This is a genomic window from Gilliamella sp. Lep-s35 (genome assembly GCF_009795845.1).
Lineage (GTDB): Bacteria > Pseudomonadota > Gammaproteobacteria > Enterobacterales > Orbaceae > Gilliamella.
In genome coordinates this window covers 1-57,671 of sequence record NZ_WTEX01000015.1, presented here as the reverse complement: position 1 = coordinate 57,671, position 57,671 = coordinate 1, and the positions used below count along the sequence as shown (strand labels likewise).

Below are 57,671 nucleotides of genomic sequence, written 5' to 3'. Positions count from 1 at the left end.
TAAGTTAAGAAGGTATTCTATGTCAGAGTTTCTATTTACTTCTGAATCTGTTTCAGAAGGTCATCCAGATAAAATTGCCGATCAAATATCAGATGCCGTGCTTGATGCAATTTTAAAACAAGATCCCAAAGCGCGTGTTGCTTGCGAAACATATGTAAAAACAGGTATGGCCTTAGTTGGCGGTGAAATCACTACTTCAGCTTGGGTAGACATCGAAGAATTAACTCGAAAAACCATTAATGATATTGGTTATACCAGTTCGGAAATGGGATTTGATGCAAATTCATGTGCGGTGCTTAATGCTATCGGCAAACAATCTCCAGATATCAATCAAGGAGTTGATCGAAATGATCCCCTAGAGCAAGGCGCTGGTGACCAAGGTATTATGTTTGGTTATGCTACAAATGAAATGCCCAATTTGATGCCAGCTGCTATAAGCTATGCTCATGACTTAATGCGCCGCCAAGCAGAAGTTAGAAAAAATGGTACACTGCCTTGGTTAAGACCTGATGCAAAAAGCCAAGTCACGTTAATTTACCAAGACGGTCAGATAAAAGGTGTTGATACAATCGTTTTATCTACTCAGCATTCAGAATGTATTGAACAAAAAATATTACATGAAGCTGTCATGGAAGAAATCATTAAGCCAACATTGCCAGCCGAATGGTTAACACCTAGAACAAAATACTTTATTAATCCAACTGGGCGATTTGTTATTGGTGGGCCAATGGGTGACTGTGGACTAACTGGACGAAAAATCATTGTCGATACGTACGGTGGAGCAGCTCATCATGGTGGTGGGGCCTTTTCTGGAAAAGATCCTTCAAAAGTTGACCGCTCAGCAGCTTATGCAGCACGCTATGTTGCAAAGAATATTGTTGCTGCAGGACTTGCTGACAGATGTGAATTACAAATATCTTATGCAATTGGTATTGCCAATCCTACATCAATCTATGTCAATACTTTCGGCACAGAAAAAATCCATCACAATAAAATTGTATCGCTTATTAAAGAATTCTTTGATTTAAGACCTTATGGATTGATCCAAATGCTTGATCTAATTCAACCGATCTATCAACAAACTGCAAGTTACGGTCATTTTGGTCGAGATATATTCCCTTGGGAAAAAACTGATAAAGCGGCACTACTACGTGATGCAGCAGGATTATAAACGCATACCAATTTATTTACATAATCAAACTATGGCTTGTCTAAGAACTCACTTAATGCAAGCCAATCAACGTCTACATTCCCAATATAAAGAACCTAAGATCATTTATAAACCCAAAGGCAGTATTGCTGGTAGTGCCTTTTTAACACGTTGGGAAATTCAACTTAATTCGATTATGTTGCTAGATAATGGTACTCAATTTATTGAGGAAGTGGTGCCTCACGAATTAGCTCATCTTATTGTGTTTAAAAAGTTTGGCAAAGTAAAACCACATGGTAAAGAATGGCAATATATTATGTCAGAAATATTAGGAAAAATCCCTGCAACAACTCACCATTTTACCGTTCAACGCAATACTTATTTATACTACTGCAGTTGTCAACAACATCACTTAACTTCGATAAGACACAACAAAATTCAAAATAATAAAACTAGTTATTTATGTCGTAAATGCGGTACTATACTCAAACTTAAAAGTGCTATTTAATACTGAGATATTATATGTGTAAGTTAGATTTTCATTTTTACAAAAGTTCGTTATTAATTACTGCTCTTGGCATTATCTTTTATATTACGGGAAATTGGTTTATACCTTTGTATAATGGGCTAACGGTTACCATTATCGAACATATTCAATCACTGTTTTTATTATTTATGTGTTGTTATACCTATTATTATGCAAAACAAGTATCTGAACATTCTGAACTTTATAGGTTTTGGATTTGGACAATTTTCTGGTGGTTTATGCTTTTTGGTCGAGGAATTAGTTGGGGACGAGACTTTTTCCCTGAGGTACCTCGTTTCTATTATAAAATCATTGCTAGTATATTAATAGCGATCCCAATACTAACTATATTTTTACCCACAATTCGCCGAGAAATTGCTCGCCGCTACAAATTCGAAAAAATACCATTTTGGCATATATTCTTTGCTTTTCTATTCTTAGGTATAGCTGATATTGCAGAACACCGCCGTATTGGGCATGAATTTTTAGTTATGACAAAAGAGCGAAAAGATCTCATTGAAGAATTAATGGAAATCCCTTGTCTTCTTTGCTTAGCCTTAATAACCTTTTATATGCAAAAAAATGAACAAAAGAGAGTAAATTCCCAATGTTAAGCTACCGCCATAGTTACCATGCAGGTAATCATGCAGATGTCTTAAAACATATAGTATTAACACTATGCATTGAATCATTAAAAGAAAAGGAAAAGCCTTTTTTATATTTAGATACACACTCAGGCGCAGGGCGATATTTATTGAAAAGTGAACATTCTGAAAAAACAGGCGAATATCTATCTGGAATTAATTTGTTATGGCAACAATCTAATGTTCCAGAATTAATCAATACTTATATTTCGGTACTTAAACGTTATAATCCTTTTGAGGAAATAAAATATTATCCTGGTTCACCATTAATTGCCAAGCAATTATTACGTGAACAAGACAAGCTCAACCTTACCGAGTTACACCCAACAGATTACCCTTTATTAAAACAAGAATTTAGTAAAGATAAACGGACTAAAGTTTTACGTGAAGATGGTTTTGCTCAATTAAAATCAAAGCTACCTCCGCAATCTCGTCGGGGAATAGTATTGATTGATCCTTCTTATGAAATTAAAGACGATTATCAAAAAATCCCTATAGCATTATTGGAAGCATATAAACGTTTTGCAACAGGTGTTTACTTAATTTGGTATCCTGTGGTATCTCGTACACAAACTCAAAAAATGATTGATAATATTGTTAACTTAGGCATAAAGCGAATTTCACAATTTGAGCTAGCAATAAAACCTGATAATAATCAAAAAGGCATGACAGCTTCAGGCATGATAGTAATTAACTCACCATGGAAATTACACGAACAAATGCGTACAATCTTGCCATGGCTAAAAAAAACATTAAACGTTGAAAAAACAGGAAATTTCATCATTAGAGAGTTAGTTCCTGAATAGTTTTTAGGTCATTAAACTATTGTCAAAAACTTTCAGAAAAAGCTACGTTTAAATATAAAATTATGATGAAAAGTGACAAGAAAATAGATAAATCCACAAGATAACAGTTAATAATAACGACAAAAATACAGCAGCCGAGCCATAATCCTTTGCTCGGCCTGATAAATCGTGTCTTTCAGAACCAATGCGATCAACTACACACTCAATTGCACTATTTATTAGCTCAGTAATCATCACAACTCCAATTGAACCAAGTAATAAAATACGTTCATAAATAGAAAAATCGACTAGCATTACAATAACATAAGCCACAACTAATAGAATTAACTCTTGGCGAAATGCAGTTTCATATTTTATCGCTGATTTTAAACCTTTTAAAGAATATTTTGCTGCTTTAAGGATACGTAGTAAGCCTGTCGATTTTTTCATTATAATATTCCAAATTTAAAATTACCTTACGTAACCATAGTTCATCAAACGTTGAAATCTTCTTTCTAGTAGTACAGATAAATCCATACTTTCAAGTTCATCAAGATCACTAAGTAGTTGCGTTTTGAGTGAAGTTGATACGGTTGCATAATCACGGTGGGCTCCACCAAGTGGCTCAGGCACGATTGAATCAATAAGATTTAGTTTTAATAATTTATCTGCAGTCATATTCATTGCTTCGGCTGCAACTGATGCTTTATCCGCACTTTTCCATAAAATTGAAGCACAACCTTCAGGCGAAATGACAGAATAAGTACTATATTGAAGCATATTAACTTTATCTGCGACACCAATAGCTAGTGCTCCCCCAGATCCACCTTCACCAATTACTGTGCAAATAGTTGGTACATTAAGGCGTGACATCTCTCTTAAATTACGGGCAATCGCTTCTGCTTGACCTCGCTCTTCCGCACCAATACCAGGATAAGCGCCTGGAGTATCAATAAAAGTAATAATTGGTAATTTAAAACGCTCCGCTAATTGCATTAGTCGTAAAGCTTTACGATACCCTTCTGGAGCAGGCATACCAAAATTACGATAAATTTTCTGTTTTGTTTCTCGACCTTTTTGATGACCAATAACCACCACAGTCCGTCCATCAATCCGCGCTATCCCACCAACAATTGCTTTATCATCAGCATAAGCTCTATCACCGGCTAATTCATCAAAATCAGTAAAAATTTCCTTTATATAATCCAATGTATAAGGTCGATTTGGATGTCTAGCTAGTTGTGCAATTTCCCAAGGCGTTAAATTGGCAAATATTTTTTTTGTTAATTCACGGCTTTTTTTATGTAATTGCTTGATCTCTTTATCTAAATTAATATCTAATTCAACTTGTTGCGAATCAATATTCTTTAAGGAATTAATTTTTGCTTCTAATTCCGCTATCGGCTTTTCAAATTCCAAAAAATTGTTCATAACGCTTGTAATTGCCTCTTAATTTATTCGGTATTTTTAAAAATACACTATCTAACATAGTATACGGATTAATTCTTAAGATAAAATTAAGCCAATTCTACTATGTAATACTCATTAAAGTCACCTATATTTATATCAATAGACTGCACTTTTCCAAAATCTAGTCATCTACATTACTAAAATGAAGCTTTATTTATTCAAACTCAAATTCGACGCGGTCAATACCAAGTAGAGTTTTTAATTCAACAATCAAAGAATCTTCTGGGATAACTCGCCACCTTGTGCCAAATTGTATTCTAACAACCGAATCATCCCGGTGATAATATAAATTAACTGACACACTTCCATTCATGTAAGGTTCAAATAACTGTTGTAATCGCTGTAATATTGTTTGATTTGTTTCATTCTCAGTTAAAGTAATGGATAATCCTTTTACATATTTAGCACGAGCATCTTTCAAATCAACAAGATCTCGCACAGACATTTTAAATCCGCCATTAAAATCATCATTGCTAACTTGACCTGAAGCAATAAGGATTCTATCTTTTACTAATAAATGCCCAAATTTATCTAAGGAATCGGAAAACAACATGCCATCAATACGACCAGAGCGATCATCTAAAGTAAATAAACCAATTTTATTACCTTTTTTAGTAACTCTTATTCTTGCATCGACAACAATACCTGCAAAGGTTGCTAATTTACCCCACCCGGTAGGAGATGCTTCACTTATTCGTAGCCCACCTGTATAACGATTTAATTCTTTTAAATATTGGGTTACAGGATGCCCTGTCAAATAAAGCCCTAAAGCTTCACGTTCACCATCAAGTAAAACCTGCTCAGGTAACTCAGGAACCGCGGCATAAGCGTGTTCAACTTGTTCGGGCTCTTCAGCCAAGACACCAAACATATCTTCTTGACCAATATTTTGTGCTCTAGCATATTGATCAGCAGCTTGCATGGCATCATTAATGCTATGTAAAATAGCTGCTCTATGAGGACCTAATTTATCAAATGCCCCTGCCATAGTAAGTTTTTCAAGTACACGGCGGTTGATCTTTTTCATATCTGTTCGAGCACAAAGTTCGAAAATATTCTTAAAATAACCACCACTATTACGAGCTTCGACAATCGCCTCAATAGGCCCTTCTCCGACACCTTTTATAGCACCAATGCCGTAAACAATTTCACCTTTATCATTTACATGAAAGTGATAAAGGCCACTATTAATATCAGGAGGATTAACTTTTAACCCCATCCTTAAACATTCATCAACTAAACCAACAATTTTATCAGTATTATCCATATCGGCGGTCATAACAGCTGCCATAAATTCAGCTGGAAAGTGAGTCTTTAACCATAACGTTTGATAGGAAACAAGCGCATAAGCTGCTGAATGGGATTTATTAAAACCATAACCGGCAAATTTTTCAACTAAATCAAATATTCGCATTGAAAGCTCGCCATCAATGCCCTGCTTTTCTGCCCCCTCTTTAAAAACAGAACGCTGTTTTGCCATCTCTTCGGGTTTTTTCTTTCCCATAGCTCGACGTAATAAATCAGCTCCGCCTAGTGTATAACCCGATAGGGTTTGTGCAATTTGCATAACCTGTTCTTGGTATAAAATAATACCGTAAGTGGGTTCTAAAATAGGTTTTAATGATTCATGCTGATATTTAATATCAGGGTAAGAAACTTCTTCGCGGCCATGTTTTCTGTCAATAAAGTTATCAACCATACCTGATTGTAACGGTCCTGGGCGAAATAACGCCACTAAAGCAATCATATCCTCAAAACAGTCAGGTTTTAAACGCCTTATTAAATCTTTCATCCCCCGAGATTCAAGTTGGAATACTGCTGTAGTTTCAGCTTTTAATAATAATTCGAAGGAGCTTTCATCATCTAAGGGGATTCGAGTTATATCAACTTTTTCCTTACCTTCTTGTAGTCGGCGTTCATTAATCATTTTGATTGCCCAATCAATAATGGTTAATGTTCTTAACCCTAAAAAGTCAAACTTCACAAGTCCTGCATATTCAACATCATTTTTATCAAATTGAGTAACAGGATGATGACCTTCTGGATCACAATAAATTGGCGAAAAGTCTGTAATCTTAGTTGGAGAAATTACAACCCCTCCAGCATGCTTACCAGCATTTCGAGTTACGCCTTCTAATTGCCGAGCAATATCAATTAATGATTTAACTTCTTCATTATTATCATATAAATTTTGAAGTTGAGGTTCAACTTCAAAAGCTTTAGCTAAAGTCATTCCAGGATCTAATGGTATTAATTTCGCAATACGATCAACAAACCCATAAGGATGCCCAAGGACTCTACCAACATCGCGAATTACCGCTTTGGCAGCCATAGTTCCGAAAGTAATAATTTGAGATACAGCATCTCTTCCATACATATCGGCAACATGTTCGATAACCAGATCGCGTTTCTCCATACAAAAATCGACGTCAAAATCGGGCATTGAAACACGTTCAGGATTTAAAAAACGTTCAAAAAGTAGATCAAATGCTAATGGATCTAAATCGGTAATTTTTAATGCATATGCAACGAGAGAACCAGCCCCTGAACCACGCCCTGGTCCGACAGGAATATCATTATCTTTTGACCATTGAATAAACTCCATTACAATTAGAAAGTAACCTGGAAAGCCCATTTGATTAATAACAGTTAATTCCGTTTCTAAACGCTCATCATATTCTGGCCTTTTTCGTTTTCTAATTTCAGGATCTGGAAATAAAAACTCTAACCTTTCTTCTAACCCTTGACGCGACTTATAAACTAAAAAGTCTTCAGTAGTCATATCGCCTGTCGGAAATTTAGGTAAAAAATATTCACCTAGCCGAATAGACACATTACATCGTTTTGCTATTTCAACACTATTTTCAAGCGCCTCAGGAATATCAGAAAATAGCTCACACATTTCCTGTTCAGAACGTAAATATTGATCTGCCGAGTAATTTTTGGGTCGTGAAGGGTCATCAAGAGTATTCCCATCATGAATCGCAACTCGAATCTCGTGAGCTTCAAAATCAGAAGACTTTAAAAACCGAACGTCATTAGTTGCAACAACAGGTAATAAATATTGTTCAGCAAGCTTTATAGCACCATGAATGAACAACTCTTCATTAGCACGTTTAGTGCGTACTAATTCAAAATAAAAATGCCCATTAAAATTTTCAAGGTAAAAATTAATAGCATGATCAATAATAGTTTGGTTATTGCGAACAATACCTATACCAATATCGCTTTCTCGCCCAGCTAATACAATTAATCCTTCTTGATGCTCAATTAACCACTCATTATCAACTATAGGCAAATCTCCAATGTATCCTCGCTGATAGGCTTTCGAAATCAATAAAGTAAGATTTTGATATCCCTGATTATTAGCAGCTAACAGAGTTAGACGATAAATATCATCAGGCAATTGAGAACTTCTAATAGCGAGATCGGCTCCAATGATAGGCTTGATACCTTTTGACATTGCTGAACTGTAAAACTTAACTAGCCCACAAAGATTAGTAAAATCGGTGATTGCAAAAGCTGGCATCTGTAACTTGCTCACTTCATTTACTAATGTGCCAACTTTAGCAATTCCATCAACCATTGAGAAATCACTATGCAAATGAAGATGAATAAATTTAGGTTCCGCCATAATTACCAGAAATGATTATGCTTAAAAATTTATACGGGATTATAACATAGACAGTAGAAATATCTTTATCTCTTTAATGGTAAAATTTAATTGAATAAAAAAAACAAAAGGTAGGATCTATTGCTATTTTGATAAATGAACATGCCTATATCAAAGATATTCCGCCGATAAGATATTATCGACGGATAACGAAAAATTAGATTTTCTTAAATAACACCGAACCATTAGTTCCACCGAAACCAAATGAGTTACACAGTGCATATTCTAAACCCTTAACTTGGCGGGCAGTATGCGGTACATAATCAAGATCACAGCCCTCATCAGGATTATCAAGATTAATTGTCGGCGGAACAGCTTGATCACGTAATGCAAGAACAGTGAATATTGACTCAACTGCACCAGCAGCCCCAAGTAAGTGACCAATCATAGATTTAGTTGAACTCACCATTACTTTATTAGCATTTTCTTTGAAAATACTCTTCACAGCTTGAGTTTCAGCTTTATCACCAGCCGGTGTTGATGTGCCATGAGCATTAATATAACCTACTTGTTCAGGCGTAATTCCTGCATCACGAATTGCACATTTCATCGCTAATGCAGCACCACTACCATTTTCAGGTGGAGAAGTCATATGATAAGCATCACCACTCATACCAAAACCGACAATTTCAGCATAAATTTTTGCACCACGTTTTTTGGCATGCTCATACTCTTCTAAAAACATGATTCCTGCACCATCACCAAGAACAAAACCATCACGATCTTTATCCCATGGTCGACTTGCTGCTTTAGGATTATCATTGTTAGTAGATAAAGCACGCGCTGCACCAAAACCGCCAATACCTAGTGGAGTACTTGCTTTTTCACCACCACCGGCTAGCATTGCATCGGCATCACCATAAGCAATCATACGTGCTGCGTGACCAATATTATGCACACCAGAAGAACATGCTGTTGCAATAGTAATACTTGGTCCTTTTAATCCATAAATAATAGATAAGTGACCAGCAATCATATTAACAATAGTTGATGGCACAAAAAACGGACTAATTTTACGCGGTCCACCATTAACTAATGCACTATGGTTTTCTTCTATTAACCCAAGTCCACCGATACCAGAACCTATAGCACAACCAATTCGTTCTGCATTTTCTTCGGTAATCTCAATACCAGCATCTTGCATTGCTTGCATACCCGCAGCAATACCATATTGGATAAAGTAATCCATTTTCCGCGCATCTTTGCGTGAAATATTATAATCTTCGCTATTAAAGTTTTTAACCATTGCTGCGAAGCGCGTTGCGAAAGGGGCTGTATCAAAGTGTTCTATGAGTTCAACACCACTTTGCCCAGCAAGTAAAGCCTGCCAAGTGGATTCAACTGTATTACCTACAGGAGATATCATGCCCATTCCAGTAACAACAACTCTGCGTTTAGACACATTGTCCTCCAGGAAAGGATTGGAATGAAATTTGAATCAATGAAATGCTAATTTCGAGTTTTATCATAATTCGTGCTTAAACTAATTTTTATTTAAAAACTAAAAACACAAATATAAACTAGGCGATCATCTGACCGCCTATCATAAAAAAACCCTGCTAACCTTATTGATTTGCAGTAACATAATCTATTGCTGATTGAACAGTTGTAATTTTTTCAGCTTCTTCATCAGGAATTTCAGTATCAAATTCTTCTTCTAAAGCCATAACTAATTCAACTGTATCAAGAGAGTCAGCGCCAAGATCTTCAATGAAAGAAGATTCATTTTTAACTTCTTCTTCTTTTACGCCAAGTCGCTCAACAATAATTTTCTTAACTCGCTCTTCAATAGTGCTCATACTCTTTTTTTTCCTATAAAAATCGCCGAAAGTGGCGGTGAATGTAAGTTTATAAAATGTTGAAAAAGATGCCAATCACTTTTCAACCCAACTGCTTATTTTTTACTCAAAACATCAAAATATTGGCTCATTTTACACTATTCTAGCCAATTACACCATATACATACCACCATTGACATGTAAAGTTTCGCCTGTAATGTAAGATGCCTCATCTGAAACCAAAAATGCTACAGCATTAGCAATTTCTGCAGGTTCACCTAAACGACCAACAGGAACTTGGGATAGAGTCAGGGCTTTTTGCTCATCAGTTAGTGCATCAGTCATATCGGTTGCAATAAAACCTGGCGCAACAACATTAACCGTAATGCCTCTTGATGCAACTTCACGTGCTAATGATTTACTAAATCCAATTAATCCAGCTTTAGCCGCTGCATAATTAGCTTGACCAGCATTTCCCATTGTACCAACTACTGAACCAATAGTCACAATTCTGCCATAACGTTTTTTCATCATTGTGCGTATTAATGCTTTAGATAAACGGAACACAGACGTTAAATTGGTATCTAAAATATCTTGCCATTCATCTTCTTTCATTCTCATTAATAAATTATCGCGGGTAATACCTGCATTATTGACAAGAATATCAATATCACCAAATTTTGTTTTTATTGCATTAATCACAGATTCGATTGATGTTTCATCTGTCACATTTAAGGCTAAACCTTTACCATTTGAGCCTAAATATTGGCTAATAGCCTCAGCGCCTTTTTCTGTGGTTGCTGTACCGATAACAGTTGCACCACAAGCAACGAGCTTTTCTGCAATAGCTTTACCAATACCACGACTTGCACCAGTAACTAAAGCAATTTTTCCTGATAGATTCATAACTACCTCTTTATTTTTACTTTGTATTTTCTAATGCCGCTTCTAATGATACTTTATCATTAACCGCAATACCAGAAAGTGTATCAACAATACGTTTAGTTAAGCCAGTTAATACTTTACCTGGGCCCATTTCAACTAAAAGTGTTATATCTTGTTTTTCCATATATTCTACAGTTTCAGTCCAACGCACAGGACTATAAAGTTGAGCAATTAATGCTGCTTTAATTTTTTCTGCAGATGTTTCAACGTTTACATCAACATTATTGATAACCGCAAACTTTGGTTCACTAAATTCAATATTATTTAGTGTATTGGCTAATTTATCTGCAGCAGGTTTCATTAATGCACAATGAGAAGGTACACTAACCGCAAGAGGTAATGCTCGCTTTGCGCCAACCTCTTTACATAATACACCAGCACGTTCAACTGCTTCTTTATCGCCCGCAATCACAACTTGCCCTGGTGAATTAAAATTTACAGGCGCAACAACTTGACCTTGAGCGGCTTGCTCACAGGCATTGCGAATAGAATCGTTATCAAGGCCAATGATAGCATACATAGCTCCAGTACCGCTTGGTACTGCTTCTTGCATTAATTTACCTCGTAACTCAACCAATTTAATGGCATCTTTAAAATCAATCACACCGGCACAAACCAATGCAGAATACTCACCTAAACTATGCCCCGCCATAAAATCGGGTTGAGCACCATTAACACTTTGCCATACTTTAAATATTGCAACAGATGAAGCAAGTAGCGCTGGCTGTGTTTGCCACGTTTTATTTAGTTCTTCTACTGGACCTTGTTGTACTAAATCCCACAAATTGTAACCAAGCACTTCAGAGGCTTCATCAAATGTTGATTTCACAATAGGAAAATCATCGGCAAGCTCTTTTAACATACCGACAGCTTGTGAGCCTTGTCCTGGAAATACCATTGCAAATTTGGTCATTATTAAATCCTTGATCATAAAAATTAAAGCATAAATTAAAATCTAACTAGCGCAGATCCCCAAACAAACCCACCACCAAAAGCCTCTAATAAAATTAGATGACCTCGTTGAATTCGCCCATCTCGCACACCTGCATCTAAGGCACACGGAACAGAAGCTGCTGAAGTGTTACCCTGTTTATCTAATGTAACAATTACTTTGCTCATATCCATATCTAGACGCCTTGCCGTTGCAGAAATAATTCTTAAATTAGCTTGGTGCGGTACTAGCCAATCTAAATCCGCTTTGTTGAACGCATTTTCAGTTAAAAGTTCATCAACCAAATTTGAAAGTTCTTTAACTGCAATCTTAAATACTTCATTACCATGCATGGTCATATAAACAGGATCATGCATATCACGACGATCAACATATGGATATTTTAATAACTCACCATAACGACCATCAGCATGAAGATGTGAAGCGATAATACCCGGCTCTTCTGATGCACCAACGACAACAGCTCCAGCGCCATCACCAAAAATAATGATGGTTCCCCTGTCATTTGGATCGACACCACGAGTTAACATATCAGAACCAACAACCAAAGCATATTTAATCGCACCGCTTTTAACATATTTATCAGCAATATCTAGTGCGTAAACAAATCCCGAACAAGCGGCGGCCACATCAAAAGCAACAACATCACCAATACCCAATTTGGCTTGTAATTCTGTTGCGCTGCTTGGAAATGCATTGACTGAAGTGGCTGTTGCAACAATAATCATACCAATATCATTCTTATCGACATTTGCCATCTCAATGGCATTAATTGCTGCTTGATAAGCCATGCTAGTTACAGTCTCATCAGGAGATGCAATGCGTCTTTCTTTAATGCCTGTACGCGTTGTGATCCATTCATCGCTGGTATCAACCATTTTTTCAAGATCGGCATTAGTTCTTATCTGTTTTGGAAGATAACTCCCTGTTCCTAATATCTTTGTATACATCTAATTATTCGCTCTTGGGTAGTGCGGAAGAAAGGCGCTTTGCAATCTTCTCAGGTATATTCGTTTGTATCGCTAAAATAGCTTGTTCAATTGCTGCAAAAAATGATTTTTGATTGGCACTACCGTGACTTTTAATCACAATACTTTTGAGTCCAAGCAAACAAGCTCCATTATATCTTCCGGGGTCTAAATAACCAAAATTTTTTGACACTTTTCTTTGTAACCATTTGCTCAATAGTTTCATTAATAATGAATTGTGACCAAAGGATGACTTAAATGAAGACATAAAAATTTTAACTAATCCTTCTACTGTTTTTAACGTCACATTACCAACAAAACCATCACAGACTAATACATCCGTTTTACCAGTTAGAAGCTCATTACCTTCTAAATAGCCAATATAATTAATTTGATCATTCGATTTTAAAATAGACGCAGCCGCACGTATTTTATCCAACCCTTTAATATCTTCTTCACCAATATTAAGTAATGCAACCCGAGGATGTTCAATTTTAAGCACGGTCTTAGCTAAAATTTGCCCCATTATGGCAAATTGCACAAGCATATCACTATCACATTGGGCATTCGCTCCTAAATCCAACACAACTGTATTTTGATTATTTAAGGCTGGAATAGTGGCAACTAAAGCAGGACGATCAATGCCTGTTAAAGAGTGTAAAAGTAATTTAGAAAGTCCCATCAGTGCACCGGTATTACCAGCACTCACACAAGCTTGAACACTGTTATCTTTAACTAGTTCAAGTGCTATTCTCATTGATGATCCTTGACTATGACGAATTGCGTAAGAAGGCTTCATATCATTAGTAATAACGGTCGTTGATTCGATCAAAATTAAACGCCCATTTTCTTTATACTGAGAAATAAGCTTTGTATTTTCTTTTGACAAAAAAAGACCAATTTCTGTTGGATCACCCACCAGAAAAATAGAAAGATTTGGATAACAATTTAGTGCTTGTATTGCAGCAGGAACAACAACGCGAGGACCTAAGTCCCCGCTCATAGCATCTAACGCAATGGTTAGACTATCCAAAATGTCACCTAATAATTTCTAATTTTAGAGTAATTATTTAGAAATTACTTTACGACCACGATAATAACCATCAGCGGTTACGTGATGACGTAAATGTGTTTTACCTGATTCATCAACTGAAATATTAGCAACGGTCAATGCATCATGAGAACGACGCATACCACGTTTTGCACGAGTTTTACGATTCTGTTGAACAGCCATGGATTACCCCTTATTCTTTAAACTAACTAAAATTGCAAATGGATTTGGTTTTTCATTTTCAAGTGGAATATCACCAAATACCATATCAGCCTCTGACACTTCGCAGTGTTTACTATCATGTACCGGCGCAATTGGTAATGAGAGAATAATTTCGTCCTCAAGTAACGCTAATATATCTACTTCACCAAACTCGTTCATAAGAACAGGTTCATAATGTTCCGGTAGTGTCTCTGCTTGAGCATCGCTCTTAACAGGACTAAATTTATTCATCACATGAACTTCTGTGATAAAAGGTTTAAAACAACGTTGGCATATCTGCTCTAACGTGATTTTTGCATCAATTGCAATAACACAAAGCCTTTGCTCATCATAATAAAAAGATAAGCTACACTCAATATCACTTTTTGGACGTTCAACCCTTGTCGCACTTTGCATTGGATAATATCCAACATAATCAAGCTTTTTTTGTGCTGCTTTAATTGGGTCAATTGTTAATGGCAATTTATTTTGCATTGAATATGCATTCTACCTTAAAGTTATTCTTATGTCTCTTGAAAAGAACACAATATATAAGGCGCGCATATTACCTTTAAATAAGATTTTCGTCAATGCTAGATCATAATATAATTTGATTTAAATGTTGGGCATTACTTTAATACTTTTTAAATTTATGTAATTTTTTTATTGTAAAACAGTTCCATCTAAACCGTACATTTTTATGATCTATAGGCACATTATGATAGTCGCCCAAAGCTATCTTTAACAATGGCCCTAAAGTTATCAAAATTTTTACTATTTAACAAACGTTTAGTTGCTCTTTCTTTAACGAAATTAACAAATAAATTATAGATTTTCATTGCATCTTCATATTCATCTTTGCTAATTGCTAACAAAAAAATAACATGTGCAATTTCATTTTTATTCCATGAAATACCTTGCGGTACCAAAATCGTTGTTACCACTGTTTTTTTTGCTAATAGACCTACAGTATGGGGAATAGCGATATTTTCACCTAATAATGTTGAAACAATTGCTTCGCGCTCAATCACCGAAGGATAAAAATTTTCATCGACATAACCTGATTGCTCAAGTCGTTGGCAAACTTTTTTTAAAAGCTCCTTTTGTGTAACAGGTTTATCGATAATCAGAAAAAACTTTTCATCAAAAAAACGCTCAATAATATATGGCATAGTCCGATCGACCATTGCAAGCCTTCCTAACTGTTCAAGTTGATAAAGTGTAGGAAATGGTGCAATTTTAACTATTTGTTTATTTTTTTCTGTTAAGCGAACGGTTGATACAACAAAATCTTCTTCAATATCTAAAAGTTGCTCATATTCTCTATAAGAAAGAACACGGTTAATCTGAATATGAGGAAAGTCTCGCTTAATTTTTGACTCAATCATTCTTAGCGTAGAATTACCCAGTTCACTAACTAATAAAATTTGAGCATACCTTTCATGACCTGCGTTATAATTGCGCTCTAATGCCACGCCAATGTGAATTGCTAAATAGCTAATTTCATCTTCTGTCATTTTAAAATCAGTATACTTTTCTGTATTATTAAGTGCAGACAACGTAATATCGTACGCAAATGGATAATATTGTTTAATTTGATGCAATAAAGGATTCGTTGTTCTAATTTGATATTTAATCCTTGATAACATTGAAGAAATATGGATTAGCATATCCTGGTATAATTTTTTATCATCCCATAAATTATAGTGATAAGAATCATTTATATAAGACAAAATATGATTAACCAGTGCCAAACTTTTTGCTTGATTAGGCGAATCGATAATTGTTCGGGAAGCAATTTGCACGCATAAATAGTTAAATTCGGCATCAGAAAGTACACTGCCTAAAAAATAAGAAAACCCTTCAGAAATTTCACGAGCAGCACTAATAACAGTCGTATTTATTTTATCGACTTGATATTCAACGAGTTCATATCCTTGAGTAATTCTAGTTATACAAACCGCACAACTATAAAGTAAATACCCTTGCCCTTCGGCATTTAGCTTTAATTCAAAACGTTCAAATTGGTTTTGTAAAATATTTTCAAGATAATTTAGATCGATATCATTCAAAATGGTTTGTCTAAGCCTATCTACCGTTATAGTATCTTCGATCATATGGCCTCGCCACAAAATATCAGTTAAACATGCTCGAATAGATGATTCTTCACCCACCAATCGCATCCCATAATAAGGTCGATTTTCAATAGATAAATTATATTTATCTAAATATTGCTTAACCTCAATAACATCATTTTGTAAAGTACTACGACTTAAAAACCATTCTCCAGCAATATCATCTAATTTAACAGAGTTTGATTGAGTTAAAAAAGCAATCAATAAAGCAGAAACTCGCTCTTTACTTGTTCTTGGAACCTGCTCTATTGGTTGCGTAATTGGTAATGTCGCATAACAATTAGGATCAGATACCACAAGCTGATAACCGATATTTTTGGTATATTCAACTTGAGCACCATAAGTGCGTAAAATATCATTAAGTGCTGAAATATCAGTTCGAATTGTTCGTGTAGACACAGAAAAACGATTTGCTAACTCTTGCTGAGGTAGTGTCTCATTTTTTATCGTATCAAATAGATAAACTAATCGCTGATAAGAGAAAAGCACTTTAGATAACATTTCTTATCCTACTAATTTTTTTGTAATTGATAGCAACTGTTTTACATCACTGATTCGAGTTTCGCCAGTCACTTTATCAATGATAGAACTATAGATATGAGGAATGATCTTTTTCACTCCCGAGTCTAAAGCAATTTTTAAGATCGACTCATAGTTATCTAAATCGATACCACCAGTAGGCTCTAGATAAAAATCATTTTCTGCACAACACTTAGCCACATATTCAAATTCATCTTGATGCTTTAAGCCCCCCATAGGAAAATATTTTATTGAGCTTCCGCCCATGTCTTTCAATAAAGCAATTGCCGTTTCAACCGGTACACTCGTGGCTAGAGATTTAGAGCTTAGCGGTCCTGTTGCAATATTAACTAAACCAACTTTACCTGTTGGTGAAACTAATCCGTTAACGACTGTTTCGTTTTGCCCTAACAAGGCTCTACTTGTTGCCACACCAGTAAACACTTGATTAACATGTTGTGGTTGAAGTACAGCAGAAATTTCAGAAACCATTATCGACTGATTCGGATCACCTGCACCAAGCCCAACTGAAATTGCATTATCGATCGCTAAAGCATATTTTTTCATATCGGCAATAGCTGAGGCATTATCTAGATAATTTTTAGACAAAACACCGACAACAACATGTGTTTTTGCCGCTTCATAAATAGCTTTAGCATTATCAATAGAATTAGCCAATACATTTAAACAAACACGATCATTATAATAATTGGGAGTCAGTTGCATTATTTTGCTCCTTGAATAATATTTTTAATTTTGCAGTAAACAATATCGAGTTGTGCTGATGTAACACTACGAACATCGGCATCAACTTTACCTTCATTGGCTTTATATTCTCTGAAGTACACTGCTATTTCGCCTTGTTTCATCAGCTCAATCATTTCAATTGCCGTTTTACCTATCACGGTAGCATCAAATGCTATTTCTGTTCGTGCAATATCACGACCAGCACCATCCCAAACGACTTTGGCTGATATTCCATCAAGTACATTTAAATTTTCAATAAATGGTGTCATTTTAGTTACCATTTGTTGTCCTGTTTCATGCATTGGTTTGGTAACATAAAGTTCAATGGCTTTAGTTAACCCTAAAATACCTTCTTTACCAACTTTCATTGGTCGACCAATACCTTGAGACTGGAGTTTTACCCATTCGACTGCTTGTTGACGACCAATAACTAAACCGCTTGTTGGTCCTTCAATCGCTTTTGCCCCGCTATAAATAACCAAATCGGCGCCTTGTTGATAATATGTTTGCAAATCTTCTTCAGCTGCAGCATCGACAATTAATGGAATTTTGTGTTTTTGGGCAATACAAACAGCTTGCGCAATTGATAACATACTTTTTTGCACACAATGATGAGACTTAACATATAAAATAGCCGCTGTGTCTGGATTAATTAAAGATTCGATATGTTCTGGTTTACATTCATTAGCATAACCAGCTTCAACCACAATACCACCGCCTAATGAAACCATCGTACTAATCGGAGCACCAAAATTAACGTTATGACCTTTAGGGATAATAATTTCTCGAGGAACATATTTATCTGACGAATGTAAATTAAATAGCAGATCATAGTCATCCTTAACAATTATTCCTGCAATGGCTTGAGCAATGCCCGCTGAAGCACATGATACAACAACCGCATTTTCCACATTGAGTAATTTAGCGATATATTGTCCCGTTTTATCGACTAAGTCTTTAATTTCAAAATACTCATTTAAACCATGAACTACAGTCTGTGCCACTTCCGGTCTTGGTGTTGATACACCTAAAATAGTCATACGACCTGAAGCATTAATCACTTTTTTTAAGTGATATTTACTATATATATCTTTTTCAGTTTGAGATTCTAAGCCCATTTTTACTACCTTCTTCCGTTATTTCAATACGCACAGTATGTTCTGTACTTGCAGTTACAACACATGCCAAAGGAACAAACTGTTCATGACTTTGACGAACTTCACCTTCTGAATCTGATAACGAAACTATTTCTTGTTTGATATCAAAAATAGTGAGATCAGCATCATAACCTATGGATAATTCTCCTTTATTTTTAAGACGCAAAATTTGTGCCGCATTTTTTGTAACACTATCAATAATTCTTTTCCTGCTATAGCCTAAACAAATAAACTTAGTCATAACATTAGCTAAACTAAATACTGGTCCTTGAATACGATTCTTAAAATAGATATCAGAACTAATTGTATTTGGGTAAATATCAAGGCATTTAGCCCTATCAGCGACAGCAAAACTAAAACTTTCACCACCATGACCAATATCTAAAATTACACCGCGCCTAATAGCTCGTTTAATTGAATCGCGAAGATTATTTTGTTTATCAAAAATTTGATTCGGCTTACCATTAAAACAGTGAGTAATAATATCTCCTTTTGTTAATAAATCCGCAATATCATCAAGTTCTGGAGGATTATTTCCAATATGAATCATTAATGGCAACCCACTTTTCTTTTGCATATCTTTAGCTTTAATCAATGGTAATATGCCATTTTCACCAACAACACTACGACTCATTCTGACTTTAATTCCAATAATAAAATTAGAATATTTGTCCAGCATTGAATCAAACAAAGACACATCAATATCACTCATATCGGCAAGTTCACTTTGTCGTATTAGCCCTATTTTCGAAATATTTAAAAAAGAATAAACGTGAGTATGAGCTTGTTGCGCTAATTGATAAAATTCATCAACATCAAGCGCTCCCACACTACCGGCATCAACAACTGAAGTAACACCAGACTTAACGCCGATAAAATCAGGTTCATCGTAATAAATAGGTGAATGAGCAAAACAATGGGTATGAGAATCAATCCACCCAGCACTAACGTAATATTTAGCCTGCAGATCTAAAACATGTTGTGATTGTTCTGTAATGTTGTTACTAATCTCAACAATCTTGCCTAAATGAACGGCAATATCAACGATCGATTCGTCAATTAATTTGGCTTTTTTTATCACTAAATCATACATAATTAAATCCAAACCCACTTAATCTAGGCAATAACAAAGGAGTATTAAAATTACACAATTGGGAAGATTCCACCAAAAATCATAGCGCCTAAAATAGCACCACCAGTGATCGGTTTTTTCCATACATAAAAGATGAGCGCACCAAGTAATGAACCAATACCAATTGGAATAGAAGCAACCATCGCCGATAAAATAATCATTGGACCTAAAAATCTTCCTGATGCATTACCGGCTCCCATCATAACATCAGCACCAAATGTTGATCCGCCGCCACTATTTAGCGTAAATTTACGAATAAGAATAATAATAAGCCCAATCAATCCCCCTAAAACAAGACCTGTTGCCAATGCAGCAACAAAGTTTTCGACAGGTAACGTGTAACCTCCCGCTAAAAGCAGTGCAGGAACACCTAAACCAATACCAGTTTGTAAGGCGCCACCAATATCTAATATCCCAACTAACGACCCTTCAATGACACGTGCAAACAAAAAGCTAGCACCAAAAGCGGCCACTGCACCATAATCACCAGTTGTCATTCCTGATTTAAGCATGGCGACAAAAGCGATTTCATTAAATGCACCAATACCATAAACATAAAAAGTATGCGTTCCTGCAAAAATCCCAGCAGACAATAATCCACAAATAATAGGGAATGACCAATCGGCATACCAAAAACTTTTATTAATCGTTGTTCCTGTATTCATAACTTTTTCCCTATACTATTTAAACCAATAAGATAGACCATCTCTAAAAGAGTTAATCATCTTCATATCAAAGCCACGGAAATAACCACTCATAACAAATAGGATAATGATGGCAACTAACATAATCTTCATCACACGATTCCAACCACTATCATCCACACCTTTGCCTATCAAAATACCTAATACAAGTCCAGGTACAGCATTGCCCATAATTAACTGTGCAAGCCCACCAAATAGTGTTCCCCAAAAACCACTTCTTCGCCCTGCGTCTAACGCTGCTAACCAAAAAATTACAGGCATGACAGTTGCTACAAGCAAATTAGCAGCTGGTACGAGTACTTTAGTTGCTGTAATTTTCAACGAATCAGGGATTGCCGAAGTTGTGGTGTTCAAAAATAGCACAACAATCGCGCCAATAATTGTGCACACAAATGCCATTTTTTTCGGGTCATGTAATGTTTCGATAATATTACGGTTTTTTACCATCAACAAAGCTGCTCCCCAGTTTGGAATAATGCGATGATCAACATCTTGAGTAAAAGATCCAGCCGCAACCGATGACGCCCAAGCATTAAAGAAAAATCCAAGGCCAAAAGAAAAATGCGCAGCAGGATCCCCTTCACAAGAATTAAGTTCACCTAAAGTGCGAAATGCCCCCATCCCTTGATAAGTTGGTGCATGAAACATGCGAGCAGCACCAACACCGACTCCAAAACCACAAAGCCCACCAATAACAATAGACTTCAATGCAATAATTAAAATTTCCATAACTTTCCTTTTCCGTTATGTTATTTAGCGCTAAATTCAATTTCATTTAGATCAATAAAACTGATATCAACAGATACGTCGAGCGTAACTTCATAAAGTGTTTTTTTCCTTGGTAAGAAAACAAACAAAAACCGTTCAGTGGTTATCTTTGCTATCGCTGATACAACCTGAATATCAATCGGTTCAATACGTAACATAATATTATGTGTATTTTTAAGCACCTCTTTTTGAACCTGGCTTAACGCTGTAGCAAATGCTCTTTGCTTAGAATCACCATGACCTTTTACTTTTACGACCATCTGTTGATTTTTTTTCATTCTGATCTTCCATCTTATCAACGTGGATATTTTCTCAAAAACGCTTTGGCAACACGTTCCCCAAGCTCTTGTGTATCCATAAAACCAAAACCTAGCACTTTACATCCCTCATTAATTGCCGTTTCACCTTCTTCGATAGAACGCATACCATGACGTTGTGGATAACCATATTTATTTTGTGCTGTAATCGCACCAGCGCCTCCACTACCACAAAAAGAAAGCCCTAAATCGGCATTTTCTTTATTCATCACATCGCCCAATTTCATATCCGCTGCCATACCAGGAATAACAATTGCCCGGCATCCTTCCACAGAATTAATGCCATCTGCGATTTTCTGCCCTTTTCCCATTCTATCGCCAATGACAATAACTACTTCAGTCATAATATTTCTCCTATTTAATTTTCATTTTAGAATATCTCGTATTTGTTTTAATTTGCTTTAGCCACTTCATAATGTACCGCTAATAAATAAGCTTCTTCCATTGGTAAACTATTAAATAAGCTTACTGTTTTCCGTGCTAGATCTAAGGACTCTTCTGACAGCTCCTCAAATAAAGTTGGATCAACTTCTGGTAATTTTTCTAAGGTTTTAGCACGTGTTACCATCGCTTTTACATGTGATAGTAACATTGCTTTTTGCATATCATTTTGGGTAATTTGGTGCTGAACTAACCAACCATTAATAATGTCAATGGTTTGTTCGGTAACACGTTCAGGATCAAGGCTATCTTCGATCATACAAAATTGTATTTCGGTCATAACTAATACAGATCTCTTATTTTGCTAAGGGGGATTAGATGATTTAAGCCTAATGCAAATAAAACTTAATGTGGATAGAGACTTTTTCCTGCAGTAACAGGAAATTTGTTATAAGATGAGCTAAATACAGTAATAGTCAGATGTTATTATTCTTAAATTGATAATTTACAAATTGAATTTATGTTCAATTTTGTGAGTTAGATCATAAAATAAGTTAAATTTATTTTTCCATTAAAAACGTTCAATCTAAGATAGACAAGAAAAATCCATTTACACTTCTATTAAAACGCCTAAAAATCAATCAAAAAAAATTCAATAAAACCAATGCTCTTTCTGACTGATTTTTAACCATTGATATTTAATGTTTTTGGTGGGATTAATTATATTACCAGCTACCTGAGGCACCACCGCCACCACTGCGGCCTCCACCGCCGCCGCTAAAGCCGCCGCCACTGCTAGAACCACCAAAACCGCCACTTCCTCCGCGACTATTTCCTCCTCTTCCGCCAGCTCCGGGAGTTAAAAAGCCGCTAACCATGGTACTCAAAGTAAATACGACAAACATTATAACATACATCAAAAATGCTATCTCAAATATATATTGCACATGCCAAAGGGTGAATCCAGTAACAGATAATGCGTTAAATAAACCTGTACGTAAACATTGTTTGCTTTTATCTTTACGATACAATAATTTGGCAAGTACAAAACAAATAAGAAATGACACCAGCGCATACTTACTCAACATAGAAGTAAAATCTTCTGAAAATAACAGGTTAAGGTTAAGGCCTTGTTCATTATCTTCACATTTCAGGGCAGGATTATCGATTTTTTGTTTCAGCACAGATAAGGCATTATCAATACCTTGATAATAGTTATTTTGCTGAAACTGTGGTGCCAATTGTTCACGAATAATTTTACTGGCAACTAGGTCGGTAATAGTTCCTTCAAGCCCATAGCCCACTTCAATGCGCATGCGTTTGTCATCTTTAACAATAAGTAATAAAATACCATTGTCTTGTCCTTTTCGACCGATTTTCCATTGAATAAAGACTCTATCTGCGTATTGCTCTACGGTTTCATTATCAAGTTTAGAGAGCATTAAAACAGCTATTTGTGCTCCATCTGATCTTGGTTTTTCAAAGTCAATTAAGCTTGCTTCTAATGCGTTTTTTTGTGATTCAGTTAAGGTTTTGGTCGTGTCAATGACTCGATGGGAAAATTGGGGGATGTCAGTCAGCCCATAACTGAACCAACTGAACATTAACAATAAGCTAACTAGAAAACATCTTTTCATTAGATTTCATACCTATGATTAACAATTGTGAATAAAATTTTGCCTTTTCAATTAACAATAAATAACTATTTATTGTCTGTATTGCATTTAATTTTTGTTAATTAATTTACCAACTGCCGGAAGCGCCACCGCCGCCACTGCGGCCCCCACCACCACCACGAAAACGGTCTGAATTATTATTGGATGAACGATCTCGGTCATTATAATCGTCATTCCATCGGCTAGATTTATTCGTTTTAAAACGTCTATCTTTAGTAAGTAAATAATAAATAAGTACGCTAAAAACACTATTTAACGAATCAGAACCCAAAACCCGTTTAGCAAAACGTTTAGCGGTAAACCATGAAATAGCGATGCTAATAAGCGGTGATAGTATGATCAATAGAAAAAAATATGGAAAAAAATCTTGATTAGTTGGTATTTGCCCAAGATCGGCTTGTTGCTTATTATAGATTTGCGTTTGGGATAACGATTGCAATGATTCGGTTGTTTGGTGAGATGTCGTCAATGCGACAGCTAAAGCAGCTATTGCGTTACTAATCCCATTGTTAAAGTTTCCTTGCTTAAATTGTGGGGCTAATTGTTCGCGAATAATACGACTCGCCACTAAATCGGTAACAATGCCTTCAAGCCCATACCCCACCTCAATGCGCATCCGCTTATCGTCTTTTACAATCAATAATAAGATGCCATTATCCTGCCCTTTTTTTCCAATTCCCCATTGGTTAAACACTCTATTTGCGTAGTGTTCCACGGTTTCGTTGTCAAGTTTTGCTATCATTAAAACAGCTATTTGTGCTCCATCTGATCTTGGTTTTTCAAAGTCAATTAAGCTTGCTTCTAATGCGTTTTTTTGTGATTCAGTTAAGGTTTTGGTCGTGTCAATGACACGATGAGAAAATTGGGGGATGTCAGTCATCCCATAACTGAACCAACTGAACATTAACAATAAGCTAACTAGAAAATATCTTTTCATTAGATTTCATACCTATGATTAACAATTGTGAATAAAATTTTGCCTTTTCAATTAACAATAAATAACTATTTATTGTCTGTATTGCATTTAATTTTTGTTAATTAATTTACCAACTGCCGGAAGCGCCACCGCCGCCACTGCGGCCCCCACCTCCGCCTAGGGAACTTCTGCTAGAATGGCTATATGAGGATCGACTGCTACTGCCACTCCTGCTACTAATTCTTGTTATGCCTTTTTTACTACTGATAGCTATGAATAACAAGTTAGCAAACACATAGTTTATACCCAAAATAAAAACTACATCGGTCATATATAAATAACTAAAACCGTGAACACACCAAATTACAATAAGGATAAACAAACTATTTGATAGTGATGTGATGATAGTGCGTTTAAATACATTTTTTTCGAATTTAACCGTGAAGACTAAACAAACAAAAAAAGAAAATACTTTCCAGCTTTGTTGAATAATCCAGTTAAACATCATATCTAACATGTCACTTAAGCCAATTCTATGATTATTCTGGGTTTGCCGCTCTAGATTAACATCATTACCTATTATGACACCTTTTAATACCGAAATTGCATCAATAATACCCTGATAATAGTCATTTTGCTTAAATTGTGGGGCTAATTGTTCGCGAATAATACGACTCGCCACCAAATCGGTAACAATGCCTTCAAGCCCATACCCCACCTCAATGCGCATCTGTTTATCGTCTTTTACAATCAATAATAAGATGCCATTATCCTGCCCTTTTTTTCCAATTCCCCATTGGTTAAACACTCTATTTGCGTAGTGTTCCACAGTTTCGTTGTCAAGTTTTGTTATCATTAAAACAGCTATTTGTGCTCCATCTGATCTTGTTTTTTCAAAGTCAATTAAGCTTGCTTCTAATGCGTTTTTTTGTGAGTCAGTTAAGGTTTTGGTCGTGTCAATGACTCGATGGGAAAATTGGGGGATGTCAGTCAGCCCATAACTGAACCAACTGATCATAAATAATACACTATATAGAAAATATCTTTTCACGATAATAATTAACCAAAATCTACTGCGGGTGGATTAGACATTTGCTTTTCATCGTCAACCGTAAATTGTTGTTTTGGTTGTTTTCCTAAGCTATCAGCAACCCATTTAGTCGGTAACTTACGGATATAGATATTAAATGTTTGCACTGCTTCGATATATCGCCCGCGCGCAACAGTGATACGATTTTCAGTACCTTCAAGCTGACTCATTAAATCTTGATACAGGGTGTTAGCTTTTAGGTCTGGATAGCTTTCACTGACTGCAATTAAGCGACTTAATGCTGAACTCAATTCTGATTGTGCTTGTTGGAATTTTGAGAATAAAGCTGTGTCGGTTAGCTGATCAGCATTAATCTGAATCGATCCGACTTTTGCTCTAGCTTCAGTTACTTGGGTTAAAACGTTTTTTTCGTGTATGGCATAACCTTTTACGGTATTAACTAAATTAGGAACTAAATCAGTCCGACGTTTATATTGATTGAGTACTTCAGACCACGCTGCAGCCACGTTTTCGTCCTTCGTTTGGATGCCATTATAACTTGTAAAATAGATAAATGCCCCAATAACAACTAACACTACAATGATTAATAACGATTTGATTTTCATCAGTACGCCTCATATTATTGTTTATTTTATGAATATTTCAAAAAAATGATGTCCCAGCCAAGGGATATAAAAACCTTTACACACTTATGCTTTGCTATATTTCATTAAAAAGCCACTAATTTTATTTAAATGCTTTATTTTATACTTGTTTTAAATAAAATCAATCATTTATATATAAAATTCCATTCTTACTATTAGGTTTTAAACGCTTTTCTTATCACCATATCTGTTTTATTATTGCTCACAAAACGTGGTTGGGCTAACTGAATTATAAAATAGCTACATTGAAGAAAAATGCGAGTTGTTTACGTCTCATCATTAAAATAATCTTCAAAAAACCTTAAAAAATCTGTCCAAATTATTTAACTTTTTGTTTTATATATTTTAAATATGCAAATTATGCTACAGAACAATTAAAATTGACTCTCTCTTGTGACTTTTTTAATTTTTAGACGGTATAGAATCCTGAATATTTTTTACAAAAAATATCACCTAAAAAGTGAACAGTTGTGTAATTACTTTATAGGAAAAACAAAACTCACGTAAAATCACACTGTCAGTTTCCGTGTTTTATATTCAATAAAATTGTTATTATATAATGAGTTATGATGATTTGAGTATTATAAATGAATGTTCCAGATAAATGTTTGGTGTCGATAGATAATATTTATTAAGATAGTTTTTTAAGTTAATTAAATAGCTATAAACAAAGTAAATAATCCCTATAGTTTATTAAACATCATATAAAAAAATAGCACGCCATGCGTGCTATTTGTTAATTAAACCTAACAGGCTATTGATTCTCTTCAGCAGAGTTGAGTAACTCAGCTAAGTTAGCTGTTGCTTCTTCTGCTGAAATTGTTGTTTGAATCTCATCAGTTGCTGGCATTGCACGTTTACGTAAACGCTCTTTATGGTAAGCATAACCCGTACCCGCCGGAATTAATCGACCAACAATCACGTTTTCTTTTAGGCCACGTAATTCATCATTTTTACCAGCTACCGCTGCTTCAGTTAAGACGCGAGTTGTTTCTTGGAACGAAGCCGCTGAAATAAACGATTCAGTCGTTAACGAGGCTTTAGTAATACCAAGCAAGTCGTGTAAGTAAACAATTGGCTCTTTACCTTGTGCTTCAAGTTCACGGTTGATAATCTTCAAGCGAGAAACTTCAAGCTGTTCACCTTCAAGTAGACGAGAACCACCAGGATGAATAACTGTTGCTTTGCGTAACATTTGACGAACGATAACTTCAATGTGTTTATCATTGATTTTTACACCTTGTAGACGATAAACTTCTTGAACTTCGTTAACAATATAACGTGTTACCGCATTTACGCCACGTAGACGTAAAATGTCATGTGCCGATTCAGGTCCGTCAGAAATTACATCACCACGACCAACTTGTTCACCTTCAAATACGTTAAGTTGACGCCATTTTGGAATCATCTCTTCATATGGTTCACTGCCATCTAATGGAGTAATAATTAAGCGACGTTTACCTTTGGTCTCTTTACCAAATGAAATAATACCGTCAATTTCAGCCAAGATAGCCGATTCTTTCGGTTTGCGTGCTTCAAATAAGTCAGCAACACGTGGTAAACCACCGGTAATATCTTTGGTACCAACAGATGCTTGTGGAATACGAGCAAGTGTATCACCGATATTGATTTCAGCACCATCTTCTAACTGTACTAATGCTTTACCAGGTAAGAAGTATTGTGCAAGCATTTCTGTACCAGTAAGGAAAATATCGTTCCCTTTAGCATCAATAAGTTTGATTGCAGGACGTAAATCTTTACCTACACCAGTACGTTCAGCCACATCTAAAATCACGATAGATGATAAGCCAGTTAATTCGTCAGTTTGACGCGTGATAGTTTGACCATCAATCATATCAACAAAACGGACAAAACCTTTTGCTTCTGAGATAACTGGCATAGTATGCGGATCCCAGTTAGCAATTGTTTCACCAGCGTCAACAGCTGCGCCATCACCTTTACTTAAAATCGAACCATAAGGAACTTTATAGGTTTCTTTCATTCGACCAAGTTCATCAATAATCGTTAACTCAGCATTACGAGAGGTGATAACCAATTTTTTATCTGGGTTAGTCACAAATTTAGCATTAGTTAATTTAATGCTACCTTTGTTTTTAACTTGAACGCTAGACTCGGCTGCTGCTCGCGATGCCGCACCACCGATATGGAACGTACGCATGGTTAACTGTGTACCTGGCTCACCGATTGATTGAGCCGCAATAACACCAATTGCTTCACCTTTATTAACCAAGTGACCACGAGCAAGATCACGACCATAACATTTCGCACAAACCCCAAAATCAGTATCACACGACACAACCGAACGAACTTTAACACTATCGACTGATTCCGCTTCAAGTAAGTCACATTTACTCTCGTCAAGTAGCGTGTTTCGTGGGATTAAGATATCCGCACTGCCTGGTTTTAATACGTCTTCAGCAGTTACTCGACCTAATACACGCTCACGAAGTGGTTCTTTAACATCACCACCTTCAATAACTGGTGTCATAACAACACCTTCTAAAGTGCCACAGTCATCTTCAATAACCACTAGATCTTGCGCAACATCAACTAGACGTCGGGTTAAGTAACCTGAGTTTGCTGTTTTTAAAGCTGTATCAGCAAGACCTTTACGCGCACCATGAGTAGAAATAAAGTACTGTAGTACGTTTAGTCCTTCACGGAAGTTTGCCGTAATTGGTGTTTCGATAATCGAACCATCGGGTTTTGCCATCAAACCACGCATACCAGCTAACTGACGAATCTGAGCAGCCGAACCTCGAGCACCTGAATCGGCCATCATGTAAATGCTGTTGAAAGAAGATTGTACTTCTTCTTCACCGTCACGGTTGGTAACTTTTTCTGTTGATAAGTTATCCATCATCGCTTTAGCAACACGTTCATTGGCTGCCGCCCAGATATCGATAACTTTGTTATAACGTTCACCAGCTGTCACTAAACCTGATTGGAACTGCTCTTGTATTTCAGCAACTTCAATTTCAGCTTCATTGATGATTTGTATTTTCTTCGCCGGAATTTCCATATCATCAATACCAACCGATACACCTGAACGTGCAGCATATGCAAATCCAGTATACATAATTTGGTCTGCTAGAATTACCGTTTCTTTCATACCTAATTGGCGATAGCAGATATTTAAAATCTTAGAGATCGCTTTTTTACCCAGTGGTTGATTGATAACTGAGAAGTTCATACCTTTAGGCATGATTAACCATAAAATTGCACGACCAACTGTTGTATCAATAAGTGAAGTGGTTTCTTCCCATTCACCAACGCTATTACATTGACTTTCGGTAATACGAACTTTAACTTTAGCATGCAATTCAACTAGACCTAAACGATACAGTTTTTCTGCTTCTTTAGGACCTGTTAATACCATGCCTTCACCTTTCGCATTGACTTTATCACGAGTCATATAGTAAAGACCTAACACCACGTCCTGTGAAGGGACGATGATAGGCTCACCACTCGCAGGTGAAAGAATATTATTAGTCGACATCATCAACGCACGCGCTTCTAATTGAGCTTCTAGCGTTAATGGAACGTGAACCGCCATTTGGTCACCATCGAAGTCGGCGTTAAAGGCCGCACAAACTAATGGGTGCAATTGAATTGCTTTACCTTCAATTAGAATCGGTTCAAATGCTTGAATACCTAATCTATGTAATGTTGGAGCACGGTTTAGTAATACTGGGTGTTCACGAATAACTTCATCTAAGATATCCCAAACAACTGCGTCCTCACGCTCAACCATTTTTTTCGCTGCTTTAATTGTAGTAGCGAAGCCTCGGCGCTCTAATTTGCCATAAATAAATGGTTTGAATAATTCTAATGCCATTTTCTTAGGTAAACCACACTGATGCAAATGCAAGTATGGACCTACGGTAATAACAGAACGACCAGAATAATCAACACGTTTACCTAACAAGTTTTGACGGAAACGACCTTGCTTACCTTTAATCATATCGGCAAGTGATTTTAATGGACGTTTGTTTGAACCAGTAATAGCTCGTCCTCGACGACCATTATCAAGTAATGCATCGACAGATTCTTGTAACATACGTTTTTCATTACGTACAATAATATCTGGTGCTGCTAAGTCTAATAAACGTTTTAGACGGTTATTACGGTTAATCACTCGACGATAAAGATCGTTAAGATCTGACGTTGCAAAACGCCCTCCATCAAGTGGAACTAATGGACGTAAATCTGGTGGCAGAACCGGTAATACATTTAAAATCATCCATTCTGGTTTATTTTCAGACTGAATAAATGCTTCAATAATTTTAATACGTTTAGTTATTTTTTTGCGTTTAGTTTCTGAATTAGTCGTTGCTAATTCATCACGTAAAGCTTCACATTCCGCTTGAACATCAATATTTCTTAGTAGTTCTTGAATAGCTTCTGCGCCCATGCGAGCATCAAATTCATCACCAAATTCTTCTAACGCATCTAAATATTGTTCTTCAGTTAAGATCTGACCACGTTCAAGATTTGTCATTCCCCCATCAAGAACCATAAATGATTCAAAATAAAGAACACGCTCAATATCACGAAGTGGCATATCAAGTAATAAACCAATACGAGATGGTAATGATTTTAAAAACCAAATATGTGCTGTTGGTGATGCAAGTTCAATGTGCCCCATACGTTCACGGCGTACTTTAGCTTGAGTAACTTCAACACCACATTTTTCACAGATCACACCACGGTGTTTTAAACGTTTATATTTCCCACATAAACATTCATAATCTTTTACTGGTCCAAAAATACGTGCACAAAACAATCCATCACGTTCTGGTTTGAAAGTACGGTAGTTGATTGTTTCAGGCTTTTTAACTTCACCAAAAGACCATGAACGAATCATATCAGGAGAGGCAAGACCAATCTTGATAGCATCAAAATCTTCTGTTTTTGTTTGTGCTTTTAGAAACTTTAGTAAGTCTTTCACAATTGACTCCTATGGAGTTAAACCAATTAGATAACTTATTATTGCTAATAAGTTATCCCTATAAATAGAAATCATTTAAGTTAGTAAAAATTTACTCTTCATCTAACTCAATATTGATACCTAACGAACGAATTTCTTTTAATAATACATTAAATGATTCTGGTATCGCAGGTTCCATACGATGATCACCATCTACAATATTTTTATACATTTTAGTACGGCCATTCACATCATCTGATTTAACCGTTAACATTTCTTGTAAGGTATAAGCAGCACCATATGCTTCAAGTGCCCACACTTCCATCTCACCGAAACGTTGACCACCAAATTGAGCTTTACCACCCAATGGCTGTTGAGTAACCAAACTATATGAACCAGTAGAACGAGCATGCATTTTATCATCAACTAAGTGATTCAATTTAAGCATGTACATATAACCTACAGTAACTGGGCGTTCAAATTGTTCACCTGTACGACCGTCATATAGGGTAATTTGTCCAGATGTCGGTAAATCACCAAGTTCTAGTAGTGATTTAATTTCTTGCTCTTTAGCACCATCAAATACTGGCGTAGCAAGTGGCATACCATTACGTAAGTTTTGAGCTAAAGTCATGACCTCTTGATCTGTAAACTCAGCCACATTCACTTTTTGAGCAGCGCCTAAACCGAGATCATACGCTTTTTGAATGAAATCACGTAATTTAGCTAACTCTTGCTGTTCTTTTAGCATTGCATCGATCTTCTGACCAATACCTTTTGCCGCCATACCTAAGTGAGTTTCTAAAATCTGACCGATATTCATACGAGACGGAACACCAAGTGGATTCAATACGATATCAACTGGACGTCCTTTATCATCATATGGCATATCTTCAATTGGGTTGATTTTAGAGATAACCCCTTTGTTACCATGACGACCCGCCATCTTATCACCTGGCTGAATTTGACGTTTAACAGCTAAATAAACTTTCACAATTTTGAGCACACCAGGTTGTAAGTCATCACCTTGAGTGATCTTCATACGTTTAGCTTCTAGTTTTTTGTTAAACTCATCTTTGATTTCGTCGTATTGCTCAGCAAGCTGTTCTAGTTGAGCTTGTTTAGCTTCATTCGCAATACCTACTGTTAACCATTTTTCGCGAGGTAATGCATCTAATTTATCTGCTTTAATTCCGCCTGAAATTAATACATCACGGATACGAGCAAATAAAGCAGCTTCTAATATTTTTAGTTCTTCTGTTAAGTCTTTTCGCGCTTGTTTAAGCTGCATCTCTTCGATTTCTAGTGCACGTTTATCTTTTTGTACACCATCGCGAGTAAAGACTTGAACATCAATAACCGTACCTGAAACACCATTTGGAACACGCAGTGAAGTATCTTTAACATCAGAAGCTTTTTCACCAAAAATAGCACGTAGTAACTTTTCTTCTGGTGTTAGTTGAGTTTCACCTTTTGGTGTCACTTTACCAACCAAAATATCGCCACCTTTTACTTCAGCACCGATGTATACAATCCCTGACTCATCAAGTTTAGATAATGCTGCTTCGCCCACATTTGGAATATCTGCCGTAATTTCTTCTGCACCTAATTTTGTATCACGAGAAATACAAGATAACTCTTGAATATGAATCGAGGTAAAACGGTCGTCTTGTACCACTTTTTCAGAAACTAAAATAGAATCCTCAAAGTTATAGCCATTCCATGGCATAAATGCCACGCGCATGTTTTGACCTAATGCAAGTTCACCTAAATCAGTTGATGGACCATCTGCAAGTACATCACCACGTTCAACTTTTTCGCCTAATTCCACACATGGAATTTGATTGATACAGGTATTTTGGTTAGAACGGGTATATTTAGTTAAGTTATAAATATCAATCCCTGTTTCACCTGCATATATTTCATCAGCATTTACATTGACTACGATACGTGACGCATCAACATATTGAACAGTACCACCACGACGAGCAACGGCTGTTACACCTGAGTCAACCGCTACCGCACGTTCCATACCGGTACCAACAAATGGTTTTTCCGCTTTTAACGTCGGAACTGCTTGACGTTGCATGTTTGCACCCATCAAAGCACGGTTCGCATCGTCATGTTCCAAGAATGGAATTAATGACGCACCAACAGATACAATTTGTTGCGTTGATACGTCCATATAATGGACTTGTTCAGGACTATATAAACCCGACTCACCATTTAAACGACAAGTTACTAAATCTTCTTTAAAACGACCATTTTCATCAAGATTTGAGTTAGCCTGTGCAATGACAAATTCACTTTCATCAATCGCAGATAAGTAATTAATTTCATCAGTAACAACACCATCAATAACTCGGCGATATGGTGTTTCTAAGAAACCATATTCGTTAGTACGAGCATAAACAGCTAATGAGTTTATCAAACCAATGTTTGGACCTTCAGGTGTTTCAATTGGACATACACGACCATAATGGGTAGGATGTACGTCACGAACTTCAAATCCTGCTCGTTCACGAGTTAAACCGCCTGGACCTAATGCAGAAATACGACGTTTATGCGTAATTTCAGATAATGGATTGTTTTGATCCATAAACTGAGATAGCTGACTTGAACCAAAGAATTCACGAATCGCAGCCGAAATTGGTTTTGCATTAATCATATCTTGTGGCATGAGTGAATCAAGATCACCTAAAGAAAGGCGTTCTTTCACAGCACGTTCAACACGAACTAAACCAATACGGAATTGGTTTTCTGCCATTTCACCAACGCTACGGATACGACGATTACCTAAGTGATCAATATCATCGACCTCACCGTGACCATTACGAATAGCAATTAATTTCTTCATTACCTCAACGATATCATCTTTAGTTAAGACGCTTTCGCCTTCAATATCATCACGACCTAAAGAACGGTTAAACTTCATTCGACCAACTGCTGATAAATCATAACGTTCATCAGAGAAGAATAAGTTATCAAATAATGCTTCAGCTGCTTCTTTTGTTGGTGGCTCACCAGGACGCATCATACGATAAATTTCAACCAATGCACCTAATCGATCTCGCGTTGAATCAACATTCAATGTTTCAGAAATAAATGCACCATGATCTAAATCATTAGTGAATAATGTCTCTATTTTTTTATATCCAGCGTTAGATAATTCAACTAATAGTTCTAATGTGATTGGTGTATTGGCAAAAGCAATTACTTCACCAGTTTCTTCATTAATATAATTTTTAGCAAGAACTTTGTTAACAATATATTCAACAGGTACATCAATTTTACTAACTTTATCTTTTTCTAATTCACGAATATGACGAGCTGTAATACGACGGCCTTTTTCAGCATATATTTTACCTTTTGATTCAATATCAAATAATGCTGTATCACCACGTAAACGCTCAGGGACAAGATCCATCTTTAATTTAGATTTACCAATTTCAAAATTGGTTTTCTCAAAGAAAATATCTAAAATTTCTTCAGTTTCATAACCTAGCGCACGCAAAATAATTGTTGCAGGAAGCTTACGACGACGGTCAATTCGAGCAAAAAGATTATCTTTAGGATCAAATTCAAAATCAAGCCAAGAGCCACGATAAGGAATAATCCGAGCATTATATAAAACTTTCCCAGAAGAGTGCGTTTTACCTTTATCACTATCAAAGAACACACCAGGGCTACGGTGTAACTGTGAAACAATAACGCGCTCAGTACCATTGATTACAAATGTACCATTATCTGTCATTAAAGGAATTTCGCCCATGTAGACGTCTTGCTCTTTAATATCTTTTACGGTTCCTTCTGGTGCTTCTTTATCATAAATAACTAAACGTAATTTTACGCGCAATGGTGCTGAGTAAGTGATCCCTCTAATTTGACATTCTTTAACATCAAACACAGGTTCGCCCATTTTAAAGCTTACGTATTGTAACTCAGCGCTACCACTATAACTTTTTATCGGAAATATTGAACGAAAAGCGGCTTCTAAGCCATATTGACCTTCTGGATCTTGCTCAATAAATTTCTGGAACGAATCAAGTTGAATAGAAAGAAGATACGGTATATCCAAGACTTGTGGACGCTTACCAAAATTCTTACGAATTCGTTTTTTCTCGGTATAAGAGTAAACCATTAGTTCCTCAACTTGCTTATCTGCTATTTTAGCATGATTAAATATTCATCAGGGATACTATCGATAATTGATAACACCTGACACCTCATCGAAAATATCTATAAATATCAATTGATTAGGCTTAATAAATATACTATTTCTTTATTACTTTTTATTGATAATCTTCAAATAAAATTCTTTAACTTATTACAGCGCAAAAAGGCTGGAGGTAAAACCCCCAGCCATTTACTGTGTTGTCGATAAACTTATTTAAGTTCAACAACTGCACCTGACTCTTCAAGCGCCTTTTTAAGTTCTTCAGCATCAGCTTTACTAACGCCTTCTTTAACTGTCGCTGGAGCTGATTCAACAAGATCTTTCGCTTCTTTAAGACCAAGACCAGTTGCACCACGAACTGCTTTGATAACAGCTACTTTGTTAGCACCAACATCTTTTAAGATTACATCAAACTCAGTTTTTTCTTCCGCTGCTTCAGCCGGACCTGCTGCTGCAACTGCAACAGCTGCTGCTGCAGAAACACCAAATTTTTCTTCCATCATTGATACAAGTTCAACAACGTCCATAACAGACATTTCAGCAACTGCATCTAAAATTTGTTCTTTAGTGATAGACATAATATAGTTTCCTAAATTTACATTTTTTAATTAATAAAATTCACAACCAAACTGCCAATTAAGCAGCTTCTTTTTGATCGCGAACCGCTGCAAGAGTACGAACCAATTTGCCTGCTGCGGCTTCTTTCATGGTTGACATCAAGCGAGCTAATGCTTCTTCATATGTAGGCAATGTTGCTAAGCGATCAATGTTCGCTGCAGTAATCAACTCACCTTCAAAGGCTGCGGCTTTAATCTCAAATTTGTCATTTTCTTTAGCAAACGCTTTAAAAAGACGCGCTGCAGCACCAGGGTGCTCACTTGAAAATGCAATTAGAGTTGGACCAACAAACGTATCTTTTAAACACTCGTATTGAGTACCCTCAACAACACGGCGTAATAGCGTATTACGAACAACACGCATATAAACACCAGCTTCACGAGCAGATTTACGTAATGCAGTCATTTTTTCTACAGTAACGCCACGAGAATCCGCAACAACTGCAGATAGCGCACCTTTGGCGATTTCGTTAACTTCAGCAACAATTTCTTGTTTATTTTGAAGATTTAGTGCCATTGGTATTGCTCCTGGATTATACTAGGCTAAAGCCTAGACCTATTTTAACTAGCTACAAACGTAACTAGCACAACCACGATGAGCAGAAACCTTCTATTATATCTTATCAGGCTCTGTCACCGTCTACGTAGGAAAATTAAGCAGTCAAACTTCAACCACACCTACGGTCTTGGACGGGGTCTGGTTAAGGCCAGACACCAACCGATTTTTTTATTTAATTATGAAATAATTAAACAGTTGCATTCAATGTTGCTTGATCAATAGCAACACCAGCACCCATTGTAGTAGAAAGGCTAACTTTCTTAATAAATACACCTTTAGCAGATGCTGGTTTTGCACGTTTCAATGCAACTAGTAATGCTTCTAAATTTTCTTTAAGCTTATCTGCATCAAAGTCAGCTTTACCAATAGTAGTATGGATAATACCATTTTTATCATTACGGTAACGAATTTGACCAGCTTTAGCATTTTTTACAGCTTCAGCAACATTAGGAGTTACTGTACCAACTTTAGGGTTTGGCATTAAACCACGAGGCCCTAAGATTTGCCCTAATTGACCAACAACACGCATAGCGTCAGGCGATGCAATAACAACATCAAAATCCATTTCACCTTTTTTAATTTGATCAGCAAGGTCATCCATACCCACTAATTCAGCACCTGCTTCTTTAGCTGCTTGTGCATTTGCACCTTGGGTAAATACAGCCACGCGCACACTACGACCGGTACCATGTGGAAGTACAATTGCGCCACGAACGTTTTGATCTGATTTACGTGAATCAATACCTAAATTAACCGCAACATCGACGCTTTCAGTAAATTTAGCAGTAGCTAACTCTTTTAATAAAACGATCGCTTCGTTGATTTCATATTGTTTAGTTGCATTTACTTTTTCGCGGATAAGTTTAGCTTTTTTAGATAATTTAGCCATGAATTAACCCTCCACTTCCAAGCCCATTGAACGAGCAGTTCCTTCAATAGAACGCATCATCGTTTCAATGGTAGCACCATTCATATCTGCAGCTTTTAATTCAGCGATTTCGCGAATTTGAGCACTCGTTACTTTACCTACTTTTTTCTTATTAGGCTCACCAGAACCAGACTTAATTTTAGCCGCTTTCTTTAATAAAACAGCAGCCGGAGGCGTCTTAGTTACAAAAGTGAATGAACGATCAGAATACACTGTAATTACTACAGGAATCGGTAAACCTTTTTCCATGCTTTCTGTTTTAGCATTGAATGCTTTACAGAATTCCATGATATTAACACCATGTTGACCAAGAGCTGGACCAACTGGCGGACTAGGATTTGCTGCACCAGCTGCAACTTGCAACTTGATGTAAGCTTGTACTTTTTTTGCCATTTTAGTTTCCTTTGCTCGGGTGCAAACGCCTCTATTAATAATTATTATTAATAAATAGACAGCTCCCCTAAGTTAAATGAGGGCGAAATTATCCTATAATTCAATTAAAAACGCAAGGTTTATTTGAAATAGAAAAAATCAAAAGCAGAGCAACAACCCTGCTTTGAGTTTAATTAACTAAATAAATTAAAGAACGTTTACTGCATTAAGTTCTTTAAATGCTAGCTCTAAACGCTCAATTAATGAATCTTGCCCTTTACGTAACCATACGCGTGGATCATAGTATTTTTTATTTGGCGCATCAGCACCTTCAGGGTTACCTAATTGACCTTGTAGATATGCTTCATTTGCTTTGTAGTATTCTAAAATACCTGACCAGTTAGCCCATTGAGTATCTGTGTCAATATTCATTTTGATTACACCATAACTTACTGCTTCAGCAATTTCTTCTGGTGTTGAACCTGAACCACCATGGAATACAAAATTTAATGATTTAGCCGGTAAATTAAATTTTTCAGATACATATTTTTGTGAGTTATCTAAAATTTTTGGTGTTAACTTAACATTACCTGGTTTATAAACACCATGCACATTACCAAATGATGCAGCAATAGTAAAACGAGGACTAATAGCGCTTAAACGTTCATAAGCATAAGCCACATCTTCGGGTTGAGTATAAAGTGCTGAGCTGTCCATATGGCTGTTATCAACACCATCTTCTTCACCACCAGTACAACCTAACTCTAATTCTAATGTCATTTTCATTGCTGACATACGAGCAAGATATTGACAACAGATATCAATGTTATCTTTTAATGACTCTTCTGAAAGGTCAATCATATGAGATGAAAATAATGGCTTACCTGTTTTTGCAAAATGAGTTTCGCCTGCATCAAGTAATCCATCGACCCATGGAAGTAACTTTTTAGCACAGTGATCTGTGTGAACAATCACTGGAACGCCATATTTTTCAGCCATAAGATGAACATGTTTTGCGCCAGAAATCGCACCCAAGACAGCACATTCTTGGCCTTCTAATTTTAAGCCTTTGCCAGCAATAAATTGAGCACCACCATTAGAAAATTGAACAATTACAGGAGATCCTACTTTTGCAGCGGTTTCAATAACAGCATTAATTGTATTTGTATCAACACAGTTAACCGCAGGTATTGCAAAATTATTTTCACGAGCGATTTGAAATACTTTTTGAACATCATCACCAGTGACTACGCCAGGTTTAACAACATCAGAAATCTTAGTAACCATTTTATTACCTATAAATTTATTTATAAAAACTAAAGGATGAGCAATTGCCTCATCCTTTTACTGAATTTAAATACTACGCCTTTGCTCTAGCTTCTAACATCGCAACAGCAGGTAGTTTTTTACCTTCAACAAATTCAAGGAAAGCACCACCACCAGTTGAAATATAAGAAATTTTATCTTCAATACCAAATAGATCAATTGCAGCTAAGGTATCACCACCACCAGCAATTGAAAATCCTTCACTATCTGCAATTGCTTTAGCAACAATTTCAGTACCGCGACGGAAATTAGGAAATTCAAAAACACCGACTGGACCATTCCATAAAATGGTTTTAGCATTTTTGATAATATTTGCTAATACTTCTGCTGATTTATCACCTAAATCAAGAATTTGTTCATTTTCTTTAACATCTTGAACTGATTTCTCAGTCGCGGTTGCTGTTTCACTAAATTCAGTTGCCACACGTACATCAGTTGGAACTGGGATTTCACAATTAGCCATTAGTTTTTTAGCTTCAGGGATTAAATCAGCTTCATAAAGTGATTTACCCACATTATAGCCTTCTGCGGCAATAAAGGTGTTGGCAATACCACCACCGACAATAATTTGATCAGCAATTTTGGATAGAGAATCAAGTACAGTTAATTTTGTTGATACTTTAGAACCGGCAACGATAGCAACCATTGGGCGAGCAGGATTATCTAGAGCTTTACCTAATGCATCAAGCTCAGCGGCTAATAATGGACCTGCACAAGCAACTGGCGCAAATTTACCTGCACCATGAGTAGAAGCTTGGGCTCGGTGAGCAGTACCAAACGCATCCATCACATAGATATCACAAAGTGCTGCATATTTTTTTGATAAAGCTTCATCATCTTTACCTTCACCAACATTAAAGCGGACATTTTCAAGAACTACTAATTCACCTTCTTTAACATCCACACCATCAAGGTAATCTTTTACTAAACGGACAGGGAATGATACATGTTCTTTTAAGTAATCAACGACAGGTTGCAATGAAAACTCAGGATTATATTCCCCTTCTGTTGGGCGACCAATATGTGAAGTAACCATTACTTTAGCGCCTTTTTTGATGGCTTCTTCAATAGTAGGTAATGATGCTTTAATACGCGCATCCGAAGTAACCTTACCATTTTTTACTGGCACATTAAGATCTGAGCGAATAAATAAGCGCTTTCCTTTTAAATCAAGATCTTGCATTCTAATAATAGACATGATACTTCCTCTTATAAAATAATAAAATATAGAAAAACTTTTATCATTGTAACATAAAAAATTTTTTTAGGTTATAACCTTTATCGGTTAATTAATAAACAGTTATCATAAATGTAAAATGATGGCTCATATTTTTTATACAACAGCATTGACAAGAGAAATAAAATCAGGCATATTCTGCCACCTTATTAATATGTAATTTTTATCTAAAACTTGGGAGTTGACTTTGGCTAATATCAAATCAGCTAAAAAACGTGCTGTTCAATCCGAAAAACGCCGTAAACATAATGCTAGCAAGCGTTCAATGATGCGTACTTATATCAAAAAAGTTTACGCTGCTGTTGCAGTTGGCGATAAACAAACAGCTGAAGTAGCATTCAAAGACATGCAAACAGTTGTTGACCGTCAAGCGGCTCGTGGCTTAATTCATAAAAATAAAGCTGCGCGTCATAAAGCAAATTTAATAAAACAAATCAAAGCATTAGGTTGATAGCTTTATTTGTTAACTGTTAAGTATTATAGTTGAAGAAAGTGATAAAAAGTGGTGTAAACCACTTTTTTTATTTATATACTAACTATTTATGTAATGTTAATAAAATTGAAGAGAGTCTATCGTGGTTCAGCGTGATTATGTTAGAAAGAAGAGCCAATCAAAAAAAAGTAAGTCACGAAACAAGCCTAATTTAATGGTATTTTTGGCGATTATTTTGATTGTTTTATTTTCCGCAATTCTCTATTTTGTTACAAATAATGCTCCTAAAAAAAGCGTTGCACAACAAAAAGCAAAAACCCAACCTCCAGTAATAACTTTACCAGAACAGCCACAAGAGCGTTGGACATATCTTAAAGAATTAGAAACACCTAATGTAAACTACGGTTCAACATCAAACTCAATTGCTAAAGAAAGACAACAAATTTTAGATAGTTTTGTCAATAATGCTCGTGCCACTACCTCTTCATCACAACCAACGATTACCAAGTGGCTATTGCAGTGTGGCGCATTCAAAGATAAATCGAATGCTGATACACTAAAAGCTAAGCTTGCAATGACAGGCATTAGCGGTAATATATCATCAGGACAACTATATAAGGTCACCGTAGGTCCATATGAAAGTAAAGAAGAAGCAAGTAAGGTATTAAACTCATTAAATAGTAATGGGATTAATAGCTGTGTTATTTCTAACTAAAAACAAGACAATGAAATCAGTGAAGCAAATACAAATCTTTATGAAAATGTTATGGGATCGTATAAACCAAGATCGCTTAACAACCTCTGCCGCGGGGCTAGCTTATACGACAATACTGGCTCTAGTGCCTCTTATTACAGTTATTTTTTCTTTATTGTCTGCCTTTCCTATGTTTGAAGAAGTTAGTGATTCATTGAAGCAAATGATTTATAACAATCTTGTCCCTACAGCTAGTGATACAATCCAAAATTATCTAGAACAATTTATAACCAATACTAAAAAGATGACTTTTTTTGGTGTAATTGGTTTAATTGTTACCTCACTATTACTTATTAACTCGATTAATACGACACTTAATCATATTTGGAAAACCCAAAAAAAACGCTCTTTTATGTACAACCTAACCATATACTGGACAATATTAACCTTAGGTCCTATCTTAATGGGTGCAAGCGTAGCAGTGAGTTCATACATATTCTCGCTAAAATGGTTTTCAGCAGCAACAACAAATACGATTTTGCTTAGTAGCCTACCGTTTTTTATTTCTATATTTGGATTTTGGTTACTTTATAGCATTATTCCGACTGAATCAGTACCGTTAAAAGAGTCGATGATTGGGGCATTTGTTGCTGCAATATTATTTGAATTAGGTAAACGCACGTTTGCATTATATGTGACTTCGTTTCCGACATATCAGCTTATTTACGGAGTAGTATCCTCCATTCCTATCATGTTAGTTTGGATCTACTTTTCTTGGTGCATTGTTTTATTCGGAGCTGAATTTGCAGCAACGTTAACTGACTATAACCGAAAAAAAAAGCTCATTATTAATAATCCTCCTTTATCAGAGTAATAAACTTATGATCGCCTTAATCCAACGAGTGAAAAAAGCTAGTGTCGCCGTAGACAATAATATTATTGGTCAAATCAATCAGGGGTTACTGGTTTTACTTGGTGTTGAACAAGATGACGATGAACAAAAAGCAATTCGTTTATGCGAAAAAGTCTTAGGCTATCGTATTTTCAGTGATAACGAAGGAAAAATGAATTTAAATGTTAGTCAAGCAAATGGAGAAGTACTCGTTGTTTCTCAATTCACCCTAGCTGCAGATACTAAAAAAGGAATGCGCCCAAGCTTTACTAAAGGCGCTAAGCCTGATGAAGCCAATAGGCTTTATCAATTTTTTGTAGAACAATGCCAACAAAAAATAACAACTCAAACTGGTCAGTTTGCAGCCGACATGCAAGTATCATTGGTTAATGACGGTCCTGTAACATTTTGGTTGCAAGTTTGACCATACAACTAAATACACATTTAGATAAATGTCACAACTTATAAAATATTTAAAGCCTCATAGCAGCCTAGCTTACAAATTATCTTAATTGATTAATCATCAATGGTTAAATTACGAGTCGTCAAATCAAATGGTGTTAGTTGATAAACATAATAGTTAAGCCAATTACTAAATAATAAATAAGCATGACTACGCCAAGTTGCTTTTGGCTGTAAATCAGGATTATTATCAGGAAAATAATTCTCAGGAAGATCGGGATAAATACCGGCTTTTAAGTCACGAAAATATTCATTAGCTAATGTAAATGAATCGTATTCAGGATGCCCTGTCACAAACGCCATACGTTTATCTGCCGTTGCCATTAAGTAAGGTCCTGTGATATCAGATTTTGTTAAAATAGTTAAATCGGTATAATTTTCAATTTTATCAAGAGGAAAGTCAGCATATCGCGAATGCGGCGCTAAAAAACTATCATCAAAACCACGAGTTAAAATCGCATTAGGTTGAACAATTTGATGTTGATAAACACCCGACAGCTTATGTGCTCGTGTAAATTTAGGCAAATCATACAATACATTTAAAGCCGCTTGAACAGCCCAACAAACAAACATTGTCGATGTAACATGTTCTTTAGCCCAAGAAATAATCTCAAATAATTTTGGCCAATAAACCACATCAGAAAAAGCAACTTTACCTAAAGGAGCACCAGTTATTATCAACCCATCAAAATTTTGTTCACGAATATCATCAAAATCACAATAAAAACTATTTAAATGCTCGGTGGGAGTATTTTTTGATTCACGTTGATCAATGCGTAATAACTGAATATTAATTTGTAAAGATGAGTTAGAAAGTAACCGCAAAAACTGATTTTCTGTCTCTATTTTTTTAGGCATTAAGTTTAGAAAAAGAAGCTTAAGTGGACGAATTTCTTGAGTATTTGCACGAGACGAAGTCATAACAAAAACATTTTCATTACGCAGCACATCAACAGCAGGTAATGAATCAGGAATACAAATAGGCATAACAAAAACTCCTAAGTAAGGTAAGTTATTTTAAACACCTAAAATAGACGTCTAGAAATCCATATAGCTAAATATAATTTGTTTTCACTGATTTGTCGAGATTTTTTATTGAGTAATAATAGATATGATATTTAACATAAAATCAGAACAATAGCTAAATATATTATCGATGATTATCGAAACAAAAAGTACTTAAAAAGCTCTGGTATCAGTGCGCCACGAATCGGCCGTCAATGCCTCACCAAAATAGCTATTTATCAACTTTTGAGTAATATCACTTAACGGCGAAGCCAATACTTCAGCTGTATTACCATATTCAACAAGATCACCATTGTGCATAACTAAGATTTCATCACTAATATGTTTCATCATCCCAATATCTTGGGTGACATAAACATAAGAAATGTTTTGTTCAGCTTGTAATGACAGCATCAAATTCACAATTTGTGAGCGCATTGAAATATCTAACGCCGCTAAAGCTTCATCTAAAATGATCACTTTAGGTTTCAAAATCAGCGCTCTTGCCAATGCTACACGTTGTTTTTGTCCTGCTGCCATCACAGAAGGATAATAAGAAGCATGTTCGGGCAATAATCCAACTTGCTTTAATACACGACTAATTAACTTTTCACGTTCATTAACGTTATAATGAGTATGGCGTTTTAATGGAATTTCTAATAATTGTCCAATACGCAATCTTGGATCAAACGAACTTTCTACATGCTGAAATATCATACGAATTAACTGGCAACGATGACTATAATCGCCATACTCAACTTTATTACCATCAATCCAAATATCACCGCCATTAGGTTTTATCATACCTACTAACATTTTAGCTAAAGTCGATTTTCCTGAACCATTTTGTCCGATAATAGCCAGTGTTTTCCCCTCATTTAATGAAAAAGAGATAGGATTAACCGCATTAATTCGTAAATGACCAAAAAGCCCTTTAGGAATTTTAAATTGTTTAGATAAGTTACGCACTTTTAATATTGGATTCATTGGGTATTCCTATTATTTATGGTTACTCATCAGTATTTAATGGAAAATGACAGGCTACAAAGTGATCTTTTATTGGTATTAACTCAGGCGCTTGAATACATCTTTTTTGCGCATAAGGACATCTTGGCCCTAATCGACAGCCAATAGGTAAATGTTCAAGAGACGGAATGACTCCTGGTAAAGTATTTAACGGACTTTTATGTGGCATCGCTTTACCAAAATCTGGAATCGCATAAATTAAAGCTTGAGTATAAGGATGATAAGGTGATTTAATTAGCTCTTCACTATCAGCGACTTCAACTGTTTGCCCGCAATACAGCACGTTAATACGATCAGTCCACCTTGTCACCATCTGCAGATCATGGCTAATCAGCAAAATAGTCGTACCCATATTTTGATTCATGCTAGCCAACAATCTAAAGATTTGCGCTTCAGTTGTTGCTTCCATCGCATTTGTCGGCTCATCAGCAATAAGCAGCTTTGGTTGATTAGCCAGAGCAATTGCAATCATCACTTTTTGACACTCACCTTCTGTCAATTCAAATGGGTAAGATTTTAATATTTCCTTATGATGTTTAATGCCAACTCGATGTAACAGTTCAATAGCACGATTTTTACGCCAAAATAACCTTTGCCACCAATGCCCTTTAAAAGTTCGGCTTGGTATCGCCTCGATCAATTGTTGGCCAATTTTCATTGAAGGATCTAAGCAAGATTGTGGCTCTTGAAATATCATCGAAATATTATCACTAATGACTTTTCGCCGCTGTTTAGGTGTTAACTTTAATAAATCAATATTATCAAAATAAAAACGATCAGCGGAAATTTTCCAGTTATGGTTAGTTACGCCTAAAATAGCTTTAGCAATAAGGCTTTTTCCTGATCCTGATTCACCAACCAAGCCTCGAATTTCGCCTTCGGACAATTTCAAATTAACACGGTCAATCGCGCGCAAAAGGCCATCTGGCGTAATAAACTCAATGGTTAAATTTCGAATATCTAATAGTGCCATAATTAAGTTCCTGCTCGACGGCCATACAATCCAAAATTGAACAAATAAACAAAAATAATTGTAGCAGACACCGCAATTCCAGGAGATAAAAAGGCTAAGTAATTAGTTGCAATAATATCTTTCATTTGAAACATCATCATACCTAAATCAGGTCGAGAAACATCGTTAGCAAAACCTAAAAAAGTTGTAGTGGTAATAGATAAAATAATTGAAGCAAATAACGAAACAATTTCGGTCAAATAGACAGGTAAAATATTAGGTAAAATATAATGATTTAAAATTGAAAATGAGGATAAACCATCAAGCCTATAGGCTGTAATATAAGTTTTATTCCATTCATTGATAATGCTTTGATGAATGTTGTAAATAAAGCGAGGTGTATATGATAGCCCAATAATCAATAACATATTGGTAATATCATCTTTAAATAATAAACTAATTACAATCACACCAAGTAACGGTGGCACAACCATACAAAATTTAAAAATAAATAATACAAAAGGCCGTATCAACGAAATAAAAAACATTAAATAATTAATTAACCCACCAATAACAACCACATAAAATACGGTTTTTAATGTCATTGATATAGTTGAACGGTAACCAATGAGTAAATAACCAAAAATATCTTGTCCTTTAGCATTTGTCCCTAATATATGATTGATATCACCATTAGGCCACCAAGCAGGAGGTAATAAAGTAGGATAACTCGGATCTAAATGAGCATGAAAGAACCACTTAGTTGACAATGCCACAAATGTAATCGCCAACATACCATAAAAACCAATAATTAAGTAAAAATTACTATGCAATCGATTAAAACATAAATTGATACTTTTAAGTAACCTTGCTCGCCTAGACATGATATTCCTTATGGCGTAAAGGATAAATCACAATCGCCAAAATTTCGCCTAATAACGTCAATAAACTAATAACAGTGCCACAAGCTAAAATGGCAATAGAAATAATAAAATAATTATGGTAATGATAAGCAGTCATCACCCATTGTCCAAGCCCGACTCGGTTAAATAGAATTTCAATAACCATCGTTGAGAATAACAGTGTTGTAGTATTATATGTCAGCTGTGGAATAGTCGCAGGAATGGAATTAGGTAATAAATGCCGACGCAAAATTTTAAACGATGAACGTTCCCGGATAACTGCCATTTTAATAAAATTCTGTCTCGATATGTTTTTTACATTTTGACTGATTAATTCAATAGTCATAATGCTAGGCTGAATAGCTAAAAGAATAATTGGCAAAATTAAATAATGTAGTTGTTCAAGTAGTGCTTGCCATTTAGATGTTTTTGTTGAAATAAAAATATCCAATAAAGAAGTCCCCGTTACCGACGGTGACATATCAAAATTCATTGATACAAGCCAAGTTGGTGATAACCAATACATCACAATAATAACAAGCATAACGATAGGACAAGAATATAATAATAAAGCCCCTAAGCGAATCGTACTATTTAACCAATTAATATTGCTTAGTCCAAGAAACACCCCTAAAGGTAACCCAACAACTAAAGCAACAAATAGAGCAAGAATGCACAGTTCAAATGTCGCTAATAATGTATGAAAAAACAGGACTGTTTCTCCTGTTAATAATCTAAATTGACCTTGCAGCAACTGCTCAAAAAAAGCACTATAGGCATCAATAAAATTTAAATTATGAAAATTAGATATTGAATGAGGAGTAAAATAAACTAAACAGAAGCTAATCTGAGCTAGCACACAGATAATAAATAAAAATGTGACTATTTTCTTAAAAATATAGATAATCATTGTTTATCTTTATTAAGATGATAGATGATAAATAATCAAAACACGATAACATAAAGACATCACCGTGTTTTGATTTATTTATTGATTAATCCGGTATCACCGGTTTACTTGCTGCGGCATATGCATGATCTTGTGCACTTAAACCACCAGCATTACCCTTACCTTCAAAACAATAATCTGACTCTTCACGTGTTTTTACGCCAATATCAGAAGCCACATATTCTGGCGCAGGAGCTTTCGCCATTGCTGATGAAGAATAACCTATTGATTGAAATTGATTAATTCCCAAATCGGCATCATTACTATTTTTTTCACTATTTTTAAGGTTTTTTTGAACATTTGCAGATAAAGAACGATTAAAGACTTCATCAACGGTAACAATATTTACGCTATGACTATTTACGCCCTCTTTATTTTTAACAATAACAGGAACTAAAAGTGAAGGAATAGCAGGTATCTTAATATTGGAATCGTCATTTATTATTTGACTGTAATCAACAACAACACGACCTAATGCTAATTCTAATGATGCTGCAGCAAACTCTAATGGCATTGGTGACTGTTTTAGCTCTACACTACGAACTCGGCGTTTATTACGTTGACCATTCATTCGTAAATGCCTTGAAGTACGACGCTGACGTTTTGGTTGAGTTTCAGATACAATACTGTCTTGAGTCTGTTTAGAAACAATAATTGGTAATAATAAAGAAGGAATAATTACGCTTTCTTCTTGAGCTTGTACTCTTATATTGTTATTTTTTACACGAACACTTTTAGCCAATGCTCGTTGTTGACGTCTTGGTTTAATTTCACGCTGTTTCGGTGGTAGTGTTTCGTCAGCAGACCTATCTGCTTTTACATTACTTGTTGAATTTGAAGAATTGGTATTTGAGTGACTATTTTGTTTAGATCTACGATTATTATTTCTACTTTGTTCTTTAGCCTCGTCAATATTACCCATTGTTGCAACGACACTTGTAGTATGAGCAGCGCTATTGTTTCGATTATTGCGTTGACGTCGATTATTTGTACGTTGATTATCTCGTCTTTTGGTTGTTTTAGGTTTAACTTCTGGTTCTGCTTGTTCTGTGATAAATAACTTACTTAGCTTACCTAATAACCCACCAAATAAACCTTTTGATTTTTTAGTTTTTGAATCTGTTTTTTCTTTTGGAGCAACAGATGCTTCAACTTTAGGGCCTGATAATACTGCCTGCTCAACAATCACTTCAACCGATTGTTGTTCTTCTTCCTCTTCTTCGAGTTCACGAATCAATTTTGGAAGATTATAACTTAACACGTCCGTTTCTTCACCTGCACGTTTACGAATGACTTTATAGAGTGGCGTTTCCATCTCTTCATCACTAGCAATCACAATTTTCACATCAGGATGCATCCGTTCAATATTGGTAATAGCACGGCGTTTTTCATTAAGTAAATAACTCGCAATAGGTACTGGAACGATAACATCAATTTGCACAGTATTATCTTTCATCGCTTCTTCTTGAATTAATCGAAGAATAGAAAGAGATAATGAATTATTATCACGAACAGTACCTGTTCCTTGACAGCGAGGACAAATATGATGCGTTGCTTCGCGTAAAGATGGACTTAAACGTTGGCGAGACATTTCAAGCAGACCAAAGCGTGAAATCCGCGTAGTTTGAATACGTGCACGGTCGGTTTTCATTGCCTCTTTTAGGCGATTTTCAACTTCACGTTGGTTACGAATTGGTGTCATATCAATAAAATCAATAACAATCAATCCACCTAAGTCACGCAAACGTAATTGACGTGCAATTTCTTCAGCGGCTTCAAGATTGGTATTGAAGGCTGTCTCTTCAATATCGCTACCACGAATCGACTTAGCCGAGTTGATATCAATTGCTGTAAGTGCTTCAGTGGTATCAATAACAATTGAACCGCCAGATGGTAAACGAACTTCTCGTTGGAATGCCGATTCAATCTGTCCTTCAATTTGGAAATGATTAAATAAAGGCACGTCGCTCTCATAAAGCTTAAGACGACTAACATACTCAACACGTCCTAAATCAGCTAAACGTTTTTTAGCAATTTCAAGTACTTTTGGATTATCAATTAAAATATCCCCCACATCATCACGCAAATAATCACGGAACGCACGGGTAATAATATCGCTTTCTTTATGAATTAAACTTGGAGCAGGATGTTTTTTAGCTTCATTTAAAATTGCTGTCCAATAGTTAACTAATGCATCTAAATCTTGTTGCAACTCTTCTTGGCTTTTACCAACACCAGCAGTTCGAGCTATAACGCCCATACCTTTGGGTTTTTCAATTGCATCAATAATTCGTTTAAGATCGACTCTTTCCTCACCTTCTATACGACGCGAAACACCTCCAGCACGAGGATCATTTGGCATCAACACCAAATAGCTACCGGCTAAACTAATATAGGTGGTTAAGGCTGCACCTTTTTTTCCACGGATTTCTTTTTCAATTTGAACAAGGACTTCTTGGCCTTCTTGTAGATGTTTAATACTACGACGACCTGAAATATTAGGTGGAAAATAACTTTCTGCAATCTCTTTTAGTGGCAAAAATCCATCACGCTCGCCACCATAAGAAACAAAAGCAGCCTCTAGGCTTGGATTGATTTTAGTAATTTTACCTTTATAAATATTGGCTTTTTTTTGCTCATGCCCAAGGCTTTCAATATCTAAATCATACAAGCGTTGGCCATCAACAAGCGCAACACGCAGTTCTTCTTGCTGGGTTGCATTGATTAGCATTCTTTTCATTATTCTACACTCTTCATTAATCTTAATTAACTATAGGCAGAATCTTATTATTAATAATAAATGAATATTTTAACAATGATAAATAACGAAACTTAATTAAGTTCAATACAGCATTCATTATTTTATTTATGTTATTTTTGTTATTATTTTATGTGAATCCTGTATTGTTTATACAATATCTATACAAAGTTTTAGATCATCATGACACTCAAAACCTTTGTACGATTTTTAAACCATCATTAATTATATAATTAATTGATATTATTGTTATAATTAATTTGTAAACTTCAGCTTACTTACCGACTTTAGTTGACAAACTAAAACTTCATATAATTGTTTAAAATAAACATATTATTTAATGATAATGACTCTACTTACGCTATTTTATTTTCTGATAAATTGTAATGTCTAACGCCATTGCTGCATTACAAGGATAAAAAAATCCCTGCTTATTATTAACGTTTCAGCAAAGGATAGCAAGTAAATTAAGCGCACTATTTTACATCCAGTTAGCAAGTTACTTCTTATTGTTTACACATAAGCTTTTAATTAATATTTTTTTTATATTATTATTCAGTTAATTTATATTAAAATGCCTTACAAACCTTAAACATCTTTACAATTTTGGGTTTGTTATTTATCGATTTAATCAAAAATAAGATTTTAATAAACTGGTGCACCTTTTATCTTAATTAGTATAATAACTATTAATAAAAGCAATAAGAGACAAAATCACCTTATGGATATCCGAGATAAAACTGCCCTAATTGATTTTACTTCGCGTTGGGTCGACCAATTTGACGATGCACCACAAAGTGAAGAACTGCACGCCATACCTTCATCTTGCATTCTAAAAACGGAACAATTAACTGTATATTGGCAACCTTTTTTATTAACACCACCAAGATCCTTAACTATCGTTGAGCAACTTGTAGGCATTACGCTACACCCAAGTAGCCATGTTTTTTATGGCACACAATATGCAGGCAATATGACAGCTAAGTTTAACAACATCAATTTAGTTTTAATTCAGCCTTGGAATGATGATGATTTTTCAAATTTAGAACAAAATTTAATTGCTCATCTATCACAACAAAAAAAGTTACGGCGTACACCAACGGTATTTATTGCCTCGACTGATGAAAGTACCGAAATCATTAGCTTAAATAACCTAACAGGTGAAGTGGTAAAAGAAGATCTTATTACTGGAGAGTTAACAGTATTAGCAGATGATTTACCACAATTTTTACAGCAACTTGTTGCAAATTATTAAAAAATAGCATGCTAAAAAATAAGATTAATTTATTTAAATAACTTTTTAATAGATTGTTATTATCAAAATTGTAACTTACAAAATAATGTGTATATAATGAGCTAAAAGCCATTAGATCAGATAGGTGAATTATGTTTGAATATTTAACAGCAGCTCTAGCCGATCCCATTTTAGGACTAGCCGATCTTTACAACAAAGACGACCGTACCAATAAAATCAATCTTAGTGTGGGCGTGTATAAAGATGAAACGACCAAAACACCTATTTTAGAAAGCGTAAAAAAAGCTGAACAATTTTTATTAAATAACGAAACCACAAAAAGTTATTTATCCATTGACGGAATCAAAGAATTTAATATCGCCACACAAATCTTATTATTTGGTAACGAAAATGAACGAGCCAGAACGGCACAAGCACCAGGAGGCACGGGTGCTTTACGAATCACTGCCGATTTTTTGGCTCGCCGAACCAAAGCAAAACGTATTTGGGTCAGTAATCCTTCATGGCCAAATCATCGAAGTGTCTTCCAAACTGCCGGTCTTGAAGTGCGAGAATACCGTTATTATGATGCACAAACCCATAGCTTAGACTTTGATGGACTGATGCAAGATTTAAGTAAAATTGCAGTAGGTGAGGCGGTACTTTTTCATGGTTGCTGTCACAACCCAACAGGTATTGATCTAACACCTGAGCAGTGGCAAGCTATCTCGGATCTAGCCTTAAAAAATGGTTGGCTACCATTATTTGACCTTGCTTATCAAGGTTTTGGACAAGGTATAGAAGAAGACGTCTACGGCTTAAGACTCTTTGCTCAAAATCAACCTGAATTACTCATTGCCAGTTCCTATTCCAAAAACTTTGGTCTTTATAACGAACGTGTTGGCGCATTTACTTTAATTGCAGCCAATAGTGAAATTGCCGATCGAGCCTTTAGCCAAGTAAAAACGATCATTCGGGCTAACTATTCTAATCCTCCTGCCCATGGTGCTAAAATCGTTTCTCACATTTTAAATAATGAAGAACTAAAAGAAGAATGGATTAATGAGTTAACCAATATGCGCCAACGCATTCACCGTATGCGCCAACTATTTGTTAAAACCTTACAAGATAAAGGGGCTAGTCAAGATTTTAGCTTTATTGTTAAACAAAATGGTATGTTTTCATTTAGCGGGCTAAATGAAGAACAAGTACTCAAATTACGCAACGACTATGGTATCTATATTGTTAACTCAGGACGGATTAATGTTGCAGGTATGACATTAGATAATATGTCTAGACTTTGCGAGTCAATTGTTAAAGTGCTATAAAAAATAAATATCAAATTGATCATCCCAAACTAACCAATAAACCACAGGCTTATTGGTTTTTTTATGCCATTTAGTTATATCAATAGGAAAACTGATTATTAGACGATAACGCAATTATTATCAATAATTAATCAATAAATAAAAATTGATTAAGGATTGTTTTGTGGCATCACATGTTTTGGATTTTTTAGTTTTAGGAAATAACTTTGGCACTCCTGAAATGCGGTCAATATGGTCAGAACAGAATCGACTTGAGCAACAAGTTGCTGTTGAAGTTGCATTAGCCAAAGCCGAAGGTGAATTTGGAGTCATTCCGACCCAAGTGGCTAATACGATAGTCAAAAAAGCTAATGCGACTAAGTTATCTTTAGAGAAAATTGCGCAAGAAGCAGCCGTTGCAAAGCATTCGTTAATGTCAACAATTAATGCTTTACAAAAGCAAGTGGGTGAAGCGGGTCAATATATTCATTACGGCGCAACCACGCAAGATATTGTAGATACTGCAACTGTTTTACAAATAAAACAATCATTTTCTATTATTGAACGAGGCACTAAGCTTGTTGCGCTTGAGCTCAAAAAATTAGCAAAAAATACCAATACTTACCTATGGCCGGACAAACTCACGGCATGCAAGCACTACCGACAACCTTTGGTTTTAAACTGGCTGTTTGGTTGGATGAATTTATTCGCCATCTACAACGATTAAGTGAAATAAAACAACGGGTATTGGTTGGAAATATCAGTGGTGCAATCTGTACTTATGTATCAATGGGTAAGTTAGGACCTCAGGTTGAAGCCCGTGCTTTAACAATATTGAGATTAAATACTCCAAATATTGGTTGGCAAGCAGCTCGTGATCGTTTTTCAGAATACGCATCAGTCATCGCCTTAATTAGTGGCACATTAGGTAAAATTGGCAATGAATTTTACAACTTGATGCGCACCGAAATTAACGAAGTTGAAGAGCCCTTTTCTGACGGAAAAATCGGTTCAACCACTATGCCTCACAAACGAAATCTAGCCGCATTAGAAGGGTTAGCAAGCTTAACTGCACCGTTATTAAAAAGTGTCGCTTTAATTCATGAATCGATGAAAGTTGAACATGAACGTGATGCCATGAGTTGGCGAGCCGAATGGATTGCACTCCCCCGAAATTAACCTTTACATTTCAGCACAATTACAAACAGCACTTGCCGTACTTAAAGGATTAAAAGTCAATACTGACCGAATGTTGACCAATTTATTACTACAAAATGGCTTATTATTGTCAGAAAAAGTAATGTTCGAAATCGGCAAACGATTAGGTAAACAAACAGCCCACAATTTAGTTTACCAAAGTGCCATGAAAGCGTTTGAACAAAATCGTTCATTTAAAGACATTTTATTAGACGATCCTTATTTAAACAAAGAATTTACCAAACCGGAACTTGATACTTGGTTAGATCCAATTAACTATCTAGGTTCCGCTCCTGAAAAAGTAGAACAAGTGATTAACTATGCTGAACATAGCGGAGTATTAGCATGAGTTTTCGCTTAATGACATATGATGATATTCTTGCTTATCAAAAACTATTGCATAGTGCTTATCAAACTAACACGCAATTGGACATTCACGTTACAGCAGCAACAGCCACACAAGCACAAATTATTAAACACATTGAATCGAATGCCGTCTACCTATTTGAAAAAAATAGCAAACTATTATCAACATTAAGCATCCGCTTTCCATGGGACAATAATTCTGGTCCTTACGGACTACCACATCTAGGCTGGTTTGCCACCGATCCTGAGTATAAAGGAAACGGTTATGGTAATACGCTATGGGATTTTGTTGAACAACAGGTTTTGATTAATCAACTAAAATTACCCGCTGTTACCTTAGGAACTGCAGCAAATCATCCATGGCTTGCTCAAACTTATATTAATAAAGGTTATAAAAAAATAGGATACGCAAATTTAACGCCAGATCATATAACCCTCTATTTTGAAAAAATCTTAAATGACAAAAGCTATTCCGAATGGAAAAAAAGGAGTAATACACAATGAAAAAGATAAGAACTTTACTATCGGTTCTTTTATTAACTAGCCTAACCTTAATTGGCTGTGATAATCAATCCAACAGCAAAACTACTGAACAACCTACTATTAAAGTAGGCTCTACTGGGCAAAGTTACCCAAATGGCTACAAGCAAAATGGTAATTTAGTTGGATTTGATGTAGAAATTACCGAAGCAATTGCGAAAGAATTAGGTTATAAAGTCGAATGGGTCATTGCAGAATTTGGCGGTTTAATGGGGCAATTTGATTCAGGACGTTTAGATACCATTGCCAATGCAGTCGCTGTCACCCCTTTTCGTCAAGCCAAATATGATTTTTCCAACACTTATAGCTTTTACGGTAGCCAAATTGTTACCCACAAAGATAATAATATCAATACATTGTCTGATTTTAAAGGTAAAACTATTGCTGGTGTTTTAGGATCGAATCACATAAATAATTTAAAAAAAGCTTTCCCTAATAACGACATCACTATCAAAACTTACGAAACTCAAGATGGTGCCATGTATGACACCGAATATCAACGGGTTGACGGCTATATCAATTCAAAGCCCATTTTACTAGCAGAAATCAAACGTAAAAACTTACCGTTCAAACTAATTGGCGAACCAATTACTATCGAGCAAGTCGCTTTTCCATTTAGCAAGGATGAAAAAGGTCGAGCACTGCGTGAAAAATTCAATCAGGCTCTCGAAAAGCTAAAAGCGAATGGCACATTAAAAAACCTTTCAATTAAATATTTTGGCGAAGACATTACCTCATGAACTTTAATATAGACTACTTTTTTAGTGTGTTTCCGCAGATATTGCCGTATTTGCCTGTCACACTATTTATTGCCATCGTATCGATTCTGTTTGCCACTGCATTTGGGCTAGCTATCGCACTATTACGTAACCCAAAAATCATCATTATCGATTCGATTTTTGCTCTGTTTATTTCACTGTTTCGTGGTATTCCGTCCGTTGTTTTACTGTTTATTATCTATTACGGATCGCCACAAATTTTTCCTATTTTAAAACACATCGGCGCAACAGTGGAATACGCTGTTTACGTTTAACTCTTAAGTTAAGTTTTAACTCACAATACACCCGGTAAACCCGTTTACGATTCCATTGATAACCGAGCTTTCTAATGCGATGAAAACATTTAGGAAAACCCCAACGTAAATGTCTTTCTGCGATATCGCTCAATATCGCAATAATCATCGAGTCATCCGGTAACTTAGGTTGATAATAATAAGCACTGCGACTTAGTCCCATTATTGCGCAACTCATTGCAATTGTAATTGCATGTGTTGCTTGTCGCTTTTCCACCCACGTTTTACGTTCTTGCGTGGGCATTACAGCTTTTTTATGATTTCTTCCTGAAGCTGGGATTTTAAGCTCAGTTCGGCAAACATCTGCTTAAGCTTGCGATTTTCTGCATCAAGCTCTTTTAAACGTTTGATATCTGAGCTTTCCATTCCGCCATATTTTTCTCGCTATTTATAAAAAGTCGAGTTGCCCATGCCATATTTACGGCACAGTTCTTTAACCGGAATACCTGCTTCTGCTTCTTTTAATATCGATACAATTTGGTGTTCAGTCATTTTTTTCATAATTAAATCCCCTTTTCTTTTATCATAGAGAATTTTCTACTTTTTTGTTGTGCTATTTTAGGGGGTGGTTACAAATTACCTGTTTTTTTGATTGCTTTATTTTACATTATCGACTAGCTCATCAAACCAACTGACCACCTTATATTGATAAGAAAGCAGATAAGGGAGCGCTTTATTGCCTTGGCTATCTGTTTCAATTTTGAGTAAAAAGCATGCCGTGTAATTCATGTTTCAAACAAGTAACCTAATAATGATAAGAAAGTTATAAAATATAAAAACCACTTACGCTCTTGCGTAATCGTAAAGTTCCATCACTTTTTTTAGAATAATAGTGGAGACCTGTCAGAAGGCGTTTACCTTCCCCCATAGATTGTACTGAACCATGACTTTTGTATAAGCGATAAATCTCCGGATTTTTTATCCAGTTGGGCACATTTTCCATATGGTAACTAAAATGTACCATTGGCATATTTTTCAATTGATGATCAATTTCCAATATTTTTTCTACCACCACTTTGCCAAAACAAAAGTTAGTCCCACCCCACCAATCTTTATCTAGATATTTGCGACCTTCATCGGTTAAATCATAACGATATAGCGGTTTATCACCATCATAACCCACTAGCTCTTCAGTAAATAATCCCTCTTTGGCATATAGGGAGAGTTTTAAATTAAGTCTATTATTCTGTCTAATTTTATCCCACCGATCTTTCGGGTTTATCTCACCTTCCAGATAATGTATGGTATAGGGATACATATCTTTATAAATTTCACCCACGGCTAAACAGATAGCTCTATTACCATTGGGATTAATGTCGTCATTTTCTTTCTGGATTCGTGTTTTATAATCGGTGTTATCACAACCGGTTAGTAGCGATAATAGGACGACTAAACTACAACTTGAAACTAAATGTTTTATTTTTT

Annotated in this window: 53 protein-coding genes and 3 pseudogenes; 14 read left to right on the top strand and 42 right to left on the bottom strand. The window is 35.7% G+C overall.

Annotation, left to right across the window (positions count from 1 at the left end; genetic code table 11):
- The first annotated feature begins 19 nt into the window (after nucleotides 1-19).
- Genes metK through GQ590_RS08055 form a run of 4 tightly spaced genes read left to right on the top strand, consistent with a single transcriptional unit; the run spans nucleotide 20 to nucleotide 3,126 of the window.
- Entirely contained in the window at nucleotides 20-1,171 is a 1,152-nt protein-coding gene (gene metK, locus GQ590_RS08070; RefSeq protein WP_160408023.1) for a methionine adenosyltransferase, read from the top strand.
- Complete coding sequence (locus GQ590_RS08065) at nucleotides 1,155-1,658, top strand: SprT family zinc-dependent metalloprotease (protein ID WP_160408024.1); 504 nt, start codon at nucleotides 1,155-1,157, stop codon at nucleotides 1,656-1,658. Before metK ends, GQ590_RS08065 begins: the two co-directional genes overlap by 17 nt.
- 14 nt (nucleotides 1,659-1,672) lie before the next feature.
- Nucleotides 1,673-2,290: a hypothetical protein gene (locus tag GQ590_RS08060; protein ID WP_160408026.1), complete on the top strand. Its 618-nt coding sequence runs from the start codon at nucleotides 1,673-1,675 to the stop codon at nucleotides 2,288-2,290.
- Nucleotides 2,284-3,126 carry a 23S rRNA (adenine(2030)-N(6))-methyltransferase RlmJ gene (locus GQ590_RS08055; protein ID WP_160408027.1) on the top strand — a complete coding sequence of 281 codons (843 nt, stop codon included), beginning with the start codon at nucleotides 2,284-2,286 and terminating at the stop codon, nucleotides 3,124-3,126. The genes GQ590_RS08060 and GQ590_RS08055 overlap by 7 nt, the downstream gene beginning before the upstream one ends.
- Before the next feature lie 60 nt (nucleotides 3,127-3,186).
- Here GQ590_RS08055 and GQ590_RS08050 read toward each other — a convergent pair whose 3' ends face one another.
- The 32 genes from GQ590_RS08050 to pgk all read right to left on the bottom strand — a co-directional run bounded on the left by GQ590_RS08050 (nucleotide 3,187) and on the right by pgk (nucleotide 40,418).
- Complete coding sequence (locus tag GQ590_RS08050) at nucleotides 3,187-3,555, bottom strand: diacylglycerol kinase (protein WP_160408028.1); 369 nt, start codon at nucleotides 3,553-3,555, stop codon at nucleotides 3,187-3,189.
- A gap of 21 nt (nucleotides 3,556-3,576) precedes the next feature.
- Complete coding sequence (gene accA, locus GQ590_RS08045; RefSeq protein WP_160408031.1) at nucleotides 3,577-4,536, bottom strand: acetyl-CoA carboxylase carboxyl transferase subunit alpha; 960 nt, start codon at nucleotides 4,534-4,536, stop codon at nucleotides 3,577-3,579.
- A 193-nt stretch (nucleotides 4,537-4,729) separates the two neighbouring features.
- Nucleotides 4,730-8,209, bottom strand: coding sequence for a DNA polymerase III subunit alpha (gene dnaE, locus GQ590_RS08040; RefSeq protein ID WP_160408033.1), 3,480 nt, complete (start codon nucleotides 8,207-8,209; stop codon nucleotides 4,730-4,732).
- Nucleotides 8,210-8,405: 196 nt separating this feature from the next.
- Nucleotides 8,406-9,650 carry a beta-ketoacyl-ACP synthase II gene (gene fabF / locus GQ590_RS08035; protein ID WP_160408035.1) on the bottom strand — a complete coding sequence of 415 codons (1,245 nt, stop codon included), beginning with the start codon at nucleotides 9,648-9,650 and terminating at the stop codon, nucleotides 8,406-8,408.
- Between the two features lie 163 nt (nucleotides 9,651-9,813).
- Nucleotides 9,814-10,047, bottom strand: coding sequence for an acyl carrier protein (gene acpP / locus GQ590_RS08030; RefSeq protein ID WP_160408037.1), 234 nt, complete (start codon nucleotides 10,045-10,047; stop codon nucleotides 9,814-9,816).
- A gap of 150 nt (nucleotides 10,048-10,197) precedes the next feature.
- On the bottom strand, nucleotides 10,198-10,932 hold the full coding sequence (gene fabG, locus GQ590_RS08025) for a 3-oxoacyl-ACP reductase FabG (RefSeq protein WP_160408039.1): 735 nt from the start codon (nucleotides 10,930-10,932) through the stop codon (nucleotides 10,198-10,200).
- Nucleotides 10,933-10,948: 16 nt separating this feature from the next.
- The gene (fabD, locus tag GQ590_RS08020; RefSeq protein ID WP_160408041.1) at nucleotides 10,949-11,884 is read right to left on the bottom strand and encodes an ACP S-malonyltransferase; all 936 of its coding nucleotides are present in this window, start codon (nucleotides 11,882-11,884) and stop codon (nucleotides 10,949-10,951) included.
- 35 nt (nucleotides 11,885-11,919) lie between these two features.
- Nucleotides 11,920-12,873 (bottom strand): beta-ketoacyl-ACP synthase III, encoded by a 954-nt coding sequence (locus tag GQ590_RS08015; RefSeq protein WP_160408043.1) that lies wholly within the window; start codon nucleotides 12,871-12,873, stop codon nucleotides 11,920-11,922.
- A 4-nt stretch (nucleotides 12,874-12,877) separates the two neighbouring features.
- Nucleotides 12,878-13,924, bottom strand: coding sequence for a phosphate acyltransferase PlsX (gene plsX / locus GQ590_RS08010; protein ID WP_160408044.1), 1,047 nt, complete (start codon nucleotides 13,922-13,924; stop codon nucleotides 12,878-12,880).
- A gap of 33 nt (nucleotides 13,925-13,957) precedes the next feature.
- Nucleotides 13,958-14,125, bottom strand: a complete 168-nt coding sequence (rpmF, locus tag GQ590_RS08005) for a 50S ribosomal protein L32 (RefSeq protein WP_025316508.1) — start codon at nucleotides 14,123-14,125, stop codon at nucleotides 13,958-13,960.
- Nucleotides 14,126-14,128: 3 nt separating this feature from the next.
- Entirely contained in the window at nucleotides 14,129-14,638 is a 510-nt protein-coding gene (yceD, locus tag GQ590_RS08000; RefSeq protein ID WP_160408046.1) for a 23S rRNA accumulation protein YceD, read from the bottom strand.
- A gap of 221 nt (nucleotides 14,639-14,859) precedes the next feature.
- Nucleotides 14,860-16,779, bottom strand: a complete 1,920-nt coding sequence (locus tag GQ590_RS07995) for a transcription antiterminator (protein ID WP_160408048.1) — start codon at nucleotides 16,777-16,779, stop codon at nucleotides 14,860-14,862.
- A 3-nt stretch (nucleotides 16,780-16,782) separates the two neighbouring features.
- On the bottom strand, nucleotides 16,783-17,523 hold the full coding sequence (locus tag GQ590_RS07990) for a KDGP aldolase family protein (RefSeq protein WP_160408050.1): 741 nt from the start codon (nucleotides 17,521-17,523) through the stop codon (nucleotides 16,783-16,785).
- Nucleotides 17,523-18,662 carry a DgaE family pyridoxal phosphate-dependent ammonia lyase gene (locus GQ590_RS07985; RefSeq protein WP_160408051.1) on the bottom strand — a complete coding sequence of 380 codons (1,140 nt, stop codon included), beginning with the start codon at nucleotides 18,660-18,662 and terminating at the stop codon, nucleotides 17,523-17,525. Before GQ590_RS07985 ends, GQ590_RS07990 begins: the two co-directional genes overlap by 1 nt.
- Entirely contained in the window at nucleotides 18,640-19,794 is a 1,155-nt protein-coding gene (locus tag GQ590_RS07980; protein ID WP_160408053.1) for an amidohydrolase/deacetylase family metallohydrolase, read from the bottom strand. Before GQ590_RS07980 ends, GQ590_RS07985 begins: the two co-directional genes overlap by 23 nt.
- A gap of 50 nt (nucleotides 19,795-19,844) precedes the next feature.
- The gene (locus tag GQ590_RS07975) at nucleotides 19,845-20,498 is read right to left on the bottom strand and encodes a DUF4310 family protein (protein WP_160408055.1); all 654 of its coding nucleotides are present in this window, start codon (nucleotides 20,496-20,498) and stop codon (nucleotides 19,845-19,847) included.
- A gap of 15 nt (nucleotides 20,499-20,513) precedes the next feature.
- The gene (locus GQ590_RS07970) at nucleotides 20,514-21,266 is read right to left on the bottom strand and encodes a DUF4311 domain-containing protein (protein WP_160408057.1); all 753 of its coding nucleotides are present in this window, start codon (nucleotides 21,264-21,266) and stop codon (nucleotides 20,514-20,516) included.
- A 20-nt stretch (nucleotides 21,267-21,286) separates the two neighbouring features.
- Nucleotides 21,287-21,583 carry a DUF4312 family protein gene (locus GQ590_RS07965; protein ID WP_160408060.1) on the bottom strand — a complete coding sequence of 99 codons (297 nt, stop codon included), beginning with the start codon at nucleotides 21,581-21,583 and terminating at the stop codon, nucleotides 21,287-21,289.
- Nucleotides 21,584-21,600: 17 nt separating this feature from the next.
- On the bottom strand, nucleotides 21,601-21,966 hold the full coding sequence (locus GQ590_RS07960) for an SFCGS family glycine-rich protein (protein WP_160408062.1): 366 nt from the start codon (nucleotides 21,964-21,966) through the stop codon (nucleotides 21,601-21,603).
- Nucleotides 21,967-22,013: 47 nt separating this feature from the next.
- A complete protein-coding gene (locus tag GQ590_RS07955) occupies nucleotides 22,014-22,343 on the bottom strand; it encodes a hypothetical protein (protein WP_202112935.1) in 330 nt (109 codons plus the stop codon).
- 385 nt (nucleotides 22,344-22,728) lie between these two features.
- The gene (locus GQ590_RS07950; RefSeq protein ID WP_160408064.1) at nucleotides 22,729-23,640 is read right to left on the bottom strand and encodes a YgcG family protein; all 912 of its coding nucleotides are present in this window, start codon (nucleotides 23,638-23,640) and stop codon (nucleotides 22,729-22,731) included.
- Between the two features lie 106 nt (nucleotides 23,641-23,746).
- A complete protein-coding gene (locus GQ590_RS07945) occupies nucleotides 23,747-24,616 on the bottom strand; it encodes a YgcG family protein (RefSeq protein ID WP_160408066.1) in 870 nt (289 codons plus the stop codon).
- 106 nt (nucleotides 24,617-24,722) lie between these two features.
- A complete protein-coding gene (locus GQ590_RS12285; protein ID WP_202112934.1) occupies nucleotides 24,723-25,613 on the bottom strand; it encodes a YgcG family protein in 891 nt (296 codons plus the stop codon).
- A gap of 41 nt (nucleotides 25,614-25,654) precedes the next feature.
- On the bottom strand, nucleotides 25,655-26,251 hold the full coding sequence (locus GQ590_RS07940; protein WP_160408068.1) for a LemA family protein: 597 nt from the start codon (nucleotides 26,249-26,251) through the stop codon (nucleotides 25,655-25,657).
- 793 nt (nucleotides 26,252-27,044) lie between these two features.
- On the bottom strand, nucleotides 27,045-31,262 hold the full coding sequence (gene rpoC / locus GQ590_RS07935) for a DNA-directed RNA polymerase subunit beta' (protein WP_160408070.1): 4,218 nt from the start codon (nucleotides 31,260-31,262) through the stop codon (nucleotides 27,045-27,047).
- Nucleotides 31,263-31,353: 91 nt separating this feature from the next.
- The gene (gene rpoB, locus GQ590_RS07930) at nucleotides 31,354-35,382 is read right to left on the bottom strand and encodes a DNA-directed RNA polymerase subunit beta (RefSeq protein ID WP_160408072.1); all 4,029 of its coding nucleotides are present in this window, start codon (nucleotides 35,380-35,382) and stop codon (nucleotides 31,354-31,356) included.
- 245 nt (nucleotides 35,383-35,627) lie between these two features.
- Nucleotides 35,628-35,996 (bottom strand): 50S ribosomal protein L7/L12, encoded by a 369-nt coding sequence (gene rplL, locus GQ590_RS07925; RefSeq protein ID WP_085247025.1) that lies wholly within the window; start codon nucleotides 35,994-35,996, stop codon nucleotides 35,628-35,630.
- A gap of 58 nt (nucleotides 35,997-36,054) precedes the next feature.
- Entirely contained in the window at nucleotides 36,055-36,552 is a 498-nt protein-coding gene (rplJ, locus tag GQ590_RS07920; RefSeq protein WP_160408074.1) for a 50S ribosomal protein L10, read from the bottom strand.
- 229 nt (nucleotides 36,553-36,781) lie between these two features.
- Nucleotides 36,782-37,483 (bottom strand): 50S ribosomal protein L1, encoded by a 702-nt coding sequence (gene rplA, locus GQ590_RS07915; RefSeq protein ID WP_160408076.1) that lies wholly within the window; start codon nucleotides 37,481-37,483, stop codon nucleotides 36,782-36,784.
- 3 nt (nucleotides 37,484-37,486) lie between these two features.
- Nucleotides 37,487-37,915 (bottom strand): 50S ribosomal protein L11, encoded by a 429-nt coding sequence (gene rplK, locus GQ590_RS07910; protein WP_034884321.1) that lies wholly within the window; start codon nucleotides 37,913-37,915, stop codon nucleotides 37,487-37,489.
- Between the two features lie 186 nt (nucleotides 37,916-38,101).
- Nucleotides 38,102-39,181 (bottom strand): class II fructose-bisphosphate aldolase, encoded by a 1,080-nt coding sequence (gene fbaA, locus GQ590_RS07905; protein ID WP_160408079.1) that lies wholly within the window; start codon nucleotides 39,179-39,181, stop codon nucleotides 38,102-38,104.
- Nucleotides 39,182-39,254: 73 nt separating this feature from the next.
- The gene (pgk, locus tag GQ590_RS07900; RefSeq protein WP_160408081.1) at nucleotides 39,255-40,418 is read right to left on the bottom strand and encodes a phosphoglycerate kinase; all 1,164 of its coding nucleotides are present in this window, start codon (nucleotides 40,416-40,418) and stop codon (nucleotides 39,255-39,257) included.
- 226 nt (nucleotides 40,419-40,644) lie between these two features.
- On the opposite strand from pgk, the gene rpsT reads away from it, so the two are divergent.
- From rpsT to dtd, 4 genes are all read left to right on the top strand, one after another.
- A complete protein-coding gene (gene rpsT / locus GQ590_RS07895) occupies nucleotides 40,645-40,908 on the top strand; it encodes a 30S ribosomal protein S20 (protein WP_160408083.1) in 264 nt (87 codons plus the stop codon).
- A gap of 124 nt (nucleotides 40,909-41,032) precedes the next feature.
- Entirely contained in the window at nucleotides 41,033-41,605 is a 573-nt protein-coding gene (locus GQ590_RS07890) for an SPOR domain-containing protein (protein ID WP_160408086.1), read from the top strand.
- A 40-nt stretch (nucleotides 41,606-41,645) separates the two neighbouring features.
- A complete protein-coding gene (locus GQ590_RS07885) occupies nucleotides 41,646-42,458 on the top strand; it encodes a virulence factor BrkB family protein (protein WP_237397830.1) in 813 nt (270 codons plus the stop codon).
- A 7-nt stretch (nucleotides 42,459-42,465) separates the two neighbouring features.
- The gene (dtd, locus tag GQ590_RS07880) at nucleotides 42,466-42,900 is read left to right on the top strand and encodes a D-aminoacyl-tRNA deacylase (protein WP_160408090.1); all 435 of its coding nucleotides are present in this window, start codon (nucleotides 42,466-42,468) and stop codon (nucleotides 42,898-42,900) included.
- A 92-nt stretch (nucleotides 42,901-42,992) separates the two neighbouring features.
- Here dtd and metA read toward each other — a convergent pair whose 3' ends face one another.
- The 6 genes from metA to rne form a co-directional block, all read right to left on the bottom strand.
- Entirely contained in the window at nucleotides 42,993-43,925 is a 933-nt protein-coding gene (gene metA / locus GQ590_RS07875) for a homoserine O-succinyltransferase (RefSeq protein WP_160408092.1), read from the bottom strand.
- 192 nt (nucleotides 43,926-44,117) lie between these two features.
- Nucleotides 44,118-44,930 carry an ATP-binding cassette domain-containing protein gene (locus GQ590_RS07870; protein WP_160408095.1) on the bottom strand — a complete coding sequence of 271 codons (813 nt, stop codon included), beginning with the start codon at nucleotides 44,928-44,930 and terminating at the stop codon, nucleotides 44,118-44,120.
- A 22-nt stretch (nucleotides 44,931-44,952) separates the two neighbouring features.
- Nucleotides 44,953-45,942 carry an oligopeptide/dipeptide ABC transporter ATP-binding protein gene (locus tag GQ590_RS07865; RefSeq protein ID WP_160408097.1) on the bottom strand — a complete coding sequence of 330 codons (990 nt, stop codon included), beginning with the start codon at nucleotides 45,940-45,942 and terminating at the stop codon, nucleotides 44,953-44,955.
- A gap of 2 nt (nucleotides 45,943-45,944) precedes the next feature.
- Complete coding sequence (locus GQ590_RS07860; protein WP_160408099.1) at nucleotides 45,945-46,805, bottom strand: ABC transporter permease subunit; 861 nt, start codon at nucleotides 46,803-46,805, stop codon at nucleotides 45,945-45,947.
- A complete protein-coding gene (locus GQ590_RS07855; protein ID WP_160408101.1) occupies nucleotides 46,798-47,733 on the bottom strand; it encodes an ABC transporter permease subunit in 936 nt (311 codons plus the stop codon). The genes GQ590_RS07860 and GQ590_RS07855 overlap by 8 nt, the downstream gene beginning before the upstream one ends.
- A gap of 85 nt (nucleotides 47,734-47,818) precedes the next feature.
- A complete protein-coding gene (rne, locus tag GQ590_RS07850) occupies nucleotides 47,819-50,512 on the bottom strand; it encodes a ribonuclease E (RefSeq protein ID WP_160408104.1) in 2,694 nt (897 codons plus the stop codon).
- A 739-nt stretch (nucleotides 50,513-51,251) separates the two neighbouring features.
- Between rne and syd the strand changes: the two genes are divergently transcribed.
- The 6 genes and pseudogenes from syd to GQ590_RS07825 all read left to right on the top strand — a co-directional run bounded on the left by syd (nucleotide 51,252) and on the right by GQ590_RS07825 (nucleotide 56,207).
- Nucleotides 51,252-51,785, top strand: coding sequence for a SecY-interacting protein (gene syd / locus GQ590_RS07845; RefSeq protein ID WP_160408105.1), 534 nt, complete (start codon nucleotides 51,252-51,254; stop codon nucleotides 51,783-51,785).
- Between the two features lie 131 nt (nucleotides 51,786-51,916).
- A complete protein-coding gene (locus GQ590_RS07840) occupies nucleotides 51,917-53,092 on the top strand; it encodes an amino acid aminotransferase (RefSeq protein ID WP_160408108.1) in 1,176 nt (391 codons plus the stop codon).
- 163 nt (nucleotides 53,093-53,255) lie between these two features.
- Nucleotides 53,256-54,617 (top strand): annotated as a pseudogene (gene purB, locus GQ590_RS12910) (adenylosuccinate lyase).
- Entirely contained in the window at nucleotides 54,614-55,138 is a 525-nt protein-coding gene (locus GQ590_RS12265; protein ID WP_202112930.1) for a GNAT family N-acetyltransferase, read from the top strand. Before purB ends, GQ590_RS12265 begins: the two are co-directional and overlap by 4 nt.
- Nucleotides 55,135-55,914, top strand: a complete 780-nt coding sequence (locus GQ590_RS07830) for an amino acid ABC transporter substrate-binding protein (RefSeq protein ID WP_160408110.1) — start codon at nucleotides 55,135-55,137, stop codon at nucleotides 55,912-55,914. The genes GQ590_RS12265 and GQ590_RS07830 overlap by 4 nt, the downstream gene beginning before the upstream one ends.
- Entirely contained in the window at nucleotides 55,911-56,207 is a 297-nt protein-coding gene (locus GQ590_RS07825; protein ID WP_160408112.1) for an ABC transporter permease subunit, read from the top strand. The genes GQ590_RS07830 and GQ590_RS07825 overlap by 4 nt, the downstream gene beginning before the upstream one ends.
- Here GQ590_RS07825 and GQ590_RS07820 read toward each other — a convergent pair.
- The 4 genes and pseudogenes from GQ590_RS07820 to GQ590_RS07810 all read right to left on the bottom strand — a co-directional run.
- Nucleotides 56,158-56,490, bottom strand: a complete 333-nt coding sequence (locus GQ590_RS07820; RefSeq protein ID WP_160408114.1) for an IS3 family transposase — start codon at nucleotides 56,488-56,490, stop codon at nucleotides 56,158-56,160. The two genes, GQ590_RS07825 and GQ590_RS07820, sit on opposite strands and share 50 nt — an antisense overlap.
- Nucleotides 56,490-56,738: pseudogene (locus GQ590_RS12905) on the bottom strand (transposase). The gene GQ590_RS07820 and the pseudogene GQ590_RS12905 overlap by 1 nt, the downstream one beginning before the upstream one ends.
- Before the next feature lie 105 nt (nucleotides 56,739-56,843).
- Nucleotides 56,844-56,975, bottom strand: coding sequence for a hypothetical protein (locus tag GQ590_RS12700; RefSeq protein ID WP_255471425.1), 132 nt, complete (start codon nucleotides 56,973-56,975; stop codon nucleotides 56,844-56,846).
- Between the two features lie 34 nt (nucleotides 56,976-57,009).
- Nucleotides 57,010-57,671 (bottom strand): annotated as a pseudogene (locus GQ590_RS07810) (hypothetical protein); the annotation flags it as partial.

Excerpts from the sequence above, each read along its gene's own strand:
- metK (WP_160408023.1), top strand. The coding sequence starts at position 20 with ATGTCAGAGTTTCTATTTACTTCTGAATCTGTTTCAGAAGGTCATCCA.
- GQ590_RS08065 (WP_160408024.1), top strand. The coding sequence starts at position 1,155 with ATGCAGCAGGATTATAAACGCATACCAATTTATTTACATAATCAAACT.
- GQ590_RS08060 (WP_160408026.1), top strand. The coding sequence starts at position 1,673 with ATGTGTAAGTTAGATTTTCATTTTTACAAAAGTTCGTTATTAATTACT.
- GQ590_RS08055 (WP_160408027.1), top strand. The coding sequence starts at position 2,284 with ATGTTAAGCTACCGCCATAGTTACCATGCAGGTAATCATGCAGATGTC.
- GQ590_RS08050 (WP_160408028.1), bottom strand. The coding sequence starts at position 3,555 with ATGAAAAAATCGACAGGCTTACTACGTATCCTTAAAGCAGCAAAATAT.
- accA (WP_160408031.1), bottom strand. The coding sequence starts at position 4,536 with ATGAACAATTTTTTGGAATTTGAAAAGCCGATAGCGGAATTAGAAGCA.
- dnaE (WP_160408033.1), bottom strand. The coding sequence starts at position 8,209 with ATGGCGGAACCTAAATTTATTCATCTTCATTTGCATAGTGATTTCTCA.
- acpP (WP_160408037.1), bottom strand. The coding sequence starts at position 10,047 with ATGAGCACTATTGAAGAGCGAGTTAAGAAAATTATTGTTGAGCGACTT.
- fabG (WP_160408039.1), bottom strand. The coding sequence starts at position 10,932 with ATGAATCTATCAGGAAAAATTGCTTTAGTTACTGGTGCAAGTCGTGGT.
- fabD (WP_160408041.1), bottom strand. The coding sequence starts at position 11,884 with ATGACCAAATTTGCAATGGTATTTCCAGGACAAGGCTCACAAGCTGTC.
- GQ590_RS08015 (WP_160408043.1), bottom strand. The coding sequence starts at position 12,873 with ATGTATACAAAGATATTAGGAACAGGGAGTTATCTTCCAAAACAGATA.
- rpmF (WP_025316508.1), bottom strand. The coding sequence starts at position 14,125 with ATGGCTGTTCAACAGAATCGTAAAACTCGTGCAAAACGTGGTATGCGT.
- yceD (WP_160408046.1), bottom strand. The coding sequence starts at position 14,638 with ATGCAAAATAAATTGCCATTAACAATTGACCCAATTAAAGCAGCACAA.
- GQ590_RS07995 (WP_160408048.1), bottom strand. The coding sequence starts at position 16,779 with ATGTTATCTAAAGTGCTTTTCTCTTATCAGCGATTAGTTTATCTATTT.
- GQ590_RS07990 (WP_160408050.1), bottom strand. The coding sequence starts at position 17,523 with ATGCAACTGACTCCCAATTATTATAATGATCGTGTTTGTTTAAATGTA.
- GQ590_RS07985 (WP_160408051.1), bottom strand. The coding sequence starts at position 18,662 with ATGGGCTTAGAATCTCAAACTGAAAAAGATATATATAGTAAATATCAC.
- GQ590_RS07980 (WP_160408053.1), bottom strand. The coding sequence starts at position 19,794 with ATGTATGATTTAGTGATAAAAAAAGCCAAATTAATTGACGAATCGATC.
- GQ590_RS07975 (WP_160408055.1), bottom strand. The coding sequence starts at position 20,498 with ATGAATACAGGAACAACGATTAATAAAAGTTTTTGGTATGCCGATTGG.
- GQ590_RS07970 (WP_160408057.1), bottom strand. The coding sequence starts at position 21,266 with ATGGAAATTTTAATTATTGCATTGAAGTCTATTGTTATTGGTGGGCTT.
- GQ590_RS07965 (WP_160408060.1), bottom strand. The coding sequence starts at position 21,583 with ATGAAAAAAAATCAACAGATGGTCGTAAAAGTAAAAGGTCATGGTGAT.
- GQ590_RS07960 (WP_160408062.1), bottom strand. The coding sequence starts at position 21,966 with ATGACTGAAGTAGTTATTGTCATTGGCGATAGAATGGGAAAAGGGCAG.
- GQ590_RS07955 (WP_202112935.1), bottom strand. The coding sequence starts at position 22,343 with ATGACCGAAATACAATTTTGTATGATCGAAGATAGCCTTGATCCTGAA.
- GQ590_RS07950 (WP_160408064.1), bottom strand. The coding sequence starts at position 23,640 with ATGAAAAGATGTTTTCTAGTTAGCTTATTGTTAATGTTCAGTTGGTTC.
- GQ590_RS07945 (WP_160408066.1), bottom strand. The coding sequence starts at position 24,616 with ATGAAAAGATATTTTCTAGTTAGCTTATTGTTAATGTTCAGTTGGTTC.
- GQ590_RS12285 (WP_202112934.1), bottom strand. The coding sequence starts at position 25,613 with ATGATCAGTTGGTTCAGTTATGGGCTGACTGACATCCCCCAATTTTCC.
- GQ590_RS07940 (WP_160408068.1), bottom strand. The coding sequence starts at position 26,251 with ATGAAAATCAAATCGTTATTAATCATTGTAGTGTTAGTTGTTATTGGG.
- rpoB (WP_160408072.1), bottom strand. The coding sequence starts at position 35,382 with ATGGTTTACTCTTATACCGAGAAAAAACGAATTCGTAAGAATTTTGGT.
- rplL (WP_085247025.1), bottom strand. The coding sequence starts at position 35,996 with ATGTCTATCACTAAAGAACAAATTTTAGATGCAGTTGCTGAAATGTCT.
- rplJ (WP_160408074.1), bottom strand. The coding sequence starts at position 36,552 with ATGGCACTAAATCTTCAAAATAAACAAGAAATTGTTGCTGAAGTTAAC.
- rplA (WP_160408076.1), bottom strand. The coding sequence starts at position 37,483 with ATGGCTAAATTATCTAAAAAAGCTAAACTTATCCGCGAAAAAGTAAAT.
- rplK (WP_034884321.1), bottom strand. The coding sequence starts at position 37,915 with ATGGCAAAAAAAGTACAAGCTTACATCAAGTTGCAAGTTGCAGCTGGT.
- fbaA (WP_160408079.1), bottom strand. The coding sequence starts at position 39,181 with ATGGTTACTAAGATTTCTGATGTTGTTAAACCTGGCGTAGTCACTGGT.
- pgk (WP_160408081.1), bottom strand. The coding sequence starts at position 40,418 with ATGTCTATTATTAGAATGCAAGATCTTGATTTAAAAGGAAAGCGCTTA.
- GQ590_RS07885 (WP_237397830.1), top strand. The coding sequence starts at position 41,646 with ATGAAAATGTTATGGGATCGTATAAACCAAGATCGCTTAACAACCTCT.
- dtd (WP_160408090.1), top strand. The coding sequence starts at position 42,466 with ATGATCGCCTTAATCCAACGAGTGAAAAAAGCTAGTGTCGCCGTAGAC.
- metA (WP_160408092.1), bottom strand. The coding sequence starts at position 43,925 with ATGCCTATTTGTATTCCTGATTCATTACCTGCTGTTGATGTGCTGCGT.
- GQ590_RS07870 (WP_160408095.1), bottom strand. The coding sequence starts at position 44,930 with ATGAATCCAATATTAAAAGTGCGTAACTTATCTAAACAATTTAAAATT.
- GQ590_RS07865 (WP_160408097.1), bottom strand. The coding sequence starts at position 45,942 with ATGGCACTATTAGATATTCGAAATTTAACCATTGAGTTTATTACGCCA.
- GQ590_RS07860 (WP_160408099.1), bottom strand. The coding sequence starts at position 46,805 with ATGTCTAGGCGAGCAAGGTTACTTAAAAGTATCAATTTATGTTTTAAT.
- GQ590_RS07855 (WP_160408101.1), bottom strand. The coding sequence starts at position 47,733 with ATGATTATCTATATTTTTAAGAAAATAGTCACATTTTTATTTATTATC.
- rne (WP_160408104.1), bottom strand. The coding sequence starts at position 50,512 with ATGAAAAGAATGCTAATCAATGCAACCCAGCAAGAAGAACTGCGTGTT.
- syd (WP_160408105.1), top strand. The coding sequence starts at position 51,252 with ATGGATATCCGAGATAAAACTGCCCTAATTGATTTTACTTCGCGTTGG.
- GQ590_RS07840 (WP_160408108.1), top strand. The coding sequence starts at position 51,917 with ATGTTTGAATATTTAACAGCAGCTCTAGCCGATCCCATTTTAGGACTA.
- GQ590_RS12265 (WP_202112930.1), top strand. The coding sequence starts at position 54,614 with ATGAGTTTTCGCTTAATGACATATGATGATATTCTTGCTTATCAAAAA.
- GQ590_RS07830 (WP_160408110.1), top strand. The coding sequence starts at position 55,135 with ATGAAAAAGATAAGAACTTTACTATCGGTTCTTTTATTAACTAGCCTA.
- GQ590_RS07825 (WP_160408112.1), top strand. The coding sequence starts at position 55,911 with ATGAACTTTAATATAGACTACTTTTTTAGTGTGTTTCCGCAGATATTG.
- GQ590_RS07820 (WP_160408114.1), bottom strand. The coding sequence starts at position 56,490 with ATGCCCACGCAAGAACGTAAAACGTGGGTGGAAAAGCGACAAGCAACA.
- GQ590_RS12700 (WP_255471425.1), bottom strand. The coding sequence starts at position 56,975 with ATGAATTACACGGCATGCTTTTTACTCAAAATTGAAACAGATAGCCAA.